The sequence below is a fragment of the Saccharomonospora sp. NPDC046836 genome, assembly GCF_040645195.1.
Lineage (GTDB): Bacteria > Actinomycetota > Actinomycetes > Mycobacteriales > Pseudonocardiaceae > Prauserella_A.
The window spans coordinates 1-55,198 of sequence record NZ_JBEYXW010000006.1 but is presented as its reverse complement, the minus strand read 5'-3'; the positions used below and the strand labels follow the sequence as shown (position 1 = coordinate 55,198).

The window sequence follows — 55,198 nt, the reverse complement described above, 5'->3', positions numbered from 1 at the left end:
CCGCTCAGGGCACGCCGAGCAGCCGAAGCACCGCGGCGGTACCGGCTGCGGCGAGGACGATGACCACGAACGGCGCCTTCCGCCAGGCCAGCACGCCGCCAACGGTGACGCCCGCAGGCCTCGCGATCCCGGCGAACTCGGCCCCGTCCAGCAACGCCGCTGTGCCGACGAGCGCGGCGAGCAGGACCACCGCCGCGATCGCCAGCAGCTTCTCGGCCCGGGGCGGCAGATCGATCCTGGCGCGCAGGACCGGCCCAGCCCAGCGGAACGCGAACGTGCCGGCACCGAGCACCAGTGTCGCGACGATCAGCGTGCCGGCGGTGATCATGATGCGGACTCCCCGGTGTGTCCGGCAGGGATCCGGCCGAGGACCACGAGCACACCTGCCAGCGCGAGCAGCACGGGCAGTCCCGCCGGCAGGAACGGCGAGGTGGCCAGCGCGATCGCCGTACCCGTCAGCGCGGCACGGCGGGTGGCCGTGTCCCGGAGGGCCGGCAGCACGAGCGCGAGCAACGCCGCCGGGAACGCGGCGTCGAGCCCGAAGACGTCGGTGTCGGTCACGACCGTGCCGCCGAAGGCACCGAGCACGACGCCGGCGTTCCAGCACACGAACAGTCCCGCACCGCACGCCCAGTAGGCCGCCCTGCGCCGTTCGGCGTCGGGCTGCGCGAGGGCGAACGCCACCGTCTCGTCGATCATCAGGTGTGTCCCGATGATCCGCCGGAGCAAGCCGTCGCCCAGCACGTCGCCGACGGCGAAGCCGAACGGCAGGTGCCTGGCGTTGACCAGCAGTCCGGCGACGACGGCAGCGACCGGGTTGCCGCCGGAGGCGACGAGCCCGACGAACATGAACTGTGCGGCGCCCGCGAACACCACGATCGACAACAGCATCGGCAACCACAGCGGCAGCCCGGAGCTCACCGTGATGGCACCGAACGACAGGCCGACGAGCCCGCCGGCGAGGCACACCAGCGCGATGTCACGCGCCAGATCCCGATCCAGAGTTCGCCACATCGAACGCACGGTTGTCTATACTGAACACCTTGCAGACCGTTCGTCAAGCCGAACGCATCGACTTCTGGAGCGAACGCATGGCCGGAACCAGGGACAGCGGAGCCCCTCTCGCGGTGATCGCCGCGTCCCTGCAACGCGAACGCCGCCGCACTGGGCTCTCACTGGCCGAGGTGGCCCGCCGTGCCGGTGTGGCGAAGTCCACGCTGTCCCAGCTGGAATCCGGCACCGGCAACCCCAGTGTGGAGACGCTGTGGGCATTGAGTGTCGCGCTCGACGTGCCCTTCGCGCAGCTGGTGCAGCCGGTCCGTCCGCGCGTGCAGGTGGTCCGCGCGGGCGAGGGGCCGCGGGTGGCCGCCGAGCACGCCGACTACACGGCGACACTGCTGGCCTCGTGCCCGCCGAACGCACGCCGGGACATCTACCTGCTCGCCGCCGAGCCCGGCAGGCCGCGGGAATCCGATCCGCACATGCCAGGGGTCGTCGAGCACGTGGTGCTCAGCACGGGGCGCGCGCTCGTCGGGCTCACCGAGGAGCCGGTCGAGCTCCACCCCGGGGACTACATCGCCTACCCCGGCGATCTGCCGCACGTCTTCAAGGCGCTCGAAACGGCAACGACGGCCGTTCTGGTCTCCGAGCACGTCTGACCGGGTCAGCGACCCGGGGCGGTAATGCTCTCGGCGAGAGGGCAGGCGCGGGCGAGACGACGATCGGTGGTCAACAGCGGCACACGGAGCCGGGTGGCGAGTTCGACGTAGAGCGCATCCACGAGCCGCAGGTCGGCGCGGCGCGACCAAGCGCCGGGCGCGAGCTCGATCACCGCGTGCCGCGTGAGGGGAGCGGCTGTCAGGGCAGTGAGAGCGGCGTCCACGTCCGCCGTGGTCAGCTCCCCTGCCCGGTGCAGCCGTCCGAGGGCGGACAGCACTTCCGCGTCCAGGTGGGCAGGGGCGTGCAGCACCGCACCGGCCAGCCGGGCACTGGCAGCCGCGGCGAACTCGGTGCCCGCCAGCAAGTCCACCAGCACCGAGGCGTCCACGACCACGATCTCGCCGGGACGATCAAGCATGCGGTTCGCCGGCCAGTTCGTCCCTGGCCTCGTCGAGCGCGGCAAGCGCCGCGGCGTGCGACACCGAGCCACGGGGTTGCGGCAACGACGCCAGCCAGGCATCTGTGGCACGGCGCTGCAGCTCATCCGCGATCGCCGCTTGGGCTAACGCCGAGATGTTCAGCCCGGCCGACTTCGCCCGCTGAGCCAGCTCATCCGGGATGTACACGTTCAGGCGCGTCATACACACAATGTACACACACAAGCCGACCGCGACCGGTCTGGTCGGCTCCGCCGTGGTCACCGCCGGATTCTCGCTGCTGGGCGCGTTCGTTGTGCTGATCGCCCGCGAGCGGGGTAGCCGAGCAGAAACCGAGACCCGGAAAGGATGAGAACGTTGGCAGACACACGTAACCCCTCTGGCACACAGAAGATGTTCGGGGACATCGCCCCCGCACTGGTGGGATTCACCGACGGAGTCCTGTTTGGACAGAACTGGCAGCGCACGGAGCTGTCGCCGAGGGATCGCAGCCTCGCGCCGGCGAAGGAGAAACCGTGAACTACGTAACCGCGGGCGCCACCGGTGTGCAGGTCTCGCCGCTGTGCTTCGGCACCATGTCATTCGGCTCCGAGGCCGACGAGCAGGCCTCGGCCGAGATGTTCCACCGGGTCCGGGATGCGGGGATCAACTTCTTCGACACCGCCGACGTCTACGGGCAGGGTGCCGCGGAAGAGATCCTGGGCGAGCTCATCGCCGACTGCCGCGACGACGTCGTCATCGCCTCGAAGGTGTTCTACCCGACCGGGGCCGATGTCAACGCCCGCGGCCTGTCGCGCCGCCACATCGTCCGCGCGATCGAGGCGAGCCTGACGCGGTTGAACACCGACCGGATCGACTTCTACTTCGTCCACGCCTTCGACGAGCACACCCCGATCGAGCAGACCCTGCGCGCGCTCGATCATGTGCAACGCCAGGGAAAGATCGTCTACCCGGCCGTCAGCAACTGGGCGGCCTGGCAGATCGCGACGGCCCTCGGCATCTCGGCACACGCAGGCCTAGCGAAGTTCGAGCTGATCGAACCCATGTACAGCCTGGTGAAACGGCAGGCCGAGGTGGAGATCCTGCCACTGGCCGAGGCCGAGAACCTCGGCGTGATCACCTACAGTCCGCTCGGTGGCGGCCTGCTGACCGGGAAGTACAGCAGCGGCAGCCGGCCCGCCGCCGGCCGGCTGGTCGACAACGCCCGCTACGCCGCCCGCTACGGCCAGGACAGTGACTACGCCACGGCGGACCGCTTCACCACCTTCGCCAAGGAGATCGGCGTGCGGCCGCCGACGCTGGCCGTGGCGTGGGCGATGGCGCACCCGGCCGTCACCGCGCCGATCATCGGTGCCCGCAACCTCGACCAGCTGCAGGACTCCCTTGCGGCCCTTGAAGTGGAGATGACCGGCGAGCTGCGGGAGCAGATATCCGGCCTGTCAGCAGCCCCGGCGCCGGCCACCGACCGAACCGAGACCCGGCAGCCGAACTGGACCTGACTGCCGGCCTCTCGAAAAGGCGCGCTGAACGACGCGGCGTGCGCTGTCACCAACCGCGCTCGGCGAGCCGGTGCGGCTCCGGGACATCGTCGACGTTGATGCCGACCATGGCCTCGCCGAGGCCGCGTGACACCTTCGCGAGCACGTCCGGGTCGTCGAAGAACGTCGTGGCCTTGACGATCGCCTCGGCGCGCTTGGCCGGGTCGCCCGACTTGAAGATGCCGGAGCCGACGAACACGCCTTCCGCGCCGAGCTGCATCATCATCGCGGCGTCGGCCGGGGTGGCGATGCCGCCCGCGGTGAAGAGCACCACCGGCAGCTTTCCGGTCGCGGCGACCTCCTTGACGAGCTCGTACGGCGCCTGCAGCTCCTTGGCGGCCACGTACAGCTCGTCCTCGGGCAGCGCGCTCAGCTTGCGCAGCTCCGCCCGGATCTGGCGCATGTGCGTCGTCGCGTTGGAGACGTCGCCGGTCCCGGCCTCACCTTTGGAGCGGATCATCGCCGCGCCCTCGTTGATCCGGCGCAGCGCCTCGCCCAGGTTGGTCGCCCCGCACACGAACGGCACCGTGAACGCCCACTTGTCGATGTGGTTGGCGTAGTCGGCCGGGGTGAGCACCTCCGACTCGTCGACGTAGTCCACCCCGAGCGCCTGCAGCACCTGCGCCTCGACGAAGTGACCGATGCGTGCCTTCGCCATCACCGGGATCGACACCGTGGAGATGATCCCCTCGATCAGGTCGGGGTCGCTCATCCTGGCCACGCCGCCCTGGGCACGGATGTCGGCAGGCACGCGCTCGAGCGCCATGACCGCGACCGCTCCGGCGTCCTCGGCGATCTTGGCCTGTTCGGGGGTGACGACATCCATGATCACACCGCCCTTGAGCATCTCGGCCATGCCGCGCTTCACGCGGGCGGTGCCGGTCTCGGGCAGGGTGGAGTTGACGGGCCGGGTGTCTGACACTGCGGAAGCCTTTCACGACGAACACAAGGACGTTACGTGTTCAGCGTATGCCGGACGTGGACCGCTCCGGGGTGCCAGTAAGCAGCAATCTCAGCAGTCCACTTTCCCTGATGCCGCAGGTACCCTTGCCGCTCGCTCCAATCGGGTGTGTGATCGAAGGCACACCTGAACAACGACGTCGGCGCAAGGGAGACCCGCCATGCCCGAGAAGCAGACGAGAAACGGAGACGGTGGAGCCGCGGTCGCTGTGGACGATCCCAGCAGGGTCCGCAATGTGGTGCTGGTGGGGCCTTCCGGCGCAGGAAAGACCACACTGACCGAAGCCCTGCTGGTCGCATCGGGAACGGTCAACCGCGCGGGATCGGTGGTGGAGGGCACCACGGTGTGTGACCACGACCCCGCAGCTGTGCGCCAGCAGCGCTCGGTCGGCCTCGCGGTGGCGCCGATCGTGCACGGCGACATCAAGATCAACCTGATCGACACTCCCGGATATGCCGACTTCGTGGGCGAGCTGCGGGCCGGGCTGCGTGCGGCCGACGCGGCCCTGTTCGTCGTCTCCGCCGGTGAGGGCGTCGATGCGGCCACGGTGGCCCTGTGGGAGGAATGCGCGCGGGTCGCCATGCCGCGCGCGGTGCTCATCGCCCGCCTCGACCACGCGCGTGCCAACGTCGCGGCAGAGATCGCCGCCTGCCAGGTCGCCTTCGGTTCCGGGGTGCTCCCGCTGTACCTGCCGCCGGGCAGTGGAGCTCCCGGCCTGATCGGACTGATCACGCAGCAGTTCTACGACTACGCGGGTGGTTACCCGCCGAGAATGGGGCAGCCGGATCCGGCCGACCTGGAGCGGCTCACCGATGCCCGCAACGAGCTGATCGAGGGGATCATCGCCGAGAGCGAGGACGAGACCCTCATGGACCGCTATCTCGCCGGCGAGGACATCTCCGAAGACACTCTCATCACCGACCTGGAGACCGCCGTCGCGCGCGGCACCTTCTACCCGGTCATTCCGGTATGCGCGGAGACCGGTGTCGGCCTTGCCGAGGTACTCGACGGCATCGCCCGCGCGTTCCCGTCGCCGCTGGAACACCCGCTGCCCGAGATCATCTCGGCCAACGGCGCGGCGGACCCGCAGCTCTCCCCTGATCCGAACGGTCCGCTCGCCGCCGAGGTCGTGCGTACGGCCGTGGACTCCTACGTCGGGCGTGTGTCGCTGGTGCGCGTGTTCTCCGGCACGCTGCGCCCGGAACGGTCCGTGCATGTCGCAGGCCACGGGCTCGCCGAACGCGGCCACGCCGACCACGACTCCGACGAGCGGGTCGCCCACCTGTACTCACCGCTCGGCTCGAGCCTGCGTGAGGTGCCCTACTGCGTTGCAGGCGACCTGTGCGCGCTCACCAAGATCGGCTCGGCCGAGACCGGTGACACCGTGTCGTCACCGGAGCTCCCCCTGCTGATCACGCCGTGGGCGATGCCGGAGCCACTGCTGCCGGTGGCCGTGGTCGCCAAGGCCCGCAGTGACGAGGACGCGCTGGCGCGCAACCTCGCGCGGCTGGTGGCGGGTGACCCGACGCTGCGCCTGGAACGCAACGCCGAGACCAGTCAGCTGGTCCTGTGGTGCATGGGCGAGGCACACGCCGATGTCGTGCTGTCGCGCCTGCGAGCGGGTGGTGCCGAGGTGGACACCGAGCCGGTGCGGATCAGCCTGCGCTCGACGTTCGCCGCGAGGGCCTCCGGGCACGGCAGGCACGTGAAGCAGTCCGGCGGTCACGGCCAGTACGCGGTGTGCGACGTCGAGGTGGAGCCGCTGGAGCGCGGTGCGGGGTTCGAGTTCGTCGACAAGGTCGTCGGCGGCTCCGTGCCGCACCAGTTCATTCCCAGCGTCGAGAAGGGCGTCCGCGCGCAGCTGCAGCGCGGGCTCGTTGACGGCCACCCCGTGGTGGACGTCCGGGTGACCCTGTTCGACGGCAAGGCACACAGCGTGGACTCCTCCGACGCCGCCTTCCAGACCGCGGGAGCGCTCGCCATCAGGGACGCCGCGGCGAAGACCAGCATCGTGCTGCTCGAACCGCTCGACGCGGTCGTCGTGCTGCTGCCCGACGAGCACCTCGGCACGGTATTGGGCGACCTGTCGTCGCGGCGGGGCCGTGTGCTGGGCACCGAATCGGTGGCCGGTGGGCAGAGCATCATCCGAGCCGAGGTTCCGGCCAGCGAGCTGCTGCGCTACGCGATCGACCTGCGGTCGCTGACCTCCGGCAAGGCGAGTTTCACCCGGCACCACGTTCGCTACGACCCGATGCCGGAAAGTCTCGCCATGCACTGACGAGGCGCAGTGCTCAGCCTGCCGGGAACTCGAAACCGCCAGGACGGCCGTTGCGGTCGGCGATCAGACCGGCGAGTGTCGCGATGGCGATCTCCGGGGGCGTTCGGGAACCGATGTTGAGCCCGACCGGCCGGTGCACGCGCGCGATGTCGTCGGCGCCGACGCCGAGCGCAGCCAGCGCGGCGACGTGCGGGCCGGCGTGGCGGGGGTTGCCCAGCACGCCGATCCAGCGCGCTGGGTGGGCCAGCGCGTCGCGGAGCACCGCACCGAGCTCGGCCCGGTGGTGGTCGGTCACGACGACGTCGGCGGTCGCATCGAGCGCGGGCATGCCGGTCACCGCGCCCGCCGCCGTTGCCCGCTCCGGGTCCGGCTCGACCAGGACCGGGCGGAAGCCGAGATCACGACCGTAGGCCAGCAGGTACCGGGCGACCGGTGAGGCGAACACCGCCACCAGCGTGCGCTCGGCTACCTCTGCCGCGGCCGTGCCGTGCGCGACGTCGCAGGCGGGATCGTGCGCGGGGTCGGCTGCCATGCGAGTCAGTGTGCCACGCGGGCAGGTGCCGCTCAGCGGATCGAGCGCAGCCGCCCGTCCCAGCCGTGTTCCAGCAGTGGCGGCAGCAGCTCGCCGAGCAGTTCCGGGTAGATCGTCTCGCCGGTCTCGCGCAGCTCACCGGCGCTCCACCAGCGATAGCCGTCGATCGCGTCGGACTCGACCTCGGTGAACCTCGACGTGTCGACGTCGTGGGCGGTGTCCAGACGTACGCAGAAGAACCACTCGGTGCCGTCGTAGTGCTGCCCGCCGAAGCTGAACTCGACGCGCCGCCGCCACATCGGCCCGGTCAGCTGTCCGGCGGGCGTGTCCAGCCCGGTCTCCTCCTTGAGCTCGCGCACAGCGGCCGAGCGCAGGTCCTCGCCGTCCTCCACGCCGCCGCCCACGGTGAACCAGAAGGTCTCCCCCGCCACCGCCGGGTCACGTCCGTTGAACAACAGCACCCGGCCCGCCGGATCGACGAGCACGACGCGGGCCGAGGTGCGGGGTATTGGCACGACCACGCCCGCGTCCGGCTCCGCGATCTCGAAGTACTCCGGCGCCCGTGCCTTACCGGCGAGCTTGAAGTAGCGCACCTTGCGCCTGCGTCGCAGCGCCAGCGTGTCGCGCACCGCGTCGTTGTGGACCCTGCGGGCGATCACGACCCGCTGCTCGGCGTCGGTGAGCTCATCGGCCAGCACCGGTGGCAGGTGCCCGCGGTCGAAGCCGGCCAGCAACCGGGTCAGCTCGTTCTCCGCGAGCTCCCGTTCCGGCCGCGACGCCGACTCGGCGGCCTCTGCCGCCGCACGCAGCACCCCGGCCGCGTCGGTGGGCAGCACGCTCGCCGCGACCGTCCGCGCCACCACGGCCCGCCGGGCGAGCGCGGCGTCCAGCGCCGCCCAGCCGGCATCCATCCGCACGTGCAACCGGTCCAGCCGGTTGGCGGTGGCGACTAGGTACAGACCACCGGCCACGACGAGCGCCGCCAGCACCGCGAGCACCACGACGAGGGTGTTCACCTGGCCACGTCCTGATCCGCGCTGACGGTGCGGGGGTCGGCGGCGATCGCGGTCTCGTAGACCCGCAGCACCTGCTTGACCACGGTCTGCCAGTCGAACAGCGCGACGCGTTCCGTGGCAGCCGCCGACAGCAGCGCGCGCCGCTCTGGGTCGCCGATCAGTTCCCGCAAGGCGCCCGCCAGTGCCGCGGCGTCGCCGGTCGGGGTGAGTACCCCGGCCCGGCCGTCGTCGAGCACCCGCCGGAACGAGTCGAGCGCGCTGGCGACCACCGGTGTGCCTGCGGCCATCGCCTCGGTGAGGATCATGCCGAAGCTCTCACCTCCGGTGTTGGGGGCGCAGTAGACGTCCACGCTCCGCAGCGCGCGGGCCTTGGTGGTGTCGTCGACCTGCCCGAGCAGGTCGATCCGCTGCGCGAGGTCCGGTCCCGCCTCGCGGAGCAGCGTGTCGGCGTCTCCCCTGCCGACGACGAGCAGGCGCAGACCGGGCAGCTGCGGTGCCAGTATCCGCAGCGCGTCCAGCAGTACCCCCATGCCCTTGCGTGGTTCGGTGTAGCGGCCGACGAACCCGAGGGTTCCCCCCGCACGGGGGTAGCCGGGCAGTGGCTCCGCGGCGGCGAAGTGCCCGACGTCCACGCCGTTCGGGATCTCCACCGCGTCCCCGCCGGAGTGCTCCACCTGGACGCGGCGCGCCAGCGCCGAGACGGCGATGCGGGCGGTGACCTTCTCCAGCAGCGGGCGCAGCACCGGCTGGAACGCGGCCAGCGTGCGGGACCGGGGTGTCGAGGTGTGGAAGGTGGCGACGATCGGGCCGCTGGCGACCTTGAGCGCCAGCAACGACAGGCTCGGCGCGGCCGGTTCGTGCAGGTGCAGCACGTCGAAGTCGTTGTCACGCAACCAGCGACGGACCCGTGCGTAGGACACCGGGCCGAACTGCAGGCGGGCGACCGAGCCGTTGTAGGGAATGGCCAGCGCTCGCCCCGCCGGATGCACGAACGGCGGCAGCGGGGCGTCCTCGTCGGCCGGCGTCAGCACCGACACACTGTGCCCGAGCGCGAGCAGCGCCTTGGCCAGGTCGACGACATGTCCCTGAACCCCGCCGGGAACGTCGAAGGAATATGGGCAGACGATGCCGATCCTCATGCGCCCGGTGCCCTCAAACAGCCTGTCAGACACAGCCGCTACCCCGTGACATCGGCGTGTTCGGCCTGGTCGGCGAGCCAGAACCTCTGCAGCATATGCCAGTCCGTTGGGTGCGCGGCGATGTCACCGGCGAAGACCTCGGCGAGTGCGAGCGTCGCGGCGTGGATCTCCTCGCGACTGTTCACCCTGATCCGCGGGTGAATCCGCAGTCCCCACCCGCCGTCGGTGAACCAGGCACCCACGGGCAGCAGCGCCGCGCCGGTGCTGGCCGCCAGCCGGGCGGGCCCCGCGGGGAAACGGGCCTCCTGGCCGAAAAAGGTGACCGGCAGGCCGGAGCCGTTGAGGTCACGGTCGCCGACGAGGCACACCACCTTGTTCTCCCTGAGCCGGCGCAGTAGCACCCGGAACGACACGCTGCCGTCCGCAGGCACGACCTCGAACCCGAGTGCCTCGCGATACGCCACGAACCGGTCGAACAACGACGCCGGCCGCAGGCGCTCGACCACCGTGGTGAAGCTGCCGGAGTGGCCCACCAGCCAAACCCCCGCCACGTCCCAGTTGCCGGTGTGGGGCAAAGCGATGACCGCACCGTTGCCCTCGGCGAGCGCGGCGTCGAGGTACTCGGACCCACTGATGTCCACCCGGCCGCGGACGTCGTCGGGGTCCATCGCGGGCAGGCAGAAGGCCTCGTACCAGTACCGGGCGTAGGAGCGCATGGCTCGCCGGATCAGGTCGTCGAGTTCCGCGGCGTCGGCCTGAGGGACCACCCTGGCCAGGTTCCGGCGCAGTTGCCGCACCCCGGCGCCGTCGCGGCGGACGGCGAGGTCGGCGGCGAACGAGAACAGCGAACCGGCCGGTTTTTTCGGCAGCTTCGGCACGACCCGCCAGCCCACGGCGTAGGCGAGATCGGCGAGCCTGCTGCCGAACGCACTCACGAGCGGGCCTCCCGCGCGGCCTTCGCCACCGCCGTGATGCGCTGCAGCAGCGTGATCACCGACAGCAGCGCGAGCAGCCACAGCGAGCCCTCGACCGCGTACGGCACCCCGAATCCCTGCAGACCGGTGCCGGTCAACGCGATGATCAGCCGCTCGGCCCGCTCGACAAGGCCACCATCGGCGGAGAGACCGGACGCCTCGGCACGCGCCTTGACGTAGGAGATCACCTGCGCGAGCACCAGGCAGACCAACGCCGCCGCCGCGGCACGCTCGTTGCCATCGACCGTGAAGGCCCACCACGCGATCGCGGCGAACAGCGCGCCGTCGACCAGCCGGTCGCAGGTCGCATCGAGCACCGCCCCGAACGGTGTGCTGCCGCGGGCGCGAGCCATCGCACCATCGAGCAGGTCGAGCATGGCGAAACCCCACACGGTGAACGTTCCCGCCAGCAGCATCCCCGCCGGGAAGAACACGAGCGCGCACACGAATGCGCCCGCCGTCCCGATCAGGGTCATGGCGTTCGGGGTGAGGCCCGCCCTGACCAGCGCGGCACCGATCGGATCGGTGACGCGAGAGACGGACGCGCGCGCGAAGATGTTGAGCATCGGTCCTACGGGTGCAGGTACATACGTGGTCGGGTTGCCGAAGAAACCCTATCGAGCCGGACCGACGCCACCTGCACGGATGCCCGCAAAGCCGGAGTGAGCGACTCAGCCACGTGCGATGTCGGCGTCCATCGCCTCCAGTTCGGCGGCCGCGGCCTCGGTGCAACGTGGGGTCAGCCGCTCCAGTATCGCGCCGCTGATCTCACCCAGCCGGCCCAGCTGTTCAGGGGTGAGCGGGTCGAACAGGCTGTACCGCACGGCGTCGACATGCCCGGGAGCGGCCGCCTGCAACGCGGCCAGCCCTGCTTTCGTGAGGTGGGCGAACGCACCGCGCTTGTCGGTCGGGCACGCTTCCCGACGGACCCAGCCTGCGGCCTCCATCCGCGCGACCGCGTGGGACAGCCGGCTGCGGGAAGACCGCGTCGCGAGCGCCAGATCGCTCATCCGCAGTACCTGACCTGGCGCTTCGGAGAGCACGACCAGCACCTCGTAGTAGGTGAGCGGTATGCCGGCGTCCTGCTGGAGCTGCGCCTCCAGGTGCGCCTTGAGCATGTTGACGGCCGCCGAGAAGTCACGCCAGATGCGCTGCTCCTCAGCGCTGAGCCATCGGGGTTCGGACATGGTGCCCATAGTACTCCTAGTTGAGGACTCAACTAAGCTTCGGTATCCTGTTACTTGAGGGTTCAAGCAACCGGGCCCGGCACACAGTGAGCACATGAACGCACAGCCATACACGGAGGAATCCACATGAGCGCCCCTACGACCGAGATCCCCGGCTACATCGCGGGCACCTGGACCATCGACCCGGTGCACTCCGACGTCACCTTCACCGTGCGCCACCTCGGCGTCTCGAAGGTCCGCGGCCGGTTCGGCGAGTTCGGCGGCGAGATCGTCACCGGTGCTGAGATCACCGGCTCCTCGGTGACCGCCACCATCCAGGCGGCGAGCGTCGACACCAACAACGAGCAGCGCGACGGCCACGTCACGAGCGCCGACTTCCTCGACATCGAGAACTTCCCGACGCTGAACTTCCACACCAAGGGCGTCCGCACCGACGGCGAGGACTACCTCATCGACGGTGAGCTGACCCTGCACGGCGTCACCAAGCCGGTCACCCTCACCGCGGAGCTCGGCGGTTTCGGCGACGGCATGACCGAGGGCAGCAAGGTGGTCGGCGTGTCCGCCACCGCCGAGATCAGCCGTTCGGAGTTCGGCGTCGGTGCCAGCATCCCGGCCGCCGTCGTGAGCGACAAGATCAAGATCGAGCTGAACATCGAGGCCGGCCTGCAGGGCTGAGCCCGCGTCTCACCAGGCGTTCGCGAGCAGCTCCCTGGTCTCGCCCAGCAGCTGCGGCAACACCTTGGTGTGGCCGATCACGGGCATGAAGTTGGAGTCGCCGCCCCACCTCGGCACCACGTGCTGGTGCAGGTGGGCGGCGATGCCGGCACCGGCGATGACACCCTGGTTCATGCCGATGTTGAAGCCGTGCGCGCCGGAGACAGTGCGCACCACCGTCATGGCGTGCTGGGTGAACTCGGCGACCTCGGCCGTCTCCTCGCCCGTCAGGTCCGGATAGTCGGCGACGTGCCGGTAGGGCACGACCATGAGGTGCCCTGGGTTGTACGGGTAGAGGTTGAGCACCGCGTACACGGTCCTGCCGCGCGCCACGATCAGCGCGTCCTCGTCGGCCATCTCCACGAGCCGGCAGAACGGGCAGCCCTGCGGCTCGTCGCCCTCGGGTTTGTTCTCGCCCTTGATGTAGGCGAGCCGGTGCGGGGTCCACAACCGCTGCAGCTGGTCGGGGACCCCGATGCCGTCCTGGCCGACGAACTCGGGGGCGCCGGCGTCACTTGCCAACGAAAGCCTCCAGCGCCTCCGCCGACGGCGAGGCGTTCTCCCGCCGTGCCACCCAGTCCGCGATGGTGTCCACCGCGGTGGCCACGGGCACGCTGTTGATCTGGCTGCCGTCGCGGAACCGGAACGACACCGCACCCGCCTCGACGTCCTTGCCGCCTGCCAGCAGCATGAACGGCACCTTCTGCGTGGTGTGGGTACGGATCTTCTTCTGCATCCGCTCGTCGCCGGTGTCGACCTCGGCGCGAATTCCCTTGGCCCGCAACGCCTTCTCGACGCCGCGCAGATGCTCGACGTGCTCGTCGGCGATCGGGATGCCCACCACCTGCACCGGCGACAGCCAGGCCGGGAACGCGCCGGCGTAGTGCTCGGTCAGCACACCGAAGAACCGCTCGATGGAGCCGAACAGGGCGCGGTGGATCATCACCGGACGCTTGCGGGAGCCGTCCGTCGCGGTGTATTCGAGCTCGAACAGCTCGGGCAGGTTGAAGTCGAGCTGGATGGTCGACATCTGCCATGACCGGCCCAGCGCGTCCTTGACCTGCACCGAGATCTTCGGCCCGTAGAACGCGGCCCCACCGGGGTCCGGCACCAGCTCGAGCCCGGAGGACTCGCCGGCCACACGCAGCACCTCGGTGGCCTCGGCCCAGATCTCGTCCGAACCCACGTACTTCTCGTCGTTGCGAGTGGACAGCTCGAGATAGAAGTCGGTGAGACCGTAGTCGCGCAGCAGGTTGAGCACGAAGTCGAGCAGCGACTTCAGCTCGTCGGCCACCTGCTCGGGTGTGCAGAAGATGTGCGCGTCGTCCTGCGTGAAGCCACGAGCGCGGGTCAGCCCGTGCACCACCCCGGACTTCTCGTACCGGTACACCGTTCCGAACTCGAACAGCCGCATCGGCAGATCCCGGTAGGACCGGCCGCGCGAGGCGAAGATCAGGTCGTGGAACGGGCAGTTCATCGGCTTGAGGTAGTAGTCCTGCCCCGGCTTGCGGACGTTGCCGTGCTCGTCGTACTCGGCGTCGAGGTGCATGGCCGGGTACATGCCGTCGCGGTACCAGTCCAGGTGGCCGGACACCTCGAACAGCCTGCCCTTGGTGATGTGCGGCGAGTACACGAACTCGTAGCCGGCCTCAACATGCCGCTGGCGGGAGTAGTTCTCCATCTCCTGCCGGATGATGCCGCCCTTGGGGTGGAACACCGGCAGGCCGGAGCCGATCTCGTCGGGGAACGAGAACAGGTCCAGTTCCGCGCCGAGCTTGCGGTGGTCCCGCCGCTCGGCCTCGGCCAGCAGCTCGAGGTAGGTGTCCTGGGCCTCGGCGGACTCCCACGCGGTGCCGTAGATCCGCTGCAGCTGGGGGTTCTTCTCATCGCCCCGCCAGTACGCGGCGGCGACCCGCGTCAGCTTGAACGCCGGGATGTACTTGGTGGTCGGCACGTGCGGGCCGCGGCACAGGTCACTCCAGACCCGTTCCTTGGTCCGCGGGTCGAGGTTGTCGTAGATCGTCAGCTCACCGCCGCCGACCTCCATGACCTCGGAGGTGTCCACTCCCTGATCGGACTTCAGGTCGACCAGCTCGAGCTTGAACGGCTCGCCGGCCAGCTCCTCCTTGGCCGCGGCGACCGACTCCAGCACGCGGCGGGAGAACTGCTGCGAGCCCTTGATGATCTGCTTCATGCGCTTCTCGAGCGCCTGCAGGTCCTCAGGCGTGAACGGCCGGTCCACCGCGAAGTCGTAGTAGAAGCCGTCCTTGACCGGCGGGCCGATACCGAGCTTGGCCTCCGGGAACTGCTGCTGCACGGCCTGCGCGAGCACGTGCGCCGCCGAGTGGCGGATGACGCTGCGGCCGTCCTCGGTGTTCGCCGCGACCGGCTCGACCTCGACGTCATCGGCCGGCGCCCACGCGAGGTCACGCAGGTTGCCGTCGGGATCGCGCACGACGACGACGGCATCGGCGCCCTTGCCGGGGAGTCCGGCCTCGCGGACCGCGGTGCCCGCCGTAGTGCCTGCCGGTACCACCACGCGCGCGGCGGATGCGGCCGGGACTGACGACAACTGGGACACGGTGGACTCCCTCAAACGCGATAACACGTGTATTTACGCGTCGATGCTATCCGCCGCCGGTTGGCCACCCGCACGTCAGGCGGTCCTGACGACGGGCCGCATCAGTAGGCGCCACGCCCACCGACGACCGCGCGCAGCGTCTTCCACAGGATGACCATGTCCAGCGCCAGCGACCAGTCCTCGACATAGCGCAGGTCCAGCCGCACGCTCTCCTCCCACGACAGGTCGCTGCGGCCGCTGACCTGCCAGAGCCCGGTCAGGCCCGGCTTCACGAGCAACCGCCTGCGCACGTCGGGCGCGTACCGGGCGGTCTCCTCCGGCAGCGGTGGCCGCGGGCCGACCAGCGACATCCGGCCCGCGAGCACGTTGAGCAGCTGCGGCAACTCGTCGAGCGAGTACCGGCGCAGCAGCGCACCGACTCTGGTCACCCGGGGATCGTTGCGGATCTTGAACAGCGGCCCGGAGGCCTGGTTGTCAGCGAGCAGGTCCGACCGCGCGGCGTGGGCACCGGTGACCATCGTGCGGAACTTCAACATCGTGAACGTGTCACCGTCCCGGCCGACGCGCTGCTGCCGGTAGATGACCGGGCCGCCGTCGCCCAGCTTGACGGCGAGCGCGATGGTCAGCAGCACCGGTGCCGTGACGGTGAGCAGGACGGCCGCGCCGAGCCGGTCGACGAGCTCCTTGACGATCCGGCGGCCACCGGCGAACACCGGCGCGGTCACCCGCAGCAGCGGCATCCCGAGCACACCAGAGACGTTGAGCCGGGGGCCTGCGATCTCCATGAGCACCGGCGCGACGACCAGCTCGGCCGACGTGCCCTCCAGGTCCCACGCGAGCTGCTGTAGCCGTCGCGGGTTCCAGTAGGCGTCCGCGGTGACGGCGACCACGCGGTAGCCGCCCCGGCGCACCTGCTCGGCGAGTGTGTCGAGTGCGCCGGTCACGGGCACGCCGAGTACCTCGCCGGGTGCATCGGAACCGGCCGGGGTGCAGACCGCCTCCACCCGCCAGCCGACGTGGGACATGGCCCGTGTGCGCTCGATGAGGTCGCAGACGGTGTCGGGGTGACCGGCAGCCAGCACAGGCAGCAGGTACCGGCCCTGACGGCGGAAACGGTGCACCAGCCTGCGCAGCACATACCGGGTGGGCAGGATGACCAGCGCAACCAACGGGACCACGGTGAACACCCAGGGCCTGACCTCGAGTGCCCCGGCGAGCAGTCCACCCAGCGCGACGAGCACCCCCGCCATCACCAGTCCTCGCCCGACCCGGCGGAACTCCTCGGCGCCCTCGCCCAGCACCTGTGTGCTCCACGCCCGGTTGGCCGGCAGCGAGCACAACACGGCGGCGGCGGTGCCCAGGGCGTGCCGCTCGTCGAAGCGGTCGAACCCGCCGATGAACAGCGCGCCGACCGCGACGACGAGCACGGTGGCCAGCACGTCGCCGAGGACGACCCACGACCGGTAGCGCCTCTCCCACTCCAGGACCGGGCTCGGCGCCGTCGCGCCACGCTGCCCCGCCGTCACGTCCAGCGGGCGAGAGGTCCACCAGGGGCCGATGTGCGACACGCGACGGTCAGGTCGCGATGGCGGCGACATCGACTCGTCCACGGAGCCTCCCGCATCAGTTCAGGTGCGCCAGACTCGGGCACGCGCCGACACCGCCGATTCGAACACGCTGAGTAGCCATTCGGCCTGCACGGTCCGTCATCAGTCCGGGGCTACCCGCCGTGGTATCGGTCACCCTTGGCGGAGTGTTACATGGGAAAATCCAAAGGTTGAGCCAATTTGGTTAACCCTGACGATCGAACTGACTACCAAGCGATGACCTTCCGTGATCTTGGATACTGGGCAACCAACTACCCTCAGTAGTCGTTGATCAATGACAGCACCGGCCGGTCTGTCACAGCCACCTGTCGTGCGAGCCGACCGAGCGGCCGGCTCGCATGGCGGTGGCGGTACGGGCTGGTCAGCGCAATGCGACGACAGCCTCTTCGAGCAGGTCCAGTGCGTCCTGCATGCCCGCTTCCATACCGGAGTTGATGTGCATGTCGCGGTGTTCGCGTGTCTCGTGCTGCACGAGGACGCTGAGGGTCGTACGCCCGTCGCGCTCGGTCAGCGTCATCGTGTTGACCGCTCCCGCGTCGGGAAAGCCCTCGAAGACCTCGGTGCAGACAATGCGCTCGTGCGGCACCAGCTCCCGGTACTCCCCGTGGAACGCGACCTCCATCCCGTCGTCGGTCACCATCACCCACCGCCAGGTCCCGCCGACCCGCAGATCGATGTCGGCGACAGTGACCGCGCCCCGGCGGGCCGACCACCAGCGCTTGACCAGCTCGGGCGTCGTCCACGCCCGGTAGACCAGGTGCCGGGGCGCGTTGAACTCGCGGGTGATCAGGATCTGGGTGTCGGACGGCAGTGTCACTACCGCTGTCCCGCTACTCGTCGTCTCGGCCATTGCTCTGCTCCTCTTCGATGAGTTCCTCCAGCACGACGTCCAGTGCGTCGAACCGGTCCTGCCAGGTCTGCTCGTATTTCTTGACCCAGTCGTGAATGGCCTGCAGCGGCCGGCCGTTCAGCCGGTACCTCCGCTGCCGCCCTTCCTCGCGCACCTGCACCAGGCCCACCTCCCTGAGCACTTTCAGATGCTTGGAGACCTGCGGTTGCGCCAGCCCGAGCCGCGTGACCAGGTCGTTCACCACGCATTCCCCGCCGGCCAGCAGGTCAAGGATCTCCCGCCGCCTTGGCTCGGCCACCGCGTTGAACGCATCCGTTGTCGTCGCTGCTCGCGCCATACAGCCATCGTATACCCATATGGGAATATGTAAACCCGCAGACGGTGGCGGCGCAGAAACGTGCCGGTTCGTCACCCCAGATACGACTCAGGGCCGGTGCACATCGACTGTGCACCGGCCCTGATCAGCGTGGGCTGTACTGCAGACGCCCTGCGCGTCATCGGTCGACCCATTGGAACTCTCGACTGTCGTGCTCGGGCTCGACATAGGCGCCCGGCGCATAGCGCCCGCAATTCGTGACGTGCCACATGTATGTTCCCTGGATCATGATCCCCAGCTGGCGGACATAGCTTTGCGCCCTGTCGTGCCACTCGCCGAAGTAGGGAAGATGCTCCTGTAGCGACATGAACTCGCGAAGATCGTTGTCGTGGAACTCCAAGGCCGCCACGTACGCCTCTTCGATGCTCATGTCGTGGTGGTGGCGCATGCCGAGCACGATGTTGACGACGTCCCCTCGTCGGCTGAGTTCCTTCGGCAGGGAGATGAGGTCGTTGTGCCAGCCGATCAACCTCCCTGACAACGCGTGGAGGCGCAGGATCACCGGATGCTCCAGCACCGTGTCAGGGAGCGTGCGGAAGTCCTGCTCCATGCAGACGTATTTGGCGAACGGCACCCCGCCCGACGTGTTCTCCCGGATCGGCAGCAGGACCTCCAGCGGAGGGACTTGGTCGGCCGCGATCCACTGCTTCTCCGCCTGGTAGGCGATCAACATGTGGTCGATCTCGGCAATGAACTTGTCGTAGAGGCGCGGGGGCATCCCACAACCCATCGCGTCCTGCCGGAGGAGATAGAACTGTCGGTAGATCCCCAGATCCTGGGGCTCGGCCCCGTCCTCGCCCGTCAGCAGGGCCATGATGCGGTCCCGAGCCCGCGAGACCTCGGCGGAGCTGGAGTGATCAAAATAGTCGTCCATCATCGCCCCTGAGGACGTGAACCGGGCGACGGGGCGCAACTCCGCCAACCTCAGCTGGGGAAACGCTCGCGCCGGGATATCGGTCAGCCTGTGGCGCTTGTGGCGCTCCCGTGCCCCCGGCGAGTTGAATCGGTAGTCCTCGTCGATCCATCGGTCGCATTCCCGCGCCAGGGCGTCGATGTGGGGATTGACAAGATCGGGAAACGGATACCGAGGGCGGGGCAGTTTCGCGAAACGGGCGTAGAGCTGTTCCTCGGTCTCGCAGCTCATGACCCCGTTCCCTTCAGTGGTCCCTACCGAAAACCAATGCCACTATGGCGCGGCGTGCAAGGCCGGCAACACCACCGCGCGGGTGAGGCGGAGTGCCCCGGTGCAACCGGCTGGCGTCGGGACACGGCTCTGATTCAGCGGAGCTGCCATCGGCAGGAGCAACTCCACCGCATCCTCACGCGCATGAAGTCGGATCGGCTCTACGCGATGTGGGTCTTGGTCGCCACGACCGGCATGCGGCACCCTGACATCGCGGGTCTCGAGTGCAGACCGATCACGAATAGCGACCACGCAACTCCAGGATGCAACCAGGGGAACTTCGAGCGAACCGTGTGGCCACAAGATTGACCACCAGGCCCGCTGGCAACGTGCCACGTAAAAAAACCAGGGGCCCTGACCTTGCCGGTCAGGGCCCCTGGCTGACGTGGGCGATACTGGGATCGAACCAGTGACCTCTTCGGTGTGAACGAAGCGCTCTCCCGCTGAGCTAATCGCCCGCTCGCGGCGTGAAACAGACTGTACCGGACGACGTTTCGGACCCGGCAAACGGGTGGTCTCGACACTCCACGGTCCGCACATCGGTCGGCACGCAGCGTAGGACTTCCAGCTAGTGGGCATACGGCCAGATGGATGACCGCGTGGACGGGACGGAGGTCACCCGCAACATTCGCGACACAGTCCTATCGCCCGCGCGGTAAACCGAGCAGTATGGACGCGTGAGCGATCACGGAACCACACACGAGGACCGATGAGCCGAGAGTGATGGGGAGACGGGCCGCGGCGTGACACGTAAGTGTGATGTCGGCGGAAACGGCGAGCGAGTCGGGACCCGAGCGCGTCTCACCGTCGAGACTCGGCCGATCCGGCCGGGAAGGGAGCAGAAGGGTACGACCATGCGAAACGATCACGTGACGCTCCGGTCCACGGCGGTCTTCGACCTGCTGGCGCCGCGGACTCCTCCCGTGCCAGTGAAGGTCGAGCTGCGCTACGACACCCGTGACCCCTACGCGGTCGTCGCGGCGTTCCGCACCGGCCGCGCGGGCTGGGTGGAATGGGTCTACGCACGCGACCTGCTGGCCGACGGCCTGCTCGCGGACGCCGGCGACGGGGATGTGCGGATCCGCCCTTCCGTCGAGGATCCCGAATCGGTACTGATCGAGCTGAACTCGCCGTCGGGGCACGCGATGTTCGAGGCATCAGCGCAGGAGCTGGCAGACTTCCTTGACCGCACCTACGACGTTGTACTGCCTGGCAACGAGCACCTGTGGGTCGACGTGGACGACGCGCTCACCCACCTGATCCCGAACGATCTGAGCTGATGGCGGGCCGACAACCCGAGATGGACACCCCCCGTGCACGCACTGTTTCGAGTGTCCGATACAGTTCTGCACACACCACGAAGACGGGGCGCGAGCCCCGAAATCGGGGAATGCGGACGTAGCGCAGTTGGTAGCGCATCACCTTGCCAAGGTGAGGGTCGCGGGTTCGAGTCCCGTCGTCCGCTCGGCTGCGGCGGCTTTCCGCAGTTGGATCAGGCGACTGCCCGATCCACATAACACGGCGGAGTGGCCGAGTGGTTCAGGCAAGGGCCTGCAAAGCCCTGTACACGGGTTCGATTCCCGTCTCCGCCTCGCGCGATTAGCTCAGCGGGAGAGCGCTACCTTGACACGGTAGAGGTCACTGGTTCGATCCCAGTATCGCGCACCACCTGTTTTACCAGGTCAGACCCCCAGCGGTGATCATCACCGGTGGGGGTTTTGTCGTTGCTGGGAGGCAAAATGGGAGGCGTTGATCTTGCCTTACTGTGTTCGTGCCATTGGTGTCCACCACTGACAGCACTGGCTACCGGCGTGGCCCGCAACGTGACGTGATGTGACAGTTATTATTCGCGATCCGTGACCGGCGTGGATCCGGATGATCTGCCGTCTGAGGGCGGGTTCGAACTACCCTGGCCCTCGGTGACGGCGCGGGTCATGAAGAGATCGAACGCGTGGTCAGTGGGCACGGTGGCGGCCGAGATGAGGGCAGGCAGCTCAACACCTGCCAAACGCCGTTTAGCTGCGATGTCCTCGAAACGCAGTGTGTCGCTTGCTGTAACTTCCTAGTCCGCAAACCCAGGGGTCTCCTAAGCAGGTGTACGAGCCGCTGCGCTGATCACGCTCGGGCACAGGTGTCGCCGAAGCGGATCTGGCGGCTCATGCGGAATAACGCACCACCGTCACAGGCCAGACGCCAGTTCCGGCCCCGGATCTGATCGGCCGCGACTTCACCACCGAGGCGGTCAACCAGCGCTGGAGCCGTGGCGGGGTGGGCCATCGCCGAGCACGTGCGCACCGAACTGGTCACCACCGCGCAGCGGCACCGTAAAGCGCCAGTGCCTTTTCCGTGGGTTACTCGGCGACGACGGTGAAGTGGGCGGTGCGGACCATGTCCTCGTGCTTGAAGTCCAGGAACAGCCGGTAGGTGCCGGGGCCGGGAACGTGGGCCTGGAAGGCGATCTCCGGGCCCGGTTGTGTCACGCCGTCGCCGGGGGCGCCGTCCGGGTGGACGTGGACGTAGGCAAGGTCTCCCAGTCGCAGAGCGACAAGGTGCCCGTAGGCGCCGAGGTAGGGCTGCAGGTCCGTGACCGGTTCACCGTTGTGGTGCACCGTAAGCACCAGTTGGTTGGCCTCCTCGGGCCGCAACTCGCCTTTGATGCCGACGTTGTAGCCATCGACCTCGAACGCGGCGGTCGGCTCCGGTACTGGGCGCGGCTCGTAGGCACCCGCCACGGCCAGGTCCGCCCCGAGCGTGAGCCCCTTCTCCGCGCCCTCCGGCCAGAAGTCCGCGAGCACCCGGTACTCACCTGCTTCCGGCAGGGTCAGCCGGACCGTCCAGACACCGTCACCCAGTTCGACCGGGTGCAGGTGCCAGAACCCGGTGAGGTCCCGACGGGCGACGATCAGGTGGATCTTCTTCTCGTGGGTAGCGGCGAAGGCGGTCAGCGGAGCGCCGTCCTTCCCGAGGATCCGGAACCGGTAATCGACCGTCTCCCCCGCCCGCAGCCGCAGCGTCTCCGGAGCGAGGACGTGGCCGTCCTTGGCGATCTGAAGCCCCTCCGCAGCGACGCCCACGCCGCCGTGGCCGTGGTGCCCGTGCGCTTGGTGGGCGGGGTGAGCGGCGTGCGTTCCCATGTTCATCACAATCCCCTTCCATATACCCCCATGGGGTATCGTGCTGACGTCAGGGACGTTGCCAGCAATGCAGCCGAAGATCAATGTGATCCAGCACTCGTTACCCTGCAGAGGTATATGCGCATCCGCAGGTCATTCATTGGTCATACCGACTTCGACCTTGTGACCAGCGGAAACGTCCAGTCTGATGCCGCGCAGGGCCGGCGACGATCAGCGTTGACACATACCCTCCACTGGTATATAAACACTCGGGCGTAGATACCCCTCGCGGGTATAAGGCGGTGTTCTGCGGTGACGTCGGTTGCCCGGGAGGAGACGGACATGGGCTTGTTCGCGATTCGCGACTACCGGCGGCTGTTCAGCGCTCAAGTCATCGCGTTGTTCGGTACCGGTTTGGCTACCGTCGCGCTGGGGTTGCTCGCGTACGAGCTCGCGGGTCCGCGTGCCGGTGCGGTTCTCGCCACCGCGCTGACGATCAAGATGGTCGCGTATGTGGTCATTGCACCGCTCGCGGCCGGGTACGTCGATCGGCTGCCCAGACGTTGGTTCCTCACGATCCTCGACGTGGTGCGGGCTCTGGTGGTGATCGCGCTGCCGTTCGTCACCGAGGTGTGGCACATCTACGTCCTGATCGGGGTTCTCCAGACCGCGTCAGCGGCATTCACCCCGACGTTTCAGGCGGTCATCCCCGACATCGTGACCAAGGAGGCCGACTACACCCGCGCCCTGTCCGCATCGCAGGTGGCCTCCACCATGGAGAGCCTGTTGAGCCCCGTGCTCGCGGCTGCGGCGCTCACCTTCATGTCGTTCAACCTGCTGTTCCTCGGCACCTCCCTCGGGTTCGCCGTGTCCGCGCTGCTGGTTCTGTCCACGCGCATCCCCAACGCACGCCCCAGCGCGCGCACGAACGCCTGGGACCGGGCCGTGGCGGGGATCCGCACTTTCGCGTCGACCCCGAGTCTGCGCGGCGTCATGGCGCTGAACCTGGTGGTCGCCGCCGTCGGCTCCATCGTGGTCGTCAACACCGTGAACTACGTCCGCGACGTTCTCGGCGGAACCCAATCCGATGTGGCCTGGATGCTCGCCGCGTCCGGCACGGGGACGCTGTTGGTTGCCCTCGTCCTCCCGCGTGTCCTGGACCGGGTGACGGACCGGTTCGTGATGCTGATCGGTGCCGCGGTGCTGGTGCTCGCGGTCGGCGCGACGGTCACGATGTCCGCGGCGAGCGTCGCCGCAATACCGCTGGCCGGGGTGATCTGGGTGGCGATCGGTGGCGGGATGGCGCTGATCATCACGCCGACCGGGCGGGTGCTTCGCCGGGCGGTCGATCCCACCGGAATTCCCGAAGTCTTCGCTGCCCAGTTCTCGCTGTCCCACCTGGCCTGGCTGATCACCTATCCCATCGCCGGATGGGTCGCGACGCACGCGGGCTTCACGACCACCTGGACCGTGCTGGCGAGCCTAGCGGCAATCGGAGCCGTCACGGCACTGGCGGTCTGGCCGCGCGACGAGAAGGTCGCGGTCGGAGGGCGTACGGCAGCGAAGGTCCAGACACCCATCAAAAAGGCCGAGGCCGGAGGCCGCGCCACGGTGGCGGTCGCTTCCGCCAGGACCGCAGTCGCAACCCGGGAAGCCGCAGAGGCTGCGCAGAGCACACTCGCGGCAGGCCAGTGCGCCTGCGTTCGCACCATCTGAAGTCGCCGGCCAACACCGCATAGAACTCTGGTCGATCAGCCTGGCCCCGACCTTGCTGTCGGTGCTAGCTCTCGACCGCGTCTATGAGTCCCCACGACCGTGCGGTGACCGCGTCGAGCGGCCGACCCGACAGTGCCATGTGGAGCGTGCGCCAACGTCCGATTCGCCGGGGGAGGCTGACCGTGCCCCCGGCGCCGGGAATCAGGCCCATCGACACCTCGGGCAGCCGGAACGTGGTGTCCGGATGTGCGACCACACGCCCGGCGAACGCGGGCAGCTCGATCCCCGCTCCGACACAGCTGCCGTGAACGTGGACCTCCAGCCGGTCCGCAAGCCGGTGCATCGGCAGGGCGGCCCCAGCTCGCGTGCGGACGAGGTGGGCCGTCGCCAGGTCGGGCGTTGTGCCGAACTCGTCGAGGTCGCCGCCCGAGCAGAACGAGGGCCCCATACCGTCGAGGACGACCTTGTCGATGGTGCTGTCCAGCTCCGCGAGCTGCAGCGCGGCGACGAGCGCGTCGCGCAGTTCGCGTCCGTAGGCGTTGCGCCGTTGCGGTCGGTTCAGAGTGATGCGCAGCAACGCACCATCCCGCGAGAGGAGCACCGGATCGTGCACCTGCGGCGGCAGCGGGCGTGCCCTCCTGCGGGCGAGCCAGGTGGCGAACTCTGCTCCGCCCAGCAAAGTCGAGTAGGCGAAGGACTCGGCATCGAGCGCGGCGGGCACGTCGAGTTGCCCCGTGGCTCGCAGAATGTGCGCGAGCACCAGGGTGGCCTGCGGATTCGCGGTGGCGGCGGCCTGCAACGTGTTGGCGTCATCGGCGGGGTGGCTGCTGGCGACGAGCTCGCGCCGGGTGTCGGCGGCCGCGGGGACCAGCGACAGGTCGAGCGCCTCGGTCAGCGCGCGCGACTGCCCGGGAACGCGTTCTGCGGCGAGGCCGACCAGGACCCGGTCGCACGACTGTGCGGCCAGCGCGGCCCGTGCGAGGACGTGCGACGGCAACGGCGTGTCAAGGTCGACGACCAGCAGCGGGTGGCGCACTCGCCCTTCGGCGTCGAGGAGCGGTTCGTGCGCGGCTCCCTCCGCGAGTTCGGCGACCGAGACACAGGCGGCCATCTCAGCTCACCTGGCCGGATTCGGCGTGATAGGCCACCCGGCCGGCGCACACGGTCGCGCCGACGAGCCGGGCATCGGGGTCGCGCAGTGCCTCGTCGAGCGGCACGCGGAGCACGCAGAGGTCCGCAGGCGCTCCGATCTCGATGCGCCTGCGCCCTCCGCCGGGCCTTTCGAGCGGGGCGAGCAACCCGTCGAGTACCTGCCCGGCGGCTACCCGCTCCGCGGCACCGAATACGACCCCTTCCGTGGTACGGCGCTGCAATGCGGCCGCCATCGTGCGCCACGGGTCCTCGCTCGCGAACGGTGCGTCGCTGCTGGGCGCGACGCGAAGGCCCGCGCCCAACAGGCTCGCGTAACGGTAGAGGTCAGCGATGGCGGCCGGGAGGTCACGCCGGTACTGGTCGCCTCGCTCGGCGATGAATCCCGGCTGGGTGACCACGACGGGGCCGATCTCGGCGAGCAGCGGGAGCAGGTCCTGCCCCACCACGGCGGCGTGCTCGATGCGATCCTCCGGCAACGTGCCGACCTCACGCAGCACCGCCAGCGCGACCACAAGCGACTCGCGGGTCACGGCGTGGATCGCCACCGGCCTGTCCTGAGCGTGCGCGGCCAGGACCTTGGCACGCAGCGCCGCCCAGTCCGGCGGCTCGTGATCGGGCGGGAGGATCTTGCTCGGCCCCACCGTGACCCGGGGTGGCAGCGGCGCCCCGGTCGGGGCACCGAGAAGCTGCAGGCGTTGCGGCAGTTCCCCGCCGGCCGCGGCGCTCGCGAGCAGTCCCACTGTGTCCCCGTCGAGATCGGGGGTCGCATCGGTTACGCCGGTGATCCCGAGTGCTGACAACCTGTGCCCCACCGCGGACAGGTCCGGCGGGTGCGGCGTGCCGAGACGCTCGCGCAGTAACGCGTCCGCACGCCACATGCGGCCGGTGGGCCTGCCCTCGTCATCACGCTCGACCCCGGGCTCGTTCCCGAGCCACAGTTCGGCCACCGCCCGCGAGTTGAGCATCCACAATGCACCACTGCGGTGCTGGACGCGGACCGGCCGGTCGGCGACCATGCGGTCCAGCGCGAACCGGTCGAGCGACCCGGCGACGCTCTCGTGATACCCAATCCCGCGCACCCATCCCGGCGGCGCGGCGCGCAGCGTTTGCGACAGTCCACTGTGGTCGATTACTTCCGGGGGGCCGCAGCGCATCGAGGTGACGGCCGCCGCCAACGACAACAGGTGCAGGTGGTGATCGTGCAGTCCGGGGAGCACGGCGCCGCCGTCGGCGTCGACCACCGTCTCACCGGGTCGAGGCCGCAGTCCCGGTGCGATCTCGACAATCCGGTCGCCACCGCACCGGACGTCCGCTATCCGGCCGGGTACCAGCTCACCGCCCCGGACCAGTAGCGCGGTCACGGTAGCCCCAGCTCCGCAAGTACACGTGCGGTGTCCGCGCCGAGAGCCGCGGCGGGGCGCTCCGGTGACCGCGGTGCGGCCGGCACCGCCACCACCCGCTCATCCCGCTCGCCCAGCTCGGCAAGTCCAGTGTGGACCGTCGCCGCGACGTGTTCACGGAGCGCGAGGTCGGCCAGCCAGGTCCCGCCGCCGAGCCGGCACGCCAGCGCGACGAGCGCGGCATGCACTCCGGTCAGCGGGTCGGCGATGGCATCGCCGCACGGCGCCGGCACGCCGGTTGCCGGATCGAACGCGAGGAGCCCGCCCGCGACCGCGGTATCGTCGCCGAACCCCACGGCGTTCGACCAGGGCCCGGTTCGGCCATAGGCGGTGATGCTCACCCAGCACTTGGCCCGCGTCGCCGACAGCACGTCGTCAGCGACGACACCGAGCTGTCGCAACGCCCGCGGCCGGGAGCTCTCGATCACCACGTCCGCCGCGGCAACCAACCCGGCGAGCGCGGCTCTGCCCTCGGCTGTGCGGAAGTCCAGGGCGACCGACTCCTGACCGCTGTGCAGCAGGTCGTAGAACGCCGCAGAACCGAAACGGGCCCCGTCCGGCCGGTGCACGCTCTCAACCTTCACCACACGCGCCCCGAGCATCGTCAGCAGGTGGCCGCACAACGGGCCTGCCCACAGTGACGACAGGTCGACCACGAGCGTCGGCGGCAGCTCCCAGCGGCGCCGCGGCAACACCGGGCGAGCCCGGCCGGGACCGGCCGCGCGGTGCACCCGTCCATTGAGGACGAACGGCCAGACGTCTCCCGTCTGCCCCCGAGCCGACAGCTGCTCGTCCGAACCGTCCGGGTACTGCGTCGCGGGTAGCCCGAGCAACCGCGCTCGCTCAGCGAGCGGGCCCGCGGCGCGGCAGGCGACCCGCTCGGCCAGCACCGACCACGGCTCGCCCGGCACCGTGTCTGTTTCCAGCCAGGCGGGAAGCAGCTCCACATCGGAGGCCCTGGCCAGGTTCACCCCCAGCCACCCGTCGGCGGCTCGCAGGACACCGAATGCGCGGCCCGCCGACCAGGGGGCACCGCGGCGCAGGCCCGCCAGCACGGCCCGCGCCGCCAGCACCTGCGCACCAGGCAGTGACACCGTCCGCCCGGCGATCCGGGCGAGCAACTCCGTCGCCAGCAGGGCACCGCGTGCGGCGCTGGCGGGGAACCCGGGCGCCGGCAGTGGCGGCCCGTCCGCGCGACCGGTCAACGCCATCGCGCCCGACGCGGCCCAGTCCGCCTCGGCACTCGCATCGGTCGCCTGCACGGCAGGAATGCCGGGCACCATCAGCGTTCCATCACCGTCGATGACGCCGTCGAGGTCCACCATCGGTGCGTCCCCGCGCAGGACCGTGGCGCCGAGCGATGACAGCATCCTCGCCGCGTGCCGCACAGCCGGGCCGCCGCCGGAAACGGCGACGCGTAACCGGTCCAGCGGGCCTCGGGACACTAGGTCAGTCCCCGGACGACCCTGGCCGGCTGCTTGGTTCCCTTGATCACCGAGACCATCTCCAGCGTCTGCCGGGTCTCGGCCACATTGTGCGCGCGGAACACCGCCACGCCCTGCCAGGCACACACCGCCGTCGCGGCCAACGTCCCGTACAAGCGGTCCTGCACCTGTGCGCCAAGCGACTCCCCCACGAAGTCCTTGTTGGACAGTGCGGCCAGCACCGGCCACCCCGTGTCGACGAGGCGCCCGATGTTCCTCGTCAGACTGAGGGAATGCCACGTGTTCTTGCCGAAGTCGTGGGTCGGGTCGATCAGGATGCCCTCGCGTGGCACACCGAGACGCACCAGTTCCTCAGCGCGGTGCGACACCTCGGCGACGACGTCCTCGACGAGATCGGGGTAGCTCACGCGGAACGGTCGTGTCCGCGGGGGCACCCCACCGGTGTGCGAGCAGACGTACCCCACCCCGAACTCGGCCGCCACCTCGGCCAGCAGCGGATCGGCACCGGCCCAGGTGTCGTTGAGCAGGTCGGCCCCTTCCTCGCAGACCCGCCGACCTACCTGATGCCGCCAGGTGTCCACACTGATCACCAGGTCCGGAAACCGCGCCCGCACCTCGGCGACGAACGGCACGACCCTGCGGATCTCCTCCTCGACATCGACCACGGAGCCGGGCCCCGCCTTGACACCTCCAATGTCCACAATGTCCGCACCCTCCGCCACCGCTCGCTCCACCGCCGCAAGGGCCTCACCGGCGGCGTAGGTGGCGCCGCGGTCGTAGAACGAGTCGGGCGTCCGATTGACGATCGCCATGATCAACGCGCGATCCTGCCCCATCCGACGGTCACCGAACCGAAGCACTACCAACCTTCCTCGAACACAGCAAAGCCCGTCCGGCTCGCCACCATCTCAGCGTAGCCACAGCGACTCTCATCGCAGCTGGTCCTTCATCACCTTGCCGGTGGCATTGAGCGGCAGCTCGGCCAGGAACTCCACCTTCCTCGGCACCTTGAACCCGGCCATCCGGTCCCGGCTCCACGCGATCAGCTCGTCCGCCGCCACGGCGCCACGCGCCACGACGAACGCCTTCCCCACCTGGCCGAGCCGCTCGTCCGGCACCCCGATCACAGCGACCTGCGCGACGGCGGGGTGCTCCAGCAGGAAACCCTCGATCTCCGCCGGATAGGCGTTGAACCCGCCCACGATGAACATGTCCTTCTTGCGCCCGACGATCCGCAGGCGCCCGCGGTCGTCAAGGGTCCCGAGGTCCCCGGTGTGCAACCAGCCGTCGGGGTCGATCGCCTCGGCGGTCGCGACCGGGTCGTCCAGGTATCCCTGCATGACGCTGTACCCGCGGACGAGGACCTCGCCGTCGTCGGCGATGCGCACCTCGATCCCCTCGCACGGCGTCCCCACCGTCGTCGCGATGTCGGAGAACGAGTCGCCCGGCCGGGAGGCGGTCGCGGTCCCGGCCTCGGTCAGCCCGTATCCCGTCATGATCGACTGGAACGGCAGCTCGCTGCGGACCCGGTGGATCAGCTCGACCGGGATGTCCGCGGCGCCGGTGACAGCCGCCCGCAGCGAGGCCAGATCCCGCTCGCCACCCGCCTCCAGCAACGAGTGGTAGAGCGTGGGCGGACCGGGAAGCATCGTCACCTTCTCGCGCTCGATGACCTCGAGCACGCGGTCGACGTCGAAGACGGGGACCGGCAGGATCGTCGCGCCGCGGATCATGGACGCGATGCAGCCCGCCTTGTAGCCGAAGGTGTGGAAGAACGGGTTGACGGCCAGGTACCGGTCACCTTCCCGCAGGTCGGCCAGGTCGCACCACTCCGCGTACAGCCGGAGCGTCTGCAGGTGATTCATCATCACGCCCTTGGGCCGGCCGGTCGTGCCCGAGGTGAACACGATGTCCGCGATGTCCTGGCCGCTGACCGTGCGCTCGAACGGCGAGCCGCTGGCCAGGAAGTCCGACCTGAGGTCGATCACTGGCACTCCGGGCGGGGCCGCGAAGTCCATGCCGAGGAAGCCTTTCTCCACAAGGACTGCCTTCGCCCCGCTGCGGCGGATGATGTCACCGGCCTCCTCGGCCTTGAACCGCGTGTTGACCGGAACCAGCACGCCACCCGCCGTCACCAGGCCGAACGCCGCGATGATCCATTCCGCGGAGTTCGGCGCCCAGATCGCGGCGCGGTCACCCTGCTCGATCCCCGCGACGGCGAAGGCACCCGCCGCGACCCGGACCCGCTCGGCGAGCTGGGCGAAGGTGATCCGCAGGGGGCCGTCGACGATCGCTTCGGCATCGCCGAAACGGTCCCCGGCGCTCAGGACCATCTCGGGGATGGTCTCCCACCTCATACCGCCATCAACCTGGCGAGGTTGCCACCCATGATCTTGGCCTGGTCCACCTCCGGCAGGCTCCCCAGCATGGCGGCGAACGTGGTGGGCTGTGCCAGGCCCTCCGGGTGGGGGTAGTCCGAGCCGAAGAGCACCCGGTCCACGCCGATCAGGTCGATCAGCCCGCTCACGCCCTCCTCGTAGAACGGGCTGACGTGGATGCGGTTCCTGATCTCCTCGACCGGGTCGCCGGGGAACTCCTGCGGCATTTTCTTGTAGACGTCGGTGAGCTGGTCGAGCAGCGGCGCCATCCAGGAGGAACCGTTCTCGATGACCGCGACCTTCAGCTGGGGGAAGCGGAACAGCGCGCCGTGGCAGACCCAGGAGGCCACGGCGTCCTGGACGGGCCGCCACTCACCGACCGTGCGGAAGGCGTTCGGCTTGAACGGCAGCATCTCGTTCTGCCCGCCCTCCCACTCGCTGGTGTAGCGGGCGTAGCCGCTGTCGGACGAGTGCATCGCCACCAGGACGCCGTTCTCCTCGACGATCTTCCAGAACGGGTCGAACTCGGGCAGCGCGAACGAACGGGGGCCACGGAAGCCGGGCACCGGCGCGGGCCGGACCAGGATCGCCCGCGCGCCACGCTCGAGACACCATTCGAGCTCCTCGATCGCCTTGTCCACAATGGGCAGACTGATCACCGGCGTCGTGAAGATGCGGTTCTTGTAGTTGAACGACCAGACCTCGTCCAGCCACCGGTTGAGCGAGTGGACGACCACGTGGATCAGCTCGGGATCGTCACGCATCCGTTCCTCGACGAGGCTCGCCAGCGTGGGGAACATCAGTGTCCTGTCGACGCCCAGCTCGTCGAGCAGCTCGAGACGCGGCCCGGGTTCACGGAAGGCGGGCACGGATCGCATCGGGTCGCCGAAGATCTCGCGGCGGCTCTTGCCGTCGGGGTTGCCGACCTTGAAGTACTCCTCCATCGCGCCGGGACGGGCGACCACCTCGAAGGTGGGGTTGGGGATGTACTCGCTGATGTTGCCCCGGATCGCGATCTTCGTCCGGCCGTTCACCTGGACGTACTGGACCGCGCCCGCGTACTCCTTCGGCAGGTAGCTGGTGAGCGAGTCCTCCGTCTCGTACAGGTGGTTGTCCGCGTCGAACAGCGGATAGGGCAGCACGCTCGACGACATAAGAGATCCTCCTTGTCAATTTGGGAGAATCTTATTCTCTCGAACTGCCCGCCGCAATGTCCTGACGCAGGCGGAACTTCTGAACCTTGCCGCTCGGCGTGCGCGGGAAGTCCTCGACCTCGTGCAGTTCCTCGGGCCACTTCTGCTTCGCGAGACCCACCCCGTCCAGGTGCTCACGCAGCTGGTCGAGCGTCGGCATCGCGTGCCCCGGCTTCACCCGGATGACGGCCGCCGCGTGCTCGCCGAGGCGCGCGTCGGGCGCGGCGACCACCGCCACCTCCGCGATGGCGGACATCCCCAGCAGCACCTCCTCGACCTCGAGTGCGCCGATGTTCTCGCCGCCGCGGATGATGAAGTCGGCCTTGCGGTCGGTGATCGTCAGATAGCCGTCACCGTCGAGCACACCGACGTCGCCGGTGTGGTACCAGCCCTCATCGTCGAAAGCCCGTTTGGTCAGCTCCTCATCGGTGTAGCCGAGGCACAGGTCGGGACCGCGGGACAGGATCTCGCCGTCCTCGGAGAGCCGGACCTCCACACCGGGGCAGGCGATGCCGTCGGTGTAGAGGCGCTTTCCCTCGGGCGCGTTGTGCTCCGACGCCGTGATCGACGGGTGTTCCGTGCTGCCGTACGAGCGGTACGCGGTGATGCCGAGGCCGGCCAGGCGGGTGGTGACGGCAGCGGGGACGGCCGAGCCACCGAGGCCTGCGTACCTCATGCCCCGCAGATGCCGCTCCGGCCGGAAGCCGGGGTGGTCGAGCAGGCTCGTGAGGTAGTAGGGCACGCCACCACCCACGCTGAGCCCCTCGCCGTCGATCAGCTCCAGCACCATGACCGGATCCCATACATCGGCCAGATTGACCGGCGAGCCGTCGAGCACGGGGATGAGGAACGCGTTCAGCATCCCGATGAAGTGACCCACCGGAGCCGAGGTGAGCTGCAGGCCCCGGTCGGGCGGGTAGCGCGAGGAGAGCTGGCGTGTCTCGAAGCCGAGCGTCTGGTGACTGTGGATGACACCCTTGGGGTCGCGCGTCGTGCCGGAGGTGAACGCGATCAGCGCCGGGCTCGCTGGGTCGGCCGGAACGACCCCGGGCATGGGGTCCGCGCCCAGCAGGTCATCGAAGTCGCACCCGACCACGCCGACGATCGGCACGTCCGCGCACAGCTCGGGCTGATATTCCAGCCGCCCGAACCGCTCTGCGGTGACGAAGACGCGCGGCTGGGTGACGCCGAGGATGTAGGCGACCTCCCTGCGGCCGTAGAAGTGGACTATGGGCACCACGGTCGCGCCGAGGAAGGACGACGCCCAGAAGACGACGGCCGCCTCGGTCCAGTTGGGCAGCTGGAACGCGACCACATCGCCGGGACCGACACCCCGCGCCCGCAGCCCCGCGGCGAGCCGGCGCGCGACGTGTTCGACATTGCGGAAGGTGCCGGACCACGGCCGCATGGCCGAGTGGATCCGGAACTGCGTGTCGGGCGCCTGCACGAGACCACGAGCCAGGAGGTCGCCCAGCGTGTCCTGGGTCCACCAGCCCTCGGCCTCGTAACGCGTGACCAGCTCGGCGGGAACTTTTCGCATGTGGGGGCTCCAATACCGCGCGGCAACCAGCGTCGGATATGTTATTCTCCGAACTTGAGAATGCCAATATCTCAAGGCAGCGAACACCTTCCGGCCGAAAGGGTGATCAACGGTGGCAGGCGAGATCAGCGTCGAAGAGAGCCACGTCGGCCCAGTGGTCCGCCCCGCGGACGACAGCGGCATGGTCATCCTTTACCTGCATGACGAAGCCGGCAATCCACAACAGGCACTCGGCACCGCCGAACGCCTCACCGTGTTGACGGGGGCCACCACGGTCTGCCCCCGCTACCGGCCCGGCTTCCCGGCCGCGCTCATTGACGCGCATTCCGGCTACAGCCACGGCCAGGCCGCCGGTCCGGTCGTCGTGATCGGCGAAGGCATCGGGGCCGCGCTCGCCACCGCCATGATGATGCAGCTGCGCGATTCGGAGGCCACCCCACCGCGGGGCGCGGTACTGCTGTCGGCACTGCTCGACCTGAGCCTGGAGACGAAAAGCCTGCTGTTCAACGCGAGTACGGACCCCCGCTTCGACATCACCGCCCTGCGGCGGCGCATTGCCGACTACGCCAGGGGCGTGCCTCTCACCGACGCGCGTCTGAGTCCGCTCTACGCCAACCTGCACGGGCTCCCGGCAGTCCAGCTGCTTGTCGCGGGCACCGACCCGCTGCTGGACGACTCGCTTGCCTTCGCCACACGCGCGGCGCGCTCCCGGGTCGCTGTCGACCTCCACGTGTGGCCGGAGACGGACAGTTTCCGCGACGAAGCCATCACCGCCATGGCCGCGTTCGTCAAGCAGGTGACACTCGCGCCCCGGGCGGGCGCGGCGGCATAGGGGTGCGGCCGTCGCGATCGCGACGGCCGGTGCCGGTGCTCAGGTGACTGCACCGGCCTCCTTGAGGGCGATGATGCGGTCCCAGTCCACCCCGAGCTCGAGCAGGATCTCCTCGGTCTGCGCGGCGAAGGCCGGTGCCGCGTCGAGCTGTGGAGCGGCCACGTCGAACTGCACCGGGCTCGCGACCACTTCGGACCCACCGGCTCTCAGCACGTACTCGTTGGCCCTGACCTGTGGGTCCGTGGCGGCCTGGAGCGTGTCCTGCACGGGTGCCCACGGTCCGCTCAACGTTGCCAGTCGCTCGGTCCACTCGGCGAGAGTGCGGCCCGCGAACGCCTCCCGCAGGATCTCGACCGCCTGCTCGGTGTTGGCGGTGAGCGCCTCACCGGTGGCGAAGCGCGGGTCGTCGGCCAGCTCGGGACGGCCGATGTGCCGGCACACCTCCGCCCAGTACCTGGTGGGCTGCAGCATGACCAGCGAAAGGTACCGGCCGTCGGCGGTGCGGTACAGACCGGACAGCGGGTTGCGCATGGAGCTGTGCGAGCCCACCGGAGGCGCCTCCCATGGCTCGTTCAGGCGCAGTGACGTCGCCATCGCGGCGCCCAGCGCCCACAGTCCGCTGCCGAGCAGCGAGACGTCCACAACAGACGGTTCACCCGTGCGCTCGCGCTTCAGCAGCGCCGCCGCGATGCCGCCGGCGAGGTTCGTGCCGGAGATCGTGTCGCCGTAGGCCGGTGGCGGCGCGACGAAGCCGTCTATATTGGACGGTGTGAGGCTCGCGGCGGTAGCCGCGCGGCACCAGAACGCCGTCATGTCGTAGCCGCCCCGTTCCGACTCCGGGCCGCGCGGCCCCAGCGCGCTCCCCCTGGCGTAGATGATGCGCGGGTTCGCCCGCCGGATGTCGGCCACGTCGATCCCGAGCCTGCGCCGCGGCTCCGGGAGAAAACTGGTCAGGAACACGTCCGCGCGCCGGGCCAGGTCGTACAGCACCTCCTTGCCTTCCGGCGTGGCGATGTCGATGCCGATGCTGCGCTTACCCCGGTTCGGGTGCTCGATGTTGGGGTTCGGATCGTCGTCGACGCGGTACCTACCGGTCTGCCGCAGCCCGCGCTGCGGGTCGCCGGTCACGGCGTGCTCAACCTTGACCACGTCCGCACCCCAGTCGGCGAGCACTCCGCCCGCCGAGGGGACGAACCCCCACATGGCGACCTCAAGGACCCGGATACCCTCCAGCGGCGCGCTCACCCCGGTCATTTGACCACCGCCCCGAACGTCTTACGCTCCATGAACTCCTCGAGTCCCGGCACGCCCATCTCCCTGCCGATGCCCGACTGCTTGTACCCGCCGAACGGCGCGTCGGGCGCGAAGTAACTGCCACCGTTGATACTCACGGTGCCGGTGCGGATTCTCCGCGCCACAGCGATGGCCCGTTCCTCGTCAGCGCTGTAGACGGCACCGGAAAGCCCGTAGATGGAGTTGTTGGCGATGCGCACGGCCTCGTCATCGTCCTCGTACGGAATGACCGACAGCACCGGGCCGAACACCTCGTCCTGTGCGATCTCGCTCGCAGGATCCACATTGCTCAGCAGCGTCGGCGTGTAGAAGAAACCCGGGTCCACCTTCCTGCCACCGGTCACCAGTGTCGCGCCCGCCGCCACGGCACGCTGGACCATACCGTCCACTTTGTCCCGCTGTCGCGCACTGATCAACGGCCCCATATAGGTCTTGGGGTCGGCGGGATCGCCGACCACCATCCGGTCCAGGTGTGCCGCGATCTGCTCGACAACCGCGTCGTGCTGGGTACGTGGCACGAGCAGCCGCGAGGTGATCGCGCAGCCCTGCCCGGAATGCGAGCAGACGATGAAGGACGCGACCATCGAGGCGGCGGCGAAGTCGGCGTCGTCGAGCAGGACCATCGCGGACTTGCCGCCCAGCTCAAGGAAGACACGTTTCACCGTGCCGCTCGCCGCGGCCATGATCTTGCGGCCGGTGGCGGTCGAGCCGGTGAAGGTGACCACGTCCACGCCGGGGTGGGTCGTGAACAACTCCCCCACCGCGACCTCCGACGACGTGATGATGTTGACCACGCCCGATGGGATGTCGGTGTGGGAGGCGATCAGCTCGCCGAGCGCAAGGGTGACCAGCGGCGTGTCCGGAGCGCCCTTCAACACCACGGTGCACCCCGCCGCGAGCGCGGGCGCCAGCTTGGCCAGCGCGAGCTGGTTGGGGTAGTTGTAGGCGATGATCGCCGCCACGACGCCGGCGGCCTCCATCTCCACCCAGCGCCGGTGCCGCTGGCCACGCATCTCGAGCTCGCCGAGATCCTCCGTCAACGGGTGACGACGGAGCAGGTCCGCGTAGTACCTGACGACCTGAATGGGCTCCTCGAGCTGCGCGCCGTAGGTCAGCGCCCGAGGTGCGCCGACGTCGGCGATGGTCAGCTCGCGCAGCTCCTCCTTGTGCTCGGTGAGTGCCTGGTAGAGCTGTTCGAGACAGCGGACGCGGAGCTCCCGGTCGGTGGCCCAGCTGGTGGTGTCGAACGCGCGGCGAGCCGCCGCGACAGCCGACTCGGCCTGCTCGACCGTGGCATCCGGAGCCGCGCCGACGACCTCGCCGGTCGCCGGGTTGAGGGAGTCATACGTCCGCTGGGCCTCGACCAGCCAGCCGTCGATGAGCAGGCGATGCCCGGCGATCTCAGCGACCGGGGCCTTGTCCTGAGCTCGCATCCCGTCTCCTCAGTGAGGTGGAAACCGAATTCTCACTATGCTGTACTCGCATTGACGGGAACTCTAGCAGCGAATCAGGCTTCCCGGCAGCCACGTCTGAGAGTATGGTTCTCACATTCGGAAGGGAGATTCTTGCGATGGGACGCGTTCGAGGCAAAGTCGCCTTCATCACCGGCGCCGCCCGCGGCCAGGGCCGTAGCCACGCGGTGCGGCTGGCCGAGGAGGGCGCCGACATCATCGCCGTTGACATCTGCAAGAACATCGACTCGCTGAAGTACTCGCTGGCCACACCCGAGGACCTCAAGGAGACGGTGCGGCTCGTGGAAGCCACGGGCCGTCGTATCGTGGCCGTCGAGGCGGACGTGCGGGAACCCACGCAACTGAAGGCCGCACTCGAGCGGGGCATCGGCGGACTGGACCGGCTGGACATCGTGGTGGCGCAGGCCGGGATCATCGGGCAGAAGTCGGACCACAAGCTCCAGGCGTGGTCCGACGTGATCGGCACCAACCTGCTCGGCGTGATCAACGCGATCCAGGCCGCGCTGCCGCACCTGAACGAGGGCGCCTCGATCGTCGCGACCGGCTCCACCGCGGCCATGATGGTTGTCCGGCCCATGGAGCAGGCAGGCACGGATCCCGGCGGCGCCGCCTACATGATCGCCAAGCAGATGCTGTCGGAGTACATGCACGAGCTGTCCACGAACCTCGCACCACTGAACATCCGGGCCAACGTCGTGCACCCGACGAACTGCAACACCCCGATGCTCCAGAGCGAGCCGATGTACCGGTCCTTCCGCCCGGATCTGGAGAAACCGACCCGCCAGGACGCGGAACCGGTGTTCGCCAGGCAGCAGGCCATGCCGATCCCGTACATCGAGCCGGTGGACATCGCCAACGCGGTGCTGTTCCTCGCCTCCGACGAGGCCCGCTACATCACCGGCATGCAGCTGCGCGTGGACGCAGGCGGCTACCTCAAGTGGTACGGCTACCACGTCTGAACCCGGCACCACCAAAGGCACAGGAGGGAACACCGTGAAGGTACGGGTCGACGGGACACGCTGCCAGGGCCACACACTCTGCGCCATGATCGCACCGAAGGTGTTCGAACTGGACGATGTGGACGGTCACTCCTCGGTTGCCGGCGAGGACGTTCCCGCCGAGGAAGAAGACAAGGTGCGGGAAGCCGCTCGCTCCTGCCCCGAACAGGCGATCTCGATCTCGTGACCAGTCGGCGAGCCGGCAGAGAGGACAACGTCGTGGATGACGACGGCCGGAAGAGCAACCGCTACCACTTCGACCGGCACAGGCCGGAGTACCGGCAACGGTTCGAGTCGATCACGAAGGACATGCACGCCAAGTGCCCCGTCGCCTGGTCGGACACCCACGGCGGGCACTGGGTCGCCGCGGGAGCGCGCGAGCTGTTCGACATCGCCCGCTCCGCCGACGTGCTCTCGAACGACCACGACGTGAAGAACGAGCGAAAGGGCTACCAGGGCATCTCCATCCCTGCGGCCAACCCCCCGCCGCCCATCCGGGGCGGTTTCCTCGAGATGGACCCGCCGGAGCAGCGGTACTACCGGCAGGCGCTCAACCCCTACCTCTCCCCCGCGGCCGTCAACCGCTGGATCCCGTTCCTCGACGAGGTGGTGCGCGCCGCGCTCGACGAGAAGATCGAGAGTGGGCGCATCGACTTCGTCGACGACCTCGCCAACATCGTGCCCGCCGTGTTCACGCTGGCGATGATGGGCGTCCCGCTGAAGAACTGGACCATCTACAACGAGCCGACGCACGCCGCCGTGTACACCCGGCCGAACACGCCGGAGATGGTGCGCGTGCGGGAGCAACAGCGGGCGCTGCTGACCGACCTCACCCAGAACTTCAACGAGATCAGGGAGAACCCGCGGCCCGGTCTGATCGACGCGCTCGTCCGGCTCGAGATCGACGGCGCGGCGCCGCCCGACATCGAGCTGCTCGGTACTCTTGCCCTGATCATCGGTGGCGGGTTCGACACGACCACCGCACTCACCTCGCACGCGCTCGAATGGCTCGGGGAGAACAAGGCCGAGCGGGAGCGGTTGTCGAAGGAACGGGACACCCTGCTGGACTCCGCGACCGAGGAGTTCCTGCGGTTCTACACCCCCGCGCCGGGCGATGCGCGCACGTTCACCGAGGACTGCGAAATCGCCGGAACACAGTTCCAGGAAGGCGAACGCGTGTGGCTGTCCTGGGCGATGGCCAACCGTGACCCTGCGGTGTTCCCCGAGCCCCACTCGATCGACATGGCACGCAGGGGAAACCGGCACCACAGCTTCGGGCTGGGCATCCACCGCTGCATCGGCTCGAACGTGGCGCGCACGGTGTTCAAGCGGATGCTGCTGGCGGTACTCGATCGGATGCCGGACTACAGCTGCGATCCCGCGGGCACGGTGCACTACGACACCATCGGCGTCATCCAGGGCATGCGGAATCTGCCCGCGACGTTCACGCCCGGCAAGCGACTCGGCCCCGGACTCGACGCGACGCTGGAGAGCCTGCAGAAGGTCTGCGACGAGCAGCGGCTCGCCGAACCGGTCACCCGGCGAAAGGACCAAGCGAAGATCGTTCGCTGACGTGGTGGTCGCGAGCGCGAGGTGAGGAGGCGATGTGCCTGCGGCGTCAGGGCGTCCCCTGCCGCTGGTGACAGCGGACAACGAGTTCTTCTGGACCTCCGGCGCCGATGGCAGGCTGCGGTTGCGGGAGTGTGAGTCCTGTGCGGCCCTGATCCACCCGCCGCAACCGGTCTGCCGGTACTGCCGGAAACAACAGCTAGGGAAGCGCGAGGTCTCCGGTTTCGCGACGCTCATCGGGTTCACCGTGAACCACCGGTTCAGCCTGCCGGGGCTGCCCGCGCCCTACGTCGTGGCCCAGGTCGCGATCGAGGAGGACCCGCGGGTCCGGCTGACGACCAACGCCGTCGAGTGCGACCCCGGCGAGCTCCGGCTCGGCATGCGCATGGAGGTCGTGTTCGAACAGCTCGAAGACGTTTGGTTACCACTGTTCCGGCCCGCGGCCGAGCAGGGCGAGCCCGCTCCGTTGCCGAGGGACGAGATCGAACCGGACCAGCTGGGGGGCCTTGTCCGCCCGATGGTCACGCCGGAGAAGTTCGAGGACAAGGTCGCGATCACCGGAATCGGGATGTCCGAGATCGGGCGCCGGCTGATGGTGCCGCCACTGTCGCTGACCGTCCAGGCATGCGAGCGCGCGGTCGCGGACGCGGGCCTGTCGCTCGACGACATCGACGGGCTGTCAACGTATCCGGGCGCGGGGATGTACAGCGGGTTCGGCGAAGGCGGCGTGGCCGCGCTGGAGGCCGTCCTCGGCATTCGCCCCACCTGGTACAACGGCGGCGCGGACACGTTCGGCCCCGGCGGTTCGCTGATCGCGGCCATGCTGGCCATCGCGGGCGGCCTCGCGCGGCACGTGCTGTGCTTCCGGACCATCTGGGACTCCACCTTCGGCGAGCTCGTGAAGGCGGGCAGGGTCAGCCCGCCGGGTGTCGCGCGCACGACGAGCTGGCTGACACCCTTCGGGGCCACGTCGGCGGCACACACGCTGGCGCAGAACGCGCAACGACACTTCCACCGCTACGGAACGACACGGGAGACCCTCGGCTGGATCGCGCTGAACCAGCGCGCCAACGCCGCCGACAACCCGACCGCGATCTACCGCGACCCGATGACGATGGAGGACTACCTCACGGCCAGGACCATCACGACCCCGTTCGGCCTCTACGACTGCGATGTGCCGTGCGACGCCGCTGTCGCCGTGATCGTGTCCGCAAAGGACACCGCGAAGGACCTGCCGAAGCCGCCCATCCTGGTGGAGGCCGTCGGCACCCAGATCCTCGAACGGATCGAGTGGGACCAGAGCACACTGACCCACGAGCCGCAGGTTCTGGGGCAGGCGGCCCACCTGTGGTCGCGCACCTCGCTGCGCCCAGGCGACGTCGACGTGGCGCAGCTCTACGACGGGTTCACGTTCAACTGCCTGTCGTGGCTGGAGGGACTGGGTTTCTGCGGCATCGGCGAGGCGAAGGATTTCCTCGACGGCGGCAAGAACATCGCCCGCGACGGCGTGCTGCCTCTCAACACGCACGGCGGCCAGCTCTCCCACGGCCGCACGCACGGGATGGGCCTGATCCACGAGGCGATCGCCCAGCTCCGCGGCGAGGCCGGTGCGCGCCAGGTGCCGGATGCGCGGGTCGCCCTCGCCACGAGTGGCGGCCTCACGCCGAGCGGGGTGCTTCTGCTCAGGACGGACACCTGATGGCGCGGGTGCACCGGGACGGGGTCGCCGTGTCCCGCGTCGTCGAGGTCGACGGCGAGACCGCCACGGCATATCAACTCAAAGTTCTGTCCTTTGTGGAGGAATGCGTGGTCGCCCGCGAGAAGCAACTGCCTGGGAGGTAACGAGTGGATGCGGATATCGCGCTGCTGCTGGTGAGGGTGGTCCTCGGCAGCACCATGATCGCGCATGGGGTGAATCACTGGGTCGGCGGTGCCCGCATCGAGGGCACCGCACGCTGGTTCAGCGGGCTGGGCCTGCGGCAGGGAAAGCTGCAGGCGTGGCTGAGCGTGGTGACGGAGATCGGCGCGGGCGCGCTGCTGATCCTCGGCCTGCTCACACCACTGGCCTGTGCCGCGGTGGTTTCCGTGATGCTGGTCGCCGGCCTGCTCGCGCACAGGCCGAACGGGTTCTTCGTGTTCAAGGACGGCTACGAGTACGTACTCGTGCTCGCGGTCGTCGCACTCGCACTGGCGATGCTCGGCCCGGGGCGCGTGTCGGTCGACGACGCGGCCGGGATCGCCGTGACCGGCTGGGCCGGCGGCGGCATCGCACTCGGGGTGGGCGTGGTCGCGACCGCGGGCCTGCTGGCGTTGTTCTGGCGGCCACAGCCCGCTGCCGCCGAGACGGCCGACACCGCTGCCTAGGGAAGGGACCGAAATGGCGATGCGAGTGGGGTTCATCGGGCTCGGCAGCCAGGGTGGGCCGATGGCGCGGCGGATCGTCGATGCCGGCTACCCGACGACCCTGTGGGCACGGCGCTCCGCGTCGCTGGAACAGTACGCGGACACTGCCGCGAAGGTCGCCGGATCGCCTGCGGAGCTGGCCGCGGACAGCGACCTCGTCTGCCTGTGTGTTGTGAGCGATGCCGATGTCGACCAGGTCGTCGACGGTGAGCAGGGTGTGCTGGCCGGCCTCGGCTCGGGTGGCGTGCTCGCGGTGCACAGCACTGTGCACCCGGACACGTGCCGCCGCCTCGCACAGCGGGCCGCGGAACGGGGCATCGCGGTACTCGACGCGCCGGTGAGCGGTGGCGGCATGGCTGCGGTCGATGGCCACCTGCTCGTGATGGTGGGCGGCGACTCCGCTGTCGTCGAGCGATGCAGGCCGGTGTTCGCGACGTATGGCGACCCGGTGGTCCATCTCGGCGACGTCGGCGCCGGACAGGTCACGAAGCTGCTCAACAACCTGTTGTTCACGGCCAACCTCGCGACCGCGAGCAGCACGCTGACACTCGGGCAGACGCTGGGCATCGACGCTCAGCGCCTCGGCGAGGTCATCTCCCACGGCACCGCGAACAGCTTCGCGCTGGGGCGGATCGCCAGCGCCGGTGGCAGCCTCGACCGCATCGCTGCGCACGCGGGATCGTTGCTGCGCAAGGACGTCGGGCTCGTGGCCGAGCTCGCCACCGCGGCCGGTGCGCCGAGCGGCCCGGTGCTCGACGCCGCCGACGCCACCCTCGCACTCATGAACCACTCGCGCTAGCGCCCCCAAGGCGACGGCGCTCACCAGCCTCATAACGCAAGCGTGGCGCGGTGCCGGTCAAGGAAGTCGTGCGGGTAACCACGCCTCACCCGCGTCGCGGCGTCAAGCCGTCGCAGCTGCTCGTCGTCGAACGAGACGTCCAGCGCGCCGAGGTTGTCCCGCAGCTGCGCCACGGTGCGGGCGCCGATCACCGGCGACACGCCCTGCCGCCGCAGCCAGGCCAGTGCGACCTGGGCGGGCGTCGCACCGAGCTCGGCGGCGACCTCGGTGGTGACCGTCAGCGCGCGCTGCGCGGCGGGTGACGGCGGTGCACTGTCACCGCGGCGCTTGCCCGTCAGAAGTCCGCGTGCGAGCGGGCTCCACGCCCACGGCGAAAGCCCGAGAGCCCTGGCCATCGGCAGCAACTCGCGCTCCGGTGTGCGCGCCACGAGCGAGTACTCCAGCTGAATGGCGCAGAACGCGCTCCAGCCACGCAGGTCGGCGATGGCCTGCGACCGCGACACGACCCAAGCCGGTGTGTTGCTCACGCCGACCGCCAGCACCGTACCCGCGCGCACGAGATCGTCCAGCGCGCGCAGCGTCTCGTCGGCCGGTGTGCACTGGTCCCACGCGTGCACCCACAGCAGGTCGACGTAGTCGGTGCCGAGGCGGCGCAGGCTCCCCTCGACCGCGCACCGCAGGCTCTTGCGATGGCTGCCGCCCGAGTTCGGATTCTCCTTGTCCGCGAGCAGGGTGTACTTGGTGCTCAGCACGATCGCGTCGCGTTCCTTGGCGATGAGCCGCCCGACGATCGCCTCGCTAGCGCCCTCGTTGTAGATGTTGGCGGTGTCGACGAAGTTGCCACCGGCATCGCGGAACACACGGTAGATCTCCCGGCAGGTCTCCTCGTCCGCGCCGAACCCCCATTCGGTGCCGAACGTCATCGCGCCGAGGCACAGCTCGCTGACCCGCATTCCCGACCGGCCGAGCACGCGCAACGGGATCGACGTGCCCTCTCCCTGGTCAGGCATCGTCGTCCACCACCCAGTTCACGAAGCGGTGCAAGGGATACATGGCGTCGTGCGGGTTGCCGATGCTGCCCGTGAACGCGCTGCCGAGCTTCACGACCCGCTGCACACCCGCTGTCGCGAGCCGGTCGCGCACCTCGGTCTTGCGGTGCGTGGGATAGATGCCCACGGTCTGGGTCGCCACCGTCGCGAACGCGACCGCGTCGAGCATCGAGGCGACGGGCACGACGTTCACCGTCTTGTTCGTGGGGTGGAAGTCCACCGGCTCCGGCGACCGCACGACGAGGCCGCGGCCGTCGTAGTCGCCCCAGGTCCGGTAGCCGGGCTCCAGGAAACGCAGGCCGTCCACCGCCTCCCGGATGTCGGCCGGCGGTTTGGGCCCGACCGCCGAGGCGAAGGCGCGGTCGCTGCCGAGCCGCTCGCACAACAGGGCGCAGAACCGGTCGACGTCGTCGACATCGCCTTCGACGCACACGTGGCGCGCGGCGACGCACGCATCCTGGTTGAAGATCGTGGCATCTGCTGCGGCCAGCTCGGCGACCTCGCGCAGGGTCTCCTCGGAGGCGAACGCCTCCCGGCCGATGATCGACATCGACACCTTGGGGTCGAAGGAGATCAGCTGGAAACCAGGCCCCACATACCTGGCGGCGTTGGCGATCGCGTCGCCGCCGCCCCACGCGACGAGCTTGTCGAAGTACTGCGAGCGGTACAGCACCCCTTCGACGTGTGCGTCGCCACCACGCCAGTAGACTGCCGACATCGACTGCAGCACCGGATGGTCGCGCGCGATGTCGGCCATCGTGCGCAGCACGGCGACGGTGGTGAACGGGTCGGCCGACGGCATCTTGAACACGTTCACGGCCTTGACCAGCGCGGCGTCGGCGATCGACGTCATGGCGGCGCTCGGCGAGTTGCCGGCGAGCATGTGCACCAGCCGGGGTGGGAAGGCGCGAACCCGGCTGACCCTGCCGTTGGGGTCGGTGTGCTCGACCCAGCCGTCGAGCAGCTCCGGGCCGCCGAAGATGCGCTCGATGCGGTACTCGAGCGCTTCCCGGGTCAGGAACTGCCCGGGGCGGCGGAACGTGTTCTCGATGATGCGCCGTGGGAGTGCGCTCACCCGCAGGGTCATCTCGAGCGACTCCTGCAGGTAGGCGTTCTTCTCGAGCGTGAGGTGCTGTGCGGTCTCGACCAGGAAGTCGATGATCTCGGCGACCGGCGCGTCGAAGGCCGGACCGGGGCTGGTGCGCGGCACGAACAACTCGTCGAGCTCGAGACGCGGGGTCACGAACGGCACGCCGAAGTCGCGGGACAGGTACTCGGTGTCCTCGCCCCAGACCAGGCGGCCACGCACGAAGTGCGGCACCCGGATCTTGCCGGTCTTCAAGGCGGTGGGTGCGTAGGTGGCTGCGGTACTCATGATCACTCCTCGACGAAGCCGCGGACGTAGGCGTCGATCGTGCCGGCACAGGTGATCTTGTCGTCGTCGCGCAGGTCGGAGTAGCGCGCGATGTCACCGAAAATGGTCTGGCCGGACCGGCCGCACGGGCAGCCGCGTTGGTCGACACGGATCTTGTCACCGCTGATCGTCCCGCCCCAGCGACCGTCGATCGTCAGGTCGAAGAACGCGGCACGGCCCTCGGCCTGACCGTCCGACTCCGGCGCCGGCGACTCACCGTCGGGGTCCAGCACGAACAGGAGGAGCCCGTCGGGCACGTGGTAACGCCCGTCGAGGCACTTGGGGCTGCGCAGGTTCAGCTCCTGCATCGAGTAGTAGTGAAAGAACCGGGCCGGCGCGATGTTCAGCATCCGGAAGATCTGCGCCTGGTAGTCAGCCGGCAGCGTGTTGCCTTTCAGGCCCCCGCCGGTCATCAACGCGTTCTCACCGGTGATGTCTCCTTCGGACACACCGGACTCCCTGAGGATCTCGCACAGCCGGAACATCGGCGCGAACATGGAGTTGAAGAAGATGGGTTCGTCACGTCGCTCGACGATGTGCTTCGCGAAATGCCGCAGGCGTTCCTCGGTTTCCTGCTGCCGTCGTGCGCCGTCGGCCTCGATCGCCGCGACCTCGTCCGGCTTCGCGGTTCCGTCCGCCATGGCTTTGCGGATGGCCGCGATGCGCGCCAGGTACTGGTGGTGGTCCTTGCGGCCTTCGCTGTGAGGTATAGGAATCCCGTCGGTGCGGCTGTAGGTCGCGAGGATCAGGTCGCGGGTCGCATTGTGTGCGCTGAGGCCGGTGTCCGGCCCGACCGGGATGACGTGCCACGAGCGCCGCGGCCGGATGCCGGTCTCGGCGAGGCCGTCCAGCATGTTCCGCAGCGAGGTCTCGCGGTCGCGCTTGGTCTTGTTCAGGAACGAGCCCTTGCCGCTGGTGCCGCTGGAACTCGACACCAGGTGCCCACCCGTTTCGAGCCGGGCGATCCAGTCGTCGATGTTCTCGACACCGGTGACGTCCACGTCGACCCGATAGGTCGACAGCGAGTCGAGCCAGCGATTCAGCTGCGCCCACTGTCCTTTCGAGACCAGAGCCTCGGGATAGCTCTTGTAGGTCGTGTGCGGGAAAAGCAAAGGGATCAGGTCCTCGCGGCCCCGGATCCCGGTGATGCCCTCGGCCTCCGCCCGCTTGGCGAGGACGGGCACCTGCTGCCGCCGTTGCTGGAACCGCTCGTTGAGCGCCTCGATGGTGTCCCGCGGTGTTGTCGTCGTCGACATCGCGCCTCCGGTCATGGTCGAGGAATTAACTATACCGATGGGTCGAGTTTTGTCCAGGGAGTACTTCTGGCAGACTGCGACCTGTGACAGGTGCGACTCGCCCACGGCGTGGCGGCAGGCCCACGCTGGAGGAGGCCAGGAAGCTGGACGACGACGTCCGTGAACACGCGCTCGAACTGTTCCTCGAACGCGGCTACGACGGCACGTCGATGGAAGCGATCGCCGGCGCGGCCGGCACCACGAAGGCCTCGCTGTACACCCGGTTTCCCGGTAAGGACGCGGTGTTCCGCTCCGTCATCGCGTGGGCGATGCAGCGCACCGACTGGCCGCTGCGGGATCCGCCCCCGCCGGAGCTCGACGACCTGGAAGGTGCGCTGACCGCGATCGCGACGACCTCCGTGCGCCGCGCACTCGACCCGTCGATGATCAAACTCGCACAGCTCGCGATAGCCCACGAGTCGCGCTTTCCCGAGATCGCGCAGCGGGCCTACGCCACGGGATTCTGGCCGCGCCGGCAACTCGTGGTCGAGCTGCTGCGGCGGCATGCAGCCACCGGCGCGATCAAGGCCGACGAGCCGGAGATTCTCGCCGAGCACTTCCTCGGAATGGTCGCGGGTGTGCCCGCTCGCCTGGCCTCGTTCGGCATCGTCCGCGAGCCCGCCGAGCAGCAACGCCACACCGAGGTCGCGGTCCAGCTGTTCCTGCGCAGCCTGCGCCCGTGAGGAGCTATGCGGGACCAACGGTGCGCAGGCAGAAGGCGGTGATGCGGTCGATGTCCGCTTTGGACGGCTCGGCCCGCTGCCAGACGTAGTCCGCGAGCGTGCCGAACGTCGCGTGCGCGGCGAGCGAGGCGTCGAACGCGGGGTCGCCGCTGCCGAGGTCCGCGAACGGCCCGTGCAGCAGCACAGCCAGCCGCCCACTGGGGGCGAGCGGCGCGGAGTCGCCGGAGTTTCGCAGCCCGACGGCGTTCCACAGCACGGCGCGCGTTGTCGCGGCGATGTCTTCGGCCGCCTGGGACAGCACACCCTCGACCCACCGCCGCACCTTGCCGTCCGCGGTGTCCACTTTGGTCATCTGATGCGCCACATAACTGCATAGGCGCTCCGTGCCGTCCTCCAGAATGGCGGCGACGAGGGCGTCCTTGGACGGGAAGTGCCGGTAGAAGGCCTCGTTCGACAACCCGGCCCCGGCGACGATGTCGGCGACGCGCGGAGCCGAGTTGGTGCCACGCTGCCGCATGAGTTCCAGCGCGGCGTCCAGCAGGCGGCGCACCTCGCTCGCGTAGCTGGCGCCGCGCTTGGCCAGCGCACGCTGGGCGATGCGGCTCGTGACATCGCTCACCGGCACAGCGTCACTCCCGGTCACCCCGCCACCGCGGCGCACACTCCGCCGTCGACGAGGAGGTCGACGCCGTTGAGGAAGCCGGCCTGGTCCGAGAGCGCGAAGCCGACCACCGCGGCGACCTCCTCGGGCCGCCCCTCACGGCCGAGCGGCGTGCGCTGCACGAGCACCTGCATGCTGGCATGCTCCGCCGCTTCCTGCCTGCCCTGCGGGGTGTCGATGAGGCCGGGCGAGATCGAGCAGGCGCGGGCGCCCACGGGCCCGAGCCGCACGGCCTCCCGCCGCGCGAACCGGTGCACGCCACGTTTGGCCAACGAGTAGGCCAGCCCTGTGTCCGCTATGGACGGTCCCACGACCTCGTGGATCCGGTCGAGGAACCGATCGTCGAGTGGGTCGTCCAGCACCGACAGCACCTCGGGGTCCGGCTCGCCGGGGCTGAGCAGCGGCGCCATCGAGGCGAAGAACACCATTGCCGTCCCCGTGGTGGCGAGTGGGCGCAGCGCCTGCGCCAGGAGTGCGGTGCCGACCAGGTCGACGGTGAAGATCCGCCGCCAGTCGGCCATGGTCGGCGAGATGCCGGCCGCATGCGCGACGGCGCGGAGCGTGCCGAGTTCGGCGGTCCGCTCGGCGAGCCGGGCCAGGCCCTCGGCATCGGTGACGTCGAGCACGAACGGCTCGGCGGCGGCCCCGGCAGCGGACAGGTTCTTCGCCGCGGTGGTCACCGTCTCCTCGTCGCGGTCGACGAGCAACACCGTGTCCACAATGTCGGCGACCCGTTCCGCGCACGCCAGCCCCATCCCGCGCCCGGCACCGGTCGCGATGCCCACTGTCGTCATCGTCGTCATCGTTTCCCTCCGTCAGTGTTCGTCCAGCAGATCTCCAGGCCCGCTTGCGCGGCCCGGGTCACCAGCTCGATGCGGAAACCCGTCTCGCTGCGCTGGAACGTGAAGAACGGCGCGCCGTCCGGGCCCGTCCTCGTCGCCTCGGTGACGTAGCCGTGGCGCGCGAGCTCGGCGGAGTCCCCGGCCACGTCGTCGGACCAGAAGCCGATGTGGTGGATGCCCGCGCCCGCCACCGGTTCCCAGAGGGTCTCCGGGACGCTCCGGACGAGCTCGAGTCGCGGCACCGACACCGAGAAGGCGCAGCGGAGATCGAGGACGGCCGCACCGCCCGGCAGCGTCACTGCGGTCGGCGAACCGACCTCAGGGCCCCACTCGTAGCCGAACACCGACGACAGCATGGCCGTCGTGGCTTCGACATCGTCGACCACGATGCCGAGGTGGAACTGGTCCTCCGCTCTCATGACCACACCCTCACCGCAACGGCCTTCGGCCGAATAAGAATTGCGTTCTCTATCACGAGAAAGATATTCTCACTCTTGGAGAGGAGGCGCAATGGCATGGGACTTCGAGACCGAGCCTGAGTTCCAGGCGAAGCTGGACTGGGCCGATGAGTTCGTACGCGCCGAGGTCGAGCCGCTCGACCTGCTGTGGGAGCACGAGACGTTCACGCCACGGGACGAGACGAAGCGGAAGATCCTCGAGCCGCTGAAGGACGAGGTACGGCGGCAAGGACTCTGGGCGACCCACCTCGGGCCGGAGCTCGGTGGCCAGGGCCACGGGCAGCTCGAACTCGCGCTGCTGAACGAGATTCTGGGGCGGTCGCCGTGGGCGCCGCACGTATTCGGCTGCCAGGCACCGGACACCGGCAACGCCGAGATCATCGCCCACTTCGGCACCCCGGAGCAGAAGGAACGCTACCTGCGGCCATTGCTGGAGGGTGAGCTGTTCTCGTCGTACTCCATGACCGAGCCGCAGGCCGGTGCCGACCCCACACGGTTCACGACCCGCGCGGTCCGCGACGGCGACGGCTGGGTCATCAGCGGCTGGAAGTACTTCTCGTCCAACGCGAAGACGGCGTCGTTCCTGATCGTCATGGCGGTGACCGACCCCGATGTGAGCGCCTACAAAGGAATGTCGATGTTCCTGGTGCCCACCGGCACCCCCGGCATCGACATCGTCCGCAACGTCGGCCTCTACGGCGAGCCGGTGAACGACGGCTTCCACGCGCTCATCCACTACGACAACGTGCGCGTGCCCGCCGAGTCGCTCCTCGGCGGAGAGGGCCGGGCCTTCGCCGTCGCCCAGACCCGGCTCGGGGGTGGCCGGATCCACCACGCCATGCGGACCATCGGCCTCGCGCAGAAGGCGCTCGACATGATGTGCGAGCGTGCGCTGTCTCGCGAGACGCAGGGCAGCCGCCTTGCTGACAAGCAGTTCGTGCAGGGCTACATCGCCGACTCCTACGCGCAGCTCATCCAGTTCCGGTTGTTCGTGCTCTACACGGCGTGGGAGATCGACAAGTACAAGGACTACCAGAAGGTTCGCAAGGACATCGCCACGGCCAAGGTCGTGATGCCGACGGTGCTCCACGACATCGCGTGGCGGGCGATGCAGGTGCACGGCGCGCTCGGCGTCACCAACGAGATGCCGTTCTTCAGGATGATCCACGGCGCGGGCGTGCTGGGGCTCGCCGACGGGCCCACCGAGGTCCACAAGGTCACCGTCGCCAAGCAGGTGCTCAGGAACTACCAGCCCAGTGACGACATGTGGCCCACCGAATGGCTGCCGAAGAAGCTCGACGCCGCCCGCGAGAGATTCGCCCAGTACCTCGAACACGAAGTAGGGAACCTGTGATCGATTTCCAACGCCTCGCCGACTGGATGGACGAGCTCGGCCTGCCCGGCAAGGGCGCCCCGATCGAGCACGGTTTCCTGTCGGGCGGCACCCAGAACGAGATCTACGAGATCCGGCGTGGCGATGAACGCTGCGTCATCCGTATCCCGCCGCCCGGAGCACCAGCCGACCGGGACAAGGGCATCCTGCGTGAGTGGCGGATCGTCGAGGCGCTCGACGGTTCCGCCGTGCCGCACGCGAAGGCCGTCGCCGTGTGCGAGGAGGCCTCGGTGCTCGGCCGCCCGTTCTACCTCATGGGGTTCGTCGAGGGCTGGTCGCCGATGGGCCGCAGGACATGGCCCGCGCCGTTCGATACCGACCTGGACGCGCGCGCCGGGCTCGGCTACCAGCTCGCGGAGGGCATCGCCCTGCTGTCCAGAGTGGACTGGCGCGCGAAGGGTCTGCACGACCTCGGGCGGCCCGATGGCTTCCACGAGCGTCAGGTGGACCGCTGGACCGCCTTCCTGCACCGCATCAAGGCCCGCGAGCTGCCCGGTTTCGACGAGGCCGCCGCGTGGCTGCGCGCGCACCGGCCGATCGACTACGTCCCCGGCCTGATGCATGGCGACTACCAGTTCGCCAACGTGATGTTCAAAGACGGCGGGCCTGCGGAGCTCGCGGCACTGGTGGACTGGGAGATGGGCACGGTCGGCGACCCCAAGTTGGACCTTGGCTGGATGCTGCAGGGCTGGCCCGAGGACACGAACGCGCCCGAGGCAGCCGGCGCCGGCTACAAGGACCTGCGCGGGATGCCGTCGCGCGACCAGTTGCTCGCGCACTACGCGGAGGTGTCCGGCCGGCAGGTCGACGACATCGACTACTACCTCGTCCTCGCCAAGTGGAAGCTCGCCGTCGTGTTGGAGCAGGGGTTCCAGCGCGCGGGCGACGACCACAAGCTGCAGGCGTTCGGGCCGATCGTGCTCGATCTCATGCGCTCGGCCGCCGAGCTCGCCGAGTCGAGCGGGTACAGGTCGTGAGCGCCGGCGAGGAGCTGGTGCGGGAACGGCGCGGAGCCGTGTTGATCGCCCGTCTGAACCGTCCCGAGGCGCGCAATGCACTCAACGCGAACCTGCTGCGCGCCATCGGCGCGGCGGCGCTGGAAGCCGAGTCCGACCCGGAAATCCGCGCCGTGGTCCTCACCGGCACCGGCGACCGCGCCTTCTGCGCCGGGATGGACCTGCGGGCGTTCGCGAGCGGCGAGCAGCTGGGCGCCGACTCGAGCGAGGGCGTGCGGGGCTTCGGCCGGCTGGTCAAGGGCGAGCTGACCGTTCCGGTGGTCGGCGCCGCCAACGGCACCGCGATCGGTGGCGGGCTCGAACTGCTGCTCGGCTGCGACCTGATCGTCGCGTCGACGGACGCGAAGTTCGGCCTGCCCGAGGTCAAGCGCGGGCTCTTCCCTGCGGGTGGGGGCACGAACATCGGGACCAGGATCCCGCTGGCTGTCGCGCTGGAGATGACGCTGACGGGAGACCTTGTCGACGCGCGGCGGGCATATGAGTTCGGGTTGGTCAATGCCGTCGCACCGGCGGAGAAAGTGCTCGACACCGCGGTGGAGCTCGCGGAGCGGATCGCCACGAACGGGCCGCTCGCCGTGACGGCGATCAAGGAGCTCGTCCGGCTCGCGGTCACCGACGCCGAACGCGCCGCCGAGCGCACCAGGCACTGGCAGACCGCGGTGTTCACCAGCGAGGACGCCAAAGAAGGCGCGAACGCCTTCGTGGAGAAGCGCGCCCCGGTGTGGAAGGGCCGGTGAGCTGACGTGCGTGCCGCGGTCTGCCGGTCCTACGGCCCACCCGAGGTCGTCCGCGTGAAGGAGCTCCCATCCCCGCCGCTGGAACCAGGCACGGCGCGGGTCAGGGTCGGTGCCGCGGCGGTGAACTTCCCGGACGTGCTGGTGATCGCGGGCAGGTACCAGGTAACGGTGCCACCGCCGTTCGTACCGGGCAGCGAGTTCGCCGGCGTGGTCGAGGAGGTCGCCGACGACGCCGCGGGTGTGTCCATCGGCGACCGCGTCACCGGCACCGGGATCGTCGGTGCCTTCGCCGAGGAGGTCGTCGTCGCCGCGGACAGGCTGACACCGATCCCGGACGGGGTGGACCTCCGCCGCGCCGCCGCGTTCGGCGTGGCCTACCGCACCGCGTATCACACGATCCGTTCTGTCGCGCGGGTCCAACCGGGCGAGGAGCTGATCGTGCTCGGCGCGGGTGGCGGCGTCGGGCTCGCGGTGGTCCAGCTCGGAGTGCTGCTGGGCGCCTCGGTTACGGCCGTGGCATCGTCGGCCGCGAAGCTCGACGCCGCCGCGTCCCACGGGGCACGGCAGCTCGTCGACCACCGCGAGGGGGACCTGCGGAAAGCCCTGCGCGCGGCCGTCCCCAACGGCGCGCACGCGGTTGTCGACCCCGTCGGCGGCGACCTCTCCGAGCCCGCGCTCCGGTCGCTGCGGCGCGGCGGCCGGTTCGTCACGGTCGGCTACGCGTCCGGCGTCATCCCGCGCATCCCGCTCAATATCGTGCTGATCAAAGGGGTGCGCATCATCGGCTTCCAGTTCCAGGACATCCCGGCCGACGAGTTCCGGCGCAACGAAGCGGAACTCACCGGCCTGCTTGCCACGAACAGCATGCTGCCGCATATCAGCGAGACGTTCCCGCTCGCTGCCACGGCCACGGCGCTGCGCCGGGTCGCCGACGGCCACGCCGTCGGCAAGATCCTCATCGACCTCGGTGACCGCTAGAACCGCCCGTCGTGATCCGCTGTGCGAATGCGGTACCAGTGGGACGATTCGACGGTGCGGACAGTACGAACGGCGCCAGGCCGGGACCGGCCGGCGACCTACTCGATGGTGCCGGCGCCCGGCGAGTTACCGGTGATGACCTGGCGGATGGAGCACGCCTGGGAAGGCAACAGCTCGTTCGAGGAGCATGCCCACGACTTCCCCGGCCTGGCCTACTTCCAGACCACCGGCGGACGGCTACGCACCGGCCGGCGGGACTGGCCGATCGAGGCAGGCGACCTGTACGTGATCGCGCCCGGCGACCTGATGGGCCACATCCAGGCCAGCGACCTCGCGGGCAGCCACGGCTGGGGCGTGTTCTTCACCGCCGACGCGCTCGGCCCCGACGTCCCCGGCGCCCACCTGGCCTGGCGCACCCACCCACTGCTGTTCCCGTTCGTCCGCGGTGGAGCGATCGGCGCGCTCCGCCTGCGGGTGCCCGAGCCCGACCGTCCCGAGTGGACCGCTCGGATCCACGCCCTGCACAACGAACTGGCACAACGCCGCGACGGCTACCGGGAGGCCGCGCTGGCGCACCTGGTACTGCTGCTGGTCGGAGTCTCCAGGCTGGCCGCCGACGTGGTGGGCAACCTACACGAGAACCAGGAACCACTCCTCGCCGAAGTGTTCGAGGTCATCGAACAACGCTACCCACAGCCACTGTCGCTCCGCGACGTCGCCGCCGCGGTCAACATCTCCCCCGGCCACCTCACCTCGACGGTACGCCGACGCACCGGCCGCACCGTCCAGGAGTGGATCACCGAACGACGCATGGTCCAGGCCCGGCGCCTACTCGCCGCCACCGAACTACCGATCAGCGACGTGGGCCGGCAGGTGGGCTTCCCCGACGCCGGCTACTTCGCCCGCACCTTCAGCAAAGCGCACGGAGTCAGCCCCACGCAATGGCGGCGAGCCGGCACCGACCCCACGCGGCGGCCCCGTCCCCGCTGACGGCACTGCCCGCGGCGTAGAGCCACGGTGGCACCCGTCACGTAACCGTGCTGTCACAAGGATCGGGTCGCCGGCATCTGGTGTTCGTTCAGTCCAGCACGCAACACCACAAGTGAGGACGAAGCCATGGACGCCCGATTCAACCTCTTCGACAACGAGCTCGCCATGAAGTTCGGCAAGCGCTTCGCCAACGCCAGCCTGGTGATCCAGCAGTCGCCGCTGCCGAAGGCCACCCAGGAACTGGTGTCCCTGCGCGCCAGCCAGATCAACGGCTGCGGCTTCTGCGCCGACATGCACACCAAAGACGCCGCGGCCGCCGGTGAAACCGCGGTCCGGCTCAACCTGGTCGCCACCTGGCGCGAGGCCACCGTGTTCACCGAAGCCGAGCGGGCCGCGCTGGCGCTGGCCGAGGAGGGCACCCGCCTCGCCGACGCCCACCACGGCGTGTCCGACGAAACCTGGGCCGAGGTGCGCAAGCATTACGACGACGATCAGATCGCCGCACTGGTCTCCCTGGTTGCACTGATCAACGCAGCCAACCGGATGAACGTCATCGTGCGCAACCCCGCGGGTTCCTACAAGCCCGGCATGTTCGCCACCATGACGAGCTGATCGGCCAATGGAATTCCGGCCCGGCCCAGGATCAGCCGGGCCGGGCCGGGCGCGGCTACGGCGAGCGGAGATCCCGTTCTTCTGCGACGTCATGGACCAGATCGCAGCGAACCACGTCGACAGCGCCGTCCGGGTGCGATGGAAGATCGTGCCCACGGTCACGGAGGTCTTGCTGCATAAGCTAGTCCAAACAGGATTTCTCACTCGAGAACCACTGCTGCAGTTACTCCCCATTGACCTACGCCACCTTTCAGTCCAACGAGATCAGACTACGACACTCGAACAAATTTGTCGAACACATGTTCGAGTCTTGTGGTAGGCTGTGTTTGTGTGCGAGAGCGTGATCTCCCCGATGTCATTGGGGGACAAGGAACTTGTCGACGGCCTGCGGGGGTTGGAGCAGGGCCGTCGGGAGTCCTATGCCCGGGAGTTGACGTTCATCGCGGAGATCGAGGCGCGTGGGCTGCCCGACACACATGGCTATTCCGGTGTCGGGGCGTTGATACGGGAGATGTTCAACCTCAACCCGATTGATGCGCGGCGCATGGTCGCGCACGCCCGCGCGTTGCTGCCCTCGGTCACGACCTCGGGTGCGCCGGTGGCGGCGGACTTGCCTGTCGTCGCAGACACGTTGCAGGAAGGCATGATCGGACCTGAACACGTGGATGCGATCCACAAGGCGATCCGCCAGTTACCTCTCGACGCTACCGACGACGACCGGGCAGTGGCGGAGAA

General features: G+C 69.1%; 57 protein-coding genes, 4 tRNA genes and 1 pseudogene. 27 read left to right on the top strand and 35 right to left on the bottom strand.

Annotated elements, in window-relative coordinates; all coding sequences use genetic code 11:
• Positions 1-4 precede the first annotated feature (4 nt).
• Both ABZ863_RS10115 and ABZ863_RS10110 read right to left on the bottom strand, forming a co-directional pair.
• Complete coding sequence (locus ABZ863_RS10115; RefSeq protein WP_358533353.1) at positions 5-328, bottom strand: AzlD domain-containing protein; 324 nt, start codon at positions 326-328, stop codon at positions 5-7.
• A complete protein-coding gene (locus ABZ863_RS10110) occupies positions 325-1,023 on the bottom strand; it encodes an AzlC family ABC transporter permease (RefSeq protein WP_358533350.1) in 699 nt (232 codons plus the stop codon). The genes ABZ863_RS10115 and ABZ863_RS10110 overlap by 4 nt, the downstream gene beginning before the upstream one ends.
• Before the next feature lie 68 nt (positions 1,024-1,091).
• On the opposite strand from ABZ863_RS10110, the gene ABZ863_RS10105 reads away from it, so the two are divergent.
• Entirely contained in the window at positions 1,092-1,658 is a 567-nt protein-coding gene (locus tag ABZ863_RS10105; protein WP_358533888.1) for an XRE family transcriptional regulator, read from the top strand.
• A gap of 5 nt (positions 1,659-1,663) precedes the next feature.
• Here ABZ863_RS10105 and ABZ863_RS10100 read toward each other — a convergent pair whose 3' ends face one another.
• Together ABZ863_RS10100 and ABZ863_RS10095 are read right to left on the bottom strand one after the other, a co-directional pair.
• Positions 1,664-2,077: a type II toxin-antitoxin system VapC family toxin gene (locus tag ABZ863_RS10100; protein ID WP_358533347.1), complete on the bottom strand. Its 414-nt coding sequence runs from the start codon at positions 2,075-2,077 to the stop codon at positions 1,664-1,666.
• Positions 2,070-2,300 (bottom strand): type II toxin-antitoxin system CcdA family antitoxin, encoded by a 231-nt coding sequence (locus tag ABZ863_RS10095; protein WP_358533344.1) that lies wholly within the window; start codon positions 2,298-2,300, stop codon positions 2,070-2,072. Before ABZ863_RS10095 ends, ABZ863_RS10100 begins: the two co-directional genes overlap by 8 nt.
• A gap of 7 nt (positions 2,301-2,307) precedes the next feature.
• Here ABZ863_RS10095 and ABZ863_RS10090 point away from each other — a divergent pair, with 7 nt between their 5' ends.
• Genes ABZ863_RS10090 through ABZ863_RS10080 form a run of 3 tightly spaced genes read left to right on the top strand, consistent with a single transcriptional unit; the run spans position 2,308 to position 3,595 of the window.
• Positions 2,308-2,448, top strand: coding sequence for a hypothetical protein (locus ABZ863_RS10090; protein WP_358533341.1), 141 nt, complete (start codon positions 2,308-2,310; stop codon positions 2,446-2,448).
• Between the two features lie 5 nt (positions 2,449-2,453).
• On the top strand, positions 2,454-2,615 hold the full coding sequence (locus ABZ863_RS10085; RefSeq protein WP_358533338.1) for a hypothetical protein: 162 nt from the start codon (positions 2,454-2,456) through the stop codon (positions 2,613-2,615).
• Entirely contained in the window at positions 2,612-3,595 is a 984-nt protein-coding gene (locus ABZ863_RS10080; protein WP_358533335.1) for an aldo/keto reductase, read from the top strand. Before ABZ863_RS10085 ends, ABZ863_RS10080 begins: the two co-directional genes overlap by 4 nt.
• Before the next feature lie 46 nt (positions 3,596-3,641).
• Here the strand turns inward: ABZ863_RS10080 and pdxS are convergent, their stop codons facing one another.
• The gene (gene pdxS, locus ABZ863_RS10075; RefSeq protein WP_358533332.1) at positions 3,642-4,556 is read right to left on the bottom strand and encodes a pyridoxal 5'-phosphate synthase lyase subunit PdxS; all 915 of its coding nucleotides are present in this window, start codon (positions 4,554-4,556) and stop codon (positions 3,642-3,644) included.
• Between the two features lie 199 nt (positions 4,557-4,755).
• Here pdxS and ABZ863_RS10070 point away from each other — a divergent pair, with 199 nt between their 5' ends.
• A complete protein-coding gene (locus ABZ863_RS10070; protein WP_358533329.1) occupies positions 4,756-6,873 on the top strand; it encodes an elongation factor G-like protein EF-G2 in 2,118 nt (705 codons plus the stop codon).
• A gap of 13 nt (positions 6,874-6,886) precedes the next feature.
• Here ABZ863_RS10070 and ABZ863_RS10065 read toward each other — a convergent pair whose 3' ends face one another.
• The 6 genes from ABZ863_RS10065 to ABZ863_RS10040 form a co-directional block, all read right to left on the bottom strand.
• Positions 6,887-7,405: an XdhC family protein gene (locus tag ABZ863_RS10065; RefSeq protein WP_358533326.1), complete on the bottom strand. Its 519-nt coding sequence runs from the start codon at positions 7,403-7,405 to the stop codon at positions 6,887-6,889.
• Positions 7,406-7,437: 32 nt separating this feature from the next.
• Positions 7,438-8,421 carry an NUDIX domain-containing protein gene (locus ABZ863_RS10060; RefSeq protein WP_358533323.1) on the bottom strand — a complete coding sequence of 328 codons (984 nt, stop codon included), beginning with the start codon at positions 8,419-8,421 and terminating at the stop codon, positions 7,438-7,440.
• Entirely contained in the window at positions 8,418-9,560 is a 1,143-nt protein-coding gene (locus ABZ863_RS10055; protein WP_358533885.1) for a glycosyltransferase family 4 protein, read from the bottom strand. The genes ABZ863_RS10060 and ABZ863_RS10055 overlap by 4 nt, the downstream gene beginning before the upstream one ends.
• Before the next feature lie 38 nt (positions 9,561-9,598).
• A complete protein-coding gene (locus ABZ863_RS10050) occupies positions 9,599-10,495 on the bottom strand; it encodes a phosphatidylinositol mannoside acyltransferase (RefSeq protein WP_358533320.1) in 897 nt (298 codons plus the stop codon).
• The gene (gene pgsA, locus ABZ863_RS10045) at positions 10,492-11,100 is read right to left on the bottom strand and encodes a phosphatidylinositol phosphate synthase (RefSeq protein WP_358533317.1); all 609 of its coding nucleotides are present in this window, start codon (positions 11,098-11,100) and stop codon (positions 10,492-10,494) included. The genes ABZ863_RS10050 and pgsA overlap by 4 nt, the downstream gene beginning before the upstream one ends.
• 105 nt (positions 11,101-11,205) lie before the next feature.
• Positions 11,206-11,721 carry a MarR family transcriptional regulator gene (locus ABZ863_RS10040; RefSeq protein WP_358533314.1) on the bottom strand — a complete coding sequence of 172 codons (516 nt, stop codon included), beginning with the start codon at positions 11,719-11,721 and terminating at the stop codon, positions 11,206-11,208.
• Between the two features lie 126 nt (positions 11,722-11,847).
• Here ABZ863_RS10040 and ABZ863_RS10035 point away from each other — a divergent pair, with 126 nt between their 5' ends.
• A complete protein-coding gene (locus ABZ863_RS10035) occupies positions 11,848-12,396 on the top strand; it encodes a YceI family protein (protein WP_358533311.1) in 549 nt (182 codons plus the stop codon).
• A 9-nt stretch (positions 12,397-12,405) separates the two neighbouring features.
• Here the strand turns inward: ABZ863_RS10035 and ABZ863_RS10030 are convergent, their stop codons facing one another.
• The 7 genes from ABZ863_RS10030 to ABZ863_RS10000 all read right to left on the bottom strand — a co-directional run bounded on the left by ABZ863_RS10030 (position 12,406) and on the right by ABZ863_RS10000 (position 19,490).
• Positions 12,406-12,957 (bottom strand): HIT domain-containing protein, encoded by a 552-nt coding sequence (locus ABZ863_RS10030; RefSeq protein ID WP_358533308.1) that lies wholly within the window; start codon positions 12,955-12,957, stop codon positions 12,406-12,408.
• On the bottom strand, positions 12,947-15,016 hold the full coding sequence (gene thrS, locus ABZ863_RS10025) for a threonine--tRNA ligase (RefSeq protein WP_358533305.1): 2,070 nt from the start codon (positions 15,014-15,016) through the stop codon (positions 12,947-12,949). Before thrS ends, ABZ863_RS10030 begins: the two co-directional genes overlap by 11 nt.
• Positions 15,017-15,117: 101 nt before the next feature.
• Positions 15,118-16,626: a sugar transferase gene (locus tag ABZ863_RS10020; protein WP_358533302.1), complete on the bottom strand. Its 1,509-nt coding sequence runs from the start codon at positions 16,624-16,626 to the stop codon at positions 15,118-15,120.
• 358 nt (positions 16,627-16,984) lie between these two features.
• Positions 16,985-17,473 carry an SRPBCC family protein gene (locus tag ABZ863_RS10015; protein ID WP_358533300.1) on the bottom strand — a complete coding sequence of 163 codons (489 nt, stop codon included), beginning with the start codon at positions 17,471-17,473 and terminating at the stop codon, positions 16,985-16,987.
• A complete protein-coding gene (locus ABZ863_RS10010) occupies positions 17,454-17,810 on the bottom strand; it encodes a metalloregulator ArsR/SmtB family transcription factor (RefSeq protein ID WP_358533297.1) in 357 nt (118 codons plus the stop codon). The genes ABZ863_RS10015 and ABZ863_RS10010 overlap by 20 nt, the downstream gene beginning before the upstream one ends.
• Before the next feature lie 157 nt (positions 17,811-17,967).
• Positions 17,968-18,993, bottom strand: coding sequence for a hypothetical protein (locus ABZ863_RS10005; protein WP_358533294.1), 1,026 nt, complete (start codon positions 18,991-18,993; stop codon positions 17,968-17,970).
• A 425-nt stretch (positions 18,994-19,418) separates the two neighbouring features.
• Positions 19,419-19,490, bottom strand: a tRNA-Val gene (locus ABZ863_RS10000).
• A 396-nt stretch (positions 19,491-19,886) separates the two neighbouring features.
• Between ABZ863_RS10000 and ABZ863_RS09995 the strand changes: the two genes are divergently transcribed.
• The 4 genes from ABZ863_RS09995 to ABZ863_RS09980 all read left to right on the top strand — a co-directional run bounded on the left by ABZ863_RS09995 (position 19,887) and on the right by ABZ863_RS09980 (position 20,700).
• On the top strand, positions 19,887-20,312 hold the full coding sequence (locus tag ABZ863_RS09995; RefSeq protein ID WP_110339145.1) for an SsgA family sporulation/cell division regulator: 426 nt from the start codon (positions 19,887-19,889) through the stop codon (positions 20,310-20,312).
• 112 nt (positions 20,313-20,424) lie between these two features.
• Positions 20,425-20,497: transfer RNA gene (locus tag ABZ863_RS09990), tRNA-Gly, on the top strand.
• A 55-nt stretch (positions 20,498-20,552) separates the two neighbouring features.
• A tRNA-Cys gene (locus ABZ863_RS09985) sits at positions 20,553-20,624 on the top strand.
• 1 nt (position 20,625) lies between these two features.
• Positions 20,626-20,700 (top strand) — tRNA-Val (locus tag ABZ863_RS09980).
• A gap of 683 nt (positions 20,701-21,383) precedes the next feature.
• Here ABZ863_RS09980 and ABZ863_RS09975 read toward each other — a convergent pair.
• Positions 21,384-22,172: a hypothetical protein gene (locus ABZ863_RS09975; RefSeq protein ID WP_358533290.1), complete on the bottom strand. Its 789-nt coding sequence runs from the start codon at positions 22,170-22,172 to the stop codon at positions 21,384-21,386.
• A 315-nt stretch (positions 22,173-22,487) separates the two neighbouring features.
• Here ABZ863_RS09975 and ABZ863_RS09970 point away from each other — a divergent pair, with 315 nt between their 5' ends.
• On the top strand, positions 22,488-23,861 hold the full coding sequence (locus tag ABZ863_RS09970) for an MFS transporter (protein WP_358533287.1): 1,374 nt from the start codon (positions 22,488-22,490) through the stop codon (positions 23,859-23,861).
• 64 nt (positions 23,862-23,925) lie between these two features.
• Here the strand turns inward: ABZ863_RS09970 and ABZ863_RS09965 are convergent, their stop codons facing one another.
• The 7 genes from ABZ863_RS09965 to ABZ863_RS09935 form a co-directional block, all read right to left on the bottom strand.
• A complete protein-coding gene (locus tag ABZ863_RS09965; protein ID WP_358533285.1) occupies positions 23,926-24,972 on the bottom strand; it encodes an enoyl-CoA hydratase/isomerase family protein in 1,047 nt (348 codons plus the stop codon).
• A gap of 1 nt (position 24,973) precedes the next feature.
• Positions 24,974-26,374: an amidohydrolase family protein gene (locus ABZ863_RS09960; protein WP_358533282.1), complete on the bottom strand. Its 1,401-nt coding sequence runs from the start codon at positions 26,372-26,374 to the stop codon at positions 24,974-24,976.
• The gene (locus tag ABZ863_RS09955; RefSeq protein WP_358533279.1) at positions 26,371-27,858 is read right to left on the bottom strand and encodes a CoA transferase; all 1,488 of its coding nucleotides are present in this window, start codon (positions 27,856-27,858) and stop codon (positions 26,371-26,373) included. Before ABZ863_RS09955 ends, ABZ863_RS09960 begins: the two co-directional genes overlap by 4 nt.
• Positions 27,858-28,694, bottom strand: coding sequence for a dihydropteroate synthase (gene folP, locus ABZ863_RS09950; RefSeq protein ID WP_358533276.1), 837 nt, complete (start codon positions 28,692-28,694; stop codon positions 27,858-27,860). The genes ABZ863_RS09955 and folP overlap by 1 nt, the downstream gene beginning before the upstream one ends.
• A 93-nt stretch (positions 28,695-28,787) precedes the next feature.
• Positions 28,788-30,215: a FadD3 family acyl-CoA ligase gene (locus ABZ863_RS09945; protein WP_358533273.1), complete on the bottom strand. Its 1,428-nt coding sequence runs from the start codon at positions 30,213-30,215 to the stop codon at positions 28,788-28,790.
• On the bottom strand, positions 30,212-31,390 hold the full coding sequence (locus ABZ863_RS09940; RefSeq protein ID WP_358533270.1) for an amidohydrolase family protein: 1,179 nt from the start codon (positions 31,388-31,390) through the stop codon (positions 30,212-30,214). The genes ABZ863_RS09945 and ABZ863_RS09940 overlap by 4 nt, the downstream gene beginning before the upstream one ends.
• A gap of 31 nt (positions 31,391-31,421) precedes the next feature.
• Positions 31,422-32,969 (bottom strand): AMP-binding protein, encoded by a 1,548-nt coding sequence (locus ABZ863_RS09935; RefSeq protein ID WP_358533267.1) that lies wholly within the window; start codon positions 32,967-32,969, stop codon positions 31,422-31,424.
• A 112-nt stretch (positions 32,970-33,081) separates the two neighbouring features.
• Here ABZ863_RS09935 and ABZ863_RS09930 point away from each other — a divergent pair, with 112 nt between their 5' ends.
• A complete protein-coding gene (locus tag ABZ863_RS09930; protein ID WP_358533263.1) occupies positions 33,082-33,801 on the top strand; it encodes an alpha/beta hydrolase in 720 nt (239 codons plus the stop codon).
• A gap of 39 nt (positions 33,802-33,840) precedes the next feature.
• Here ABZ863_RS09930 and ABZ863_RS09925 read toward each other — a convergent pair whose 3' ends face one another.
• Together ABZ863_RS09925 and ABZ863_RS09920 are read right to left on the bottom strand one after the other, a co-directional pair.
• Positions 33,841-35,055 (bottom strand): CoA transferase, encoded by a 1,215-nt coding sequence (locus tag ABZ863_RS09925; RefSeq protein ID WP_358533260.1) that lies wholly within the window; start codon positions 35,053-35,055, stop codon positions 33,841-33,843.
• On the bottom strand, positions 35,052-36,527 hold the full coding sequence (locus ABZ863_RS09920) for an aldehyde dehydrogenase family protein (protein WP_358533257.1): 1,476 nt from the start codon (positions 36,525-36,527) through the stop codon (positions 35,052-35,054). Before ABZ863_RS09920 ends, ABZ863_RS09925 begins: the two co-directional genes overlap by 4 nt.
• Before the next feature lie 137 nt (positions 36,528-36,664).
• Here ABZ863_RS09920 and ABZ863_RS09915 point away from each other — a divergent pair, with 137 nt between their 5' ends.
• The 7 genes from ABZ863_RS09915 (at position 36,665) to ABZ863_RS09885 (ending at position 42,335) form a co-directional block, all read left to right on the top strand.
• Positions 36,665-37,525: a mycofactocin-coupled SDR family oxidoreductase gene (locus ABZ863_RS09915; RefSeq protein WP_358533254.1), complete on the top strand. Its 861-nt coding sequence runs from the start codon at positions 36,665-36,667 to the stop codon at positions 37,523-37,525.
• A gap of 34 nt (positions 37,526-37,559) precedes the next feature.
• A complete protein-coding gene (locus ABZ863_RS09910) occupies positions 37,560-37,751 on the top strand; it encodes a ferredoxin (protein ID WP_358533251.1) in 192 nt (63 codons plus the stop codon).
• A 32-nt stretch (positions 37,752-37,783) separates the two neighbouring features.
• Positions 37,784-39,136, top strand: a complete 1,353-nt coding sequence (locus tag ABZ863_RS09905; RefSeq protein WP_358533248.1) for a cytochrome P450 — start codon at positions 37,784-37,786, stop codon at positions 39,134-39,136.
• A 67-nt stretch (positions 39,137-39,203) separates the two neighbouring features.
• Complete coding sequence (locus ABZ863_RS09900; RefSeq protein WP_358533246.1) at positions 39,204-40,832, top strand: OB-fold domain-containing protein; 1,629 nt, start codon at positions 39,204-39,206, stop codon at positions 40,830-40,832.
• The gene (locus ABZ863_RS09895; protein WP_358533243.1) at positions 40,832-40,975 is read left to right on the top strand and encodes a hypothetical protein; all 144 of its coding nucleotides are present in this window, start codon (positions 40,832-40,834) and stop codon (positions 40,973-40,975) included. Before ABZ863_RS09900 ends, ABZ863_RS09895 begins: the two co-directional genes overlap by 1 nt.
• Before the next feature lie 3 nt (positions 40,976-40,978).
• Positions 40,979-41,497: a DoxX family protein gene (locus ABZ863_RS09890; protein WP_358533240.1), complete on the top strand. Its 519-nt coding sequence runs from the start codon at positions 40,979-40,981 to the stop codon at positions 41,495-41,497.
• 13 nt (positions 41,498-41,510) lie between these two features.
• The gene (locus ABZ863_RS09885; protein ID WP_358533237.1) at positions 41,511-42,335 is read left to right on the top strand and encodes an NAD(P)-dependent oxidoreductase; all 825 of its coding nucleotides are present in this window, start codon (positions 41,511-41,513) and stop codon (positions 42,333-42,335) included.
• A gap of 29 nt (positions 42,336-42,364) precedes the next feature.
• Here the strand turns inward: ABZ863_RS09885 and ABZ863_RS09880 are convergent, their stop codons facing one another.
• Genes ABZ863_RS09880 through ABZ863_RS09870 form a run of 3 tightly spaced genes read right to left on the bottom strand, consistent with a single transcriptional unit; the run spans position 42,365 to position 46,054 of the window.
• The gene (locus ABZ863_RS09880; protein ID WP_358533234.1) at positions 42,365-43,345 is read right to left on the bottom strand and encodes an aldo/keto reductase; all 981 of its coding nucleotides are present in this window, start codon (positions 43,343-43,345) and stop codon (positions 42,365-42,367) included.
• Positions 43,338-44,759, bottom strand: coding sequence for an acyl-CoA reductase (locus ABZ863_RS09875; RefSeq protein WP_358533231.1), 1,422 nt, complete (start codon positions 44,757-44,759; stop codon positions 43,338-43,340). Before ABZ863_RS09875 ends, ABZ863_RS09880 begins: the two co-directional genes overlap by 8 nt.
• Positions 44,760-44,761: 2 nt before the next feature.
• On the bottom strand, positions 44,762-46,054 hold the full coding sequence (locus tag ABZ863_RS09870) for a hypothetical protein (RefSeq protein ID WP_358533228.1): 1,293 nt from the start codon (positions 46,052-46,054) through the stop codon (positions 44,762-44,764).
• An 83-nt stretch (positions 46,055-46,137) separates the two neighbouring features.
• Between ABZ863_RS09870 and ABZ863_RS09865 the strand changes: the two genes are divergently transcribed.
• Positions 46,138-46,776, top strand: coding sequence for a TetR/AcrR family transcriptional regulator (locus ABZ863_RS09865; RefSeq protein WP_358533225.1), 639 nt, complete (start codon positions 46,138-46,140; stop codon positions 46,774-46,776).
• 4 nt (positions 46,777-46,780) lie between these two features.
• On the opposite strand, the gene ABZ863_RS09860 is transcribed toward ABZ863_RS09865, so the two are convergent.
• From ABZ863_RS09860 to ABZ863_RS09850, 3 genes are read right to left on the bottom strand one after another with little or no spacing between them, the layout of a single operon-like run.
• Complete coding sequence (locus ABZ863_RS09860; protein ID WP_358533222.1) at positions 46,781-47,395, bottom strand: helix-turn-helix domain-containing protein; 615 nt, start codon at positions 47,393-47,395, stop codon at positions 46,781-46,783.
• 20 nt (positions 47,396-47,415) lie between these two features.
• Entirely contained in the window at positions 47,416-48,240 is an 825-nt protein-coding gene (locus tag ABZ863_RS09855) for an SDR family oxidoreductase (RefSeq protein ID WP_358533219.1), read from the bottom strand.
• On the bottom strand, positions 48,237-48,698 hold the full coding sequence (locus ABZ863_RS09850; RefSeq protein ID WP_358533216.1) for a VOC family protein: 462 nt from the start codon (positions 48,696-48,698) through the stop codon (positions 48,237-48,239). Before ABZ863_RS09850 ends, ABZ863_RS09855 begins: the two co-directional genes overlap by 4 nt.
• Before the next feature lie 91 nt (positions 48,699-48,789).
• Between ABZ863_RS09850 and ABZ863_RS09845 the strand changes: the two genes are divergently transcribed.
• The 6 genes from ABZ863_RS09845 (at position 48,790) to ABZ863_RS09820 (ending at position 54,463) form a co-directional block, all read left to right on the top strand.
• Positions 48,790-50,091 carry an acyl-CoA dehydrogenase family protein gene (locus ABZ863_RS09845; RefSeq protein WP_358533213.1) on the top strand — a complete coding sequence of 434 codons (1,302 nt, stop codon included), beginning with the start codon at positions 48,790-48,792 and terminating at the stop codon, positions 50,089-50,091.
• On the top strand, positions 50,088-51,107 hold the full coding sequence (locus ABZ863_RS09840; RefSeq protein WP_358533210.1) for a phosphotransferase family protein: 1,020 nt from the start codon (positions 50,088-50,090) through the stop codon (positions 51,105-51,107). Before ABZ863_RS09845 ends, ABZ863_RS09840 begins: the two co-directional genes overlap by 4 nt.
• Positions 51,104-51,883 (top strand): enoyl-CoA hydratase-related protein, encoded by a 780-nt coding sequence (locus ABZ863_RS09835; RefSeq protein WP_358533207.1) that lies wholly within the window; start codon positions 51,104-51,106, stop codon positions 51,881-51,883. The genes ABZ863_RS09840 and ABZ863_RS09835 overlap by 4 nt, the downstream gene beginning before the upstream one ends.
• A 54-nt stretch (positions 51,884-51,937) precedes the next feature.
• A complete protein-coding gene (locus ABZ863_RS09830) occupies positions 51,938-52,861 on the top strand; it encodes an NADPH:quinone oxidoreductase family protein (RefSeq protein WP_358533204.1) in 924 nt (307 codons plus the stop codon).
• 54 nt (positions 52,862-52,915) lie between these two features.
• Complete coding sequence (locus tag ABZ863_RS09825) at positions 52,916-53,851, top strand: helix-turn-helix transcriptional regulator (RefSeq protein ID WP_358533201.1); 936 nt, start codon at positions 52,916-52,918, stop codon at positions 53,849-53,851.
• Between the two features lie 126 nt (positions 53,852-53,977).
• Positions 53,978-54,463 (top strand): carboxymuconolactone decarboxylase family protein, encoded by a 486-nt coding sequence (locus ABZ863_RS09820; RefSeq protein ID WP_358533198.1) that lies wholly within the window; start codon positions 53,978-53,980, stop codon positions 54,461-54,463.
• A 60-nt stretch (positions 54,464-54,523) separates the two neighbouring features.
• Here ABZ863_RS09820 and ABZ863_RS09815 read toward each other — a convergent pair.
• A pseudogene (locus tag ABZ863_RS09815) lies at positions 54,524-54,634 on the bottom strand (IS1595 family transposase); the annotation flags it as partial.
• Positions 54,635-54,791: 157 nt separating this feature from the next.
• On the opposite strand from ABZ863_RS09815, the gene ABZ863_RS09810 reads away from it, so the two are divergent.
• The coding region (locus ABZ863_RS09810) for a DUF222 domain-containing protein (protein WP_358533195.1) at positions 54,792-55,198 on the top strand (407 nt) is incomplete at its 3' end.

What these genes read in the sequence shown, in the direction of transcription:
- ABZ863_RS10065 (WP_358533326.1), bottom strand. Translation starts at nt 7,405, where the DNA reads ATGGCAGCCGACCCCGCGCACGATCCCGCCTGCGACGTCGCGCACGGC.
- ABZ863_RS09880 (WP_358533234.1), bottom strand. Translation starts at nt 43,345, where the DNA reads ATGCCTGACCAGGGAGAGGGCACGTCGATCCCGTTGCGCGTGCTCGGC.
- ABZ863_RS09845 (WP_358533213.1), top strand. Translation starts at nt 48,790, where the DNA reads ATGGCATGGGACTTCGAGACCGAGCCTGAGTTCCAGGCGAAGCTGGAC.
- ABZ863_RS10010 (WP_358533297.1), bottom strand. Translation starts at nt 17,810, where the DNA reads ATGGCGCGAGCAGCGACGACAACGGATGCGTTCAACGCGGTGGCCGAG.
- ABZ863_RS09915 (WP_358533254.1), top strand. Translation starts at nt 36,665, where the DNA reads ATGGGACGCGTTCGAGGCAAAGTCGCCTTCATCACCGGCGCCGCCCGC.
- ABZ863_RS09940 (WP_358533270.1), bottom strand. Translation starts at nt 31,390, where the DNA reads ATGTCGTCGAGCGTGCTGCCCTATCCGCTGTTCGACGCGGACAACCAC.
- ABZ863_RS09945 (WP_358533273.1), bottom strand. Translation starts at nt 30,215, where the DNA reads ATGAGGTGGGAGACCATCCCCGAGATGGTCCTGAGCGCCGGGGACCGT.
- ABZ863_RS09925 (WP_358533260.1), bottom strand. Translation starts at nt 35,055, where the DNA reads ATGACCGGGGTGAGCGCGCCGCTGGAGGGTATCCGGGTCCTTGAGGTC.
- ABZ863_RS09935 (WP_358533267.1), bottom strand. Translation starts at nt 32,969, where the DNA reads ATGCGAAAAGTTCCCGCCGAGCTGGTCACGCGTTACGAGGCCGAGGGC.
- ABZ863_RS10115 (WP_358533353.1), bottom strand. Translation starts at nt 328, where the DNA reads ATGATCACCGCCGGCACGCTGATCGTCGCGACACTGGTGCTCGGTGCC.
- ABZ863_RS09820 (WP_358533198.1), top strand. Translation starts at nt 53,978, where the DNA reads ATGGACGCCCGATTCAACCTCTTCGACAACGAGCTCGCCATGAAGTTC.
- ABZ863_RS09970 (WP_358533287.1), top strand. Translation starts at nt 22,488, where the DNA reads ATGGGCTTGTTCGCGATTCGCGACTACCGGCGGCTGTTCAGCGCTCAA.
- ABZ863_RS10040 (WP_358533314.1), bottom strand. Translation starts at nt 11,721, where the DNA reads ATGTCCGAACCCCGATGGCTCAGCGCTGAGGAGCAGCGCATCTGGCGT.
- pgsA (WP_358533317.1), bottom strand. Translation starts at nt 11,100, where the DNA reads ATGCTCAACATCTTCGCGCGCGCGTCCGTCTCTCGCGTCACCGATCCG.
- ABZ863_RS10015 (WP_358533300.1), bottom strand. Translation starts at nt 17,473, where the DNA reads ATGGCCGAGACGACGAGTAGCGGGACAGCGGTAGTGACACTGCCGTCC.
- folP (WP_358533276.1), bottom strand. Translation starts at nt 28,694, where the DNA reads ATGGGGCAGGATCGCGCGTTGATCATGGCGATCGTCAATCGGACGCCC.
- ABZ863_RS10105 (WP_358533888.1), top strand. Translation starts at nt 1,092, where the DNA reads ATGGCCGGAACCAGGGACAGCGGAGCCCCTCTCGCGGTGATCGCCGCG.
- ABZ863_RS10005 (WP_358533294.1), bottom strand. Translation starts at nt 18,993, where the DNA reads ATGAGCTGCGAGACCGAGGAACAGCTCTACGCCCGTTTCGCGAAACTG.
- ABZ863_RS09870 (WP_358533228.1), bottom strand. Translation starts at nt 46,054, where the DNA reads ATGTCGACGACGACAACACCGCGGGACACCATCGAGGCGCTCAACGAG.
- ABZ863_RS10035 (WP_358533311.1), top strand. Translation starts at nt 11,848, where the DNA reads ATGAGCGCCCCTACGACCGAGATCCCCGGCTACATCGCGGGCACCTGG.
- ABZ863_RS10070 (WP_358533329.1), top strand. Translation starts at nt 4,756, where the DNA reads ATGCCCGAGAAGCAGACGAGAAACGGAGACGGTGGAGCCGCGGTCGCT.
- ABZ863_RS10100 (WP_358533347.1), bottom strand. Translation starts at nt 2,077, where the DNA reads ATGCTTGATCGTCCCGGCGAGATCGTGGTCGTGGACGCCTCGGTGCTG.
- ABZ863_RS10095 (WP_358533344.1), bottom strand. Translation starts at nt 2,300, where the DNA reads ATGACGCGCCTGAACGTGTACATCCCGGATGAGCTGGCTCAGCGGGCG.
- ABZ863_RS09895 (WP_358533243.1), top strand. Translation starts at nt 40,832, where the DNA reads ATGGCGCGGGTGCACCGGGACGGGGTCGCCGTGTCCCGCGTCGTCGAG.
- ABZ863_RS10055 (WP_358533885.1), bottom strand. Translation starts at nt 9,560, where the DNA reads ATGAGGATCGGCATCGTCTGCCCATATTCCTTCGACGTTCCCGGCGGG.
- ABZ863_RS09965 (WP_358533285.1), bottom strand. Translation starts at nt 24,972, where the DNA reads ATGGCCGCCTGTGTCTCGGTCGCCGAACTCGCGGAGGGAGCCGCGCAC.
- ABZ863_RS10090 (WP_358533341.1), top strand. Translation starts at nt 2,308, where the DNA reads ATGTACACACACAAGCCGACCGCGACCGGTCTGGTCGGCTCCGCCGTG.
- ABZ863_RS09885 (WP_358533237.1), top strand. Translation starts at nt 41,511, where the DNA reads ATGGCGATGCGAGTGGGGTTCATCGGGCTCGGCAGCCAGGGTGGGCCG.
- ABZ863_RS09975 (WP_358533290.1), bottom strand. Translation starts at nt 22,172, where the DNA reads ATGAACATGGGAACGCACGCCGCTCACCCCGCCCACCAAGCGCACGGG.
- ABZ863_RS09855 (WP_358533219.1), bottom strand. Translation starts at nt 48,240, where the DNA reads ATGACGACGATGACGACAGTGGGCATCGCGACCGGTGCCGGGCGCGGG.
- ABZ863_RS09875 (WP_358533231.1), bottom strand. Translation starts at nt 44,759, where the DNA reads ATGAGTACCGCAGCCACCTACGCACCCACCGCCTTGAAGACCGGCAAG.
- ABZ863_RS09920 (WP_358533257.1), bottom strand. Translation starts at nt 36,527, where the DNA reads ATGCGAGCTCAGGACAAGGCCCCGGTCGCTGAGATCGCCGGGCATCGC.
- ABZ863_RS09995 (WP_110339145.1), top strand. Translation starts at nt 19,887, where the DNA reads ATGCGAAACGATCACGTGACGCTCCGGTCCACGGCGGTCTTCGACCTG.
- ABZ863_RS09850 (WP_358533216.1), bottom strand. Translation starts at nt 48,698, where the DNA reads ATGAGAGCGGAGGACCAGTTCCACCTCGGCATCGTGGTCGACGATGTC.